The 57,671-nt window shown below is 67.3% G+C and carries 45 protein-coding genes, 2 tRNA genes and 1 pseudogene (1 of these 48 running past the window's edge); 20 read left to right on the top strand and 28 right to left on the bottom strand.

Annotated elements, in window-relative coordinates:
- Window positions 1–1,161, bottom strand: partial view of an alkaline phosphatase family protein gene (locus N416_RS0118015; RefSeq protein WP_369797616.1) — the 5' portion only. Its footprint begins 270 nt before the window's first position; only the first 1,161 of its 1,431 coding nucleotides appear in the window; it begins with the start codon at window positions 1,159–1,161; its stop codon lies off the left edge, out of view.
- Window positions 1,162–1,356: 195 nt separating this feature from the next.
- Between N416_RS0118015 and N416_RS0118010 the strand changes: the two genes are divergently transcribed.
- Complete coding sequence (locus tag N416_RS0118010) at window positions 1,357–2,412, top strand: PE-PPE domain-containing protein (protein WP_024443496.1); 1,056 nt, start codon at window positions 1,357–1,359, stop codon at window positions 2,410–2,412.
- 283 nt (window positions 2,413–2,695) lie between these two features.
- Complete coding sequence (locus tag N416_RS23595) at window positions 2,696–3,454, top strand: hypothetical protein (protein ID WP_196805156.1); 759 nt, start codon at window positions 2,696–2,698, stop codon at window positions 3,452–3,454.
- 15 nt (window positions 3,455–3,469) lie between these two features.
- On the opposite strand, the gene N416_RS0118000 is transcribed toward N416_RS23595, so the two are convergent.
- Window positions 3,470–4,618 (bottom strand): Ig-like domain-containing protein, encoded by a 1,149-nt coding sequence (locus tag N416_RS0118000; protein WP_369797615.1) that lies wholly within the window; start codon window positions 4,616–4,618, stop codon window positions 3,470–3,472.
- 235 nt (window positions 4,619–4,853) lie between these two features.
- On the opposite strand from N416_RS0118000, the gene N416_RS0117995 reads away from it, so the two are divergent.
- Both N416_RS0117995 and N416_RS0117990 read left to right on the top strand, forming a co-directional pair.
- Window positions 4,854–4,926 (top strand) — tRNA-Lys (locus N416_RS0117995).
- A 249-nt stretch (window positions 4,927–5,175) separates the two neighbouring features.
- A complete protein-coding gene (locus tag N416_RS0117990) occupies window positions 5,176–6,147 on the top strand; it encodes a hypothetical protein (protein ID WP_024443494.1) in 972 nt (323 codons plus the stop codon).
- Window positions 6,148–6,264: 117 nt separating this feature from the next.
- On the opposite strand, the gene N416_RS0117985 is transcribed toward N416_RS0117990, so the two are convergent.
- On the bottom strand, window positions 6,265–6,492 hold the full coding sequence (locus N416_RS0117985; RefSeq protein WP_024443493.1) for a DUF3618 domain-containing protein: 228 nt from the start codon (window positions 6,490–6,492) through the stop codon (window positions 6,265–6,267).
- A 92-nt stretch (window positions 6,493–6,584) separates the two neighbouring features.
- Here N416_RS0117985 and bcp point away from each other — a divergent pair, with 92 nt between their 5' ends.
- Both bcp and N416_RS0117975 read left to right on the top strand, forming a co-directional pair.
- Window positions 6,585–7,058 (top strand): thioredoxin-dependent thiol peroxidase, encoded by a 474-nt coding sequence (gene bcp / locus N416_RS0117980; RefSeq protein ID WP_024443492.1) that lies wholly within the window; start codon window positions 6,585–6,587, stop codon window positions 7,056–7,058.
- Window positions 7,059–7,267: 209 nt separating this feature from the next.
- On the top strand, window positions 7,268–8,305 hold the full coding sequence (locus N416_RS0117975) for an FAD/NAD(P)-binding protein (protein ID WP_024443491.1): 1,038 nt from the start codon (window positions 7,268–7,270) through the stop codon (window positions 8,303–8,305).
- A 12-nt stretch (window positions 8,306–8,317) separates the two neighbouring features.
- Here N416_RS0117975 and N416_RS0117970 read toward each other — a convergent pair whose 3' ends face one another.
- The 5 genes from N416_RS0117970 to N416_RS0117950 form a co-directional block, all read right to left on the bottom strand.
- Window positions 8,318–9,262 carry a LysR family transcriptional regulator gene (locus N416_RS0117970; protein ID WP_024443490.1) on the bottom strand — a complete coding sequence of 315 codons (945 nt, stop codon included), beginning with the start codon at window positions 9,260–9,262 and terminating at the stop codon, window positions 8,318–8,320.
- A gap of 54 nt (window positions 9,263–9,316) precedes the next feature.
- Window positions 9,317–10,666 carry a dipeptidase gene (locus N416_RS0117965; RefSeq protein ID WP_036458473.1) on the bottom strand — a complete coding sequence of 450 codons (1,350 nt, stop codon included), beginning with the start codon at window positions 10,664–10,666 and terminating at the stop codon, window positions 9,317–9,319.
- 51 nt (window positions 10,667–10,717) lie between these two features.
- On the bottom strand, window positions 10,718–11,107 hold the full coding sequence (locus N416_RS0117960) for a holo-ACP synthase (RefSeq protein WP_024443488.1): 390 nt from the start codon (window positions 11,105–11,107) through the stop codon (window positions 10,718–10,720).
- Between the two features lie 27 nt (window positions 11,108–11,134).
- Window positions 11,135–20,380, bottom strand: coding sequence for a type I polyketide synthase (locus N416_RS0117955; RefSeq protein WP_024443487.1), 9,246 nt, complete (start codon window positions 20,378–20,380; stop codon window positions 11,135–11,137).
- Between the two features lie 435 nt (window positions 20,381–20,815).
- Window positions 20,816–21,523, bottom strand: a complete 708-nt coding sequence (locus N416_RS0117950; protein WP_036458471.1) for a DUF1906 domain-containing protein — start codon at window positions 21,521–21,523, stop codon at window positions 20,816–20,818.
- 121 nt (window positions 21,524–21,644) lie between these two features.
- Here N416_RS0117950 and N416_RS0117945 point away from each other — a divergent pair, with 121 nt between their 5' ends.
- Window positions 21,645–22,901 carry a nitrate/nitrite transporter gene (locus N416_RS0117945; RefSeq protein ID WP_024443485.1) on the top strand — a complete coding sequence of 419 codons (1,257 nt, stop codon included), beginning with the start codon at window positions 21,645–21,647 and terminating at the stop codon, window positions 22,899–22,901.
- A 5-nt stretch (window positions 22,902–22,906) separates the two neighbouring features.
- On the opposite strand, the gene N416_RS0117940 is transcribed toward N416_RS0117945, so the two are convergent.
- Window positions 22,907–23,278 carry a DUF732 domain-containing protein gene (locus N416_RS0117940; protein WP_036458485.1) on the bottom strand — a complete coding sequence of 124 codons (372 nt, stop codon included), beginning with the start codon at window positions 23,276–23,278 and terminating at the stop codon, window positions 22,907–22,909.
- 403 nt (window positions 23,279–23,681) lie between these two features.
- On the opposite strand from N416_RS0117940, the gene N416_RS0117935 reads away from it, so the two are divergent.
- Window positions 23,682–25,214: a hypothetical protein gene (locus N416_RS0117935; protein ID WP_024443483.1), complete on the top strand. Its 1,533-nt coding sequence runs from the start codon at window positions 23,682–23,684 to the stop codon at window positions 25,212–25,214.
- Window positions 25,215–25,250: 36 nt separating this feature from the next.
- Here N416_RS0117935 and N416_RS0117930 read toward each other — a convergent pair.
- Window positions 25,251–25,337: transfer RNA gene (locus tag N416_RS0117930), tRNA-Leu, on the bottom strand.
- Window positions 25,338–25,427: 90 nt separating this feature from the next.
- Here N416_RS0117930 and N416_RS0117925 point away from each other — a divergent pair.
- From N416_RS0117925 to N416_RS0117915, 3 genes are read left to right on the top strand one after another with little or no spacing between them, the layout of a single operon-like run.
- On the top strand, window positions 25,428–26,150 hold the full coding sequence (locus N416_RS0117925; RefSeq protein WP_024443482.1) for an LAGLIDADG family homing endonuclease: 723 nt from the start codon (window positions 25,428–25,430) through the stop codon (window positions 26,148–26,150).
- A 34-nt stretch (window positions 26,151–26,184) separates the two neighbouring features.
- On the top strand, window positions 26,185–26,556 hold the full coding sequence (locus N416_RS0117920) for a hypothetical protein (protein WP_024443481.1): 372 nt from the start codon (window positions 26,185–26,187) through the stop codon (window positions 26,554–26,556).
- Window positions 26,553–26,894, top strand: coding sequence for a DUF3817 domain-containing protein (locus N416_RS0117915; RefSeq protein ID WP_024443480.1), 342 nt, complete (start codon window positions 26,553–26,555; stop codon window positions 26,892–26,894). Before N416_RS0117920 ends, N416_RS0117915 begins: the two co-directional genes overlap by 4 nt.
- 14 nt (window positions 26,895–26,908) lie before the next feature.
- Here the strand turns inward: N416_RS0117915 and N416_RS0117910 are convergent, their stop codons facing one another.
- The 8 genes from N416_RS0117910 to clpS all read right to left on the bottom strand — a co-directional run bounded on the left by N416_RS0117910 (window position 26,909) and on the right by clpS (window position 32,669).
- A complete protein-coding gene (locus N416_RS0117910; protein WP_192830899.1) occupies window positions 26,909–27,529 on the bottom strand; it encodes a non-canonical purine NTP pyrophosphatase in 621 nt (206 codons plus the stop codon).
- On the bottom strand, window positions 27,526–28,305 hold the full coding sequence (gene rph, locus N416_RS0117905) for a ribonuclease PH (RefSeq protein WP_024443478.1): 780 nt from the start codon (window positions 28,303–28,305) through the stop codon (window positions 27,526–27,528). The genes N416_RS0117910 and rph overlap by 4 nt, the downstream gene beginning before the upstream one ends.
- Before the next feature lie 35 nt (window positions 28,306–28,340).
- Complete coding sequence (locus N416_RS0117900; protein WP_024443477.1) at window positions 28,341–29,117, bottom strand: cyclic nucleotide-degrading phosphodiesterase; 777 nt, start codon at window positions 29,115–29,117, stop codon at window positions 28,341–28,343.
- An 80-nt stretch (window positions 29,118–29,197) separates the two neighbouring features.
- Window positions 29,198–30,004, bottom strand: coding sequence for a glutamate racemase (gene murI, locus N416_RS0117895; protein ID WP_036458467.1), 807 nt, complete (start codon window positions 30,002–30,004; stop codon window positions 29,198–29,200).
- Window positions 30,001–30,660: a rhomboid family intramembrane serine protease gene (locus tag N416_RS0117890; protein WP_036458466.1), complete on the bottom strand. Its 660-nt coding sequence runs from the start codon at window positions 30,658–30,660 to the stop codon at window positions 30,001–30,003. The genes murI and N416_RS0117890 overlap by 4 nt, the downstream gene beginning before the upstream one ends.
- A 1-nt stretch (window position 30,661) precedes the next feature.
- The gene (locus tag N416_RS0117885) at window positions 30,662–31,732 is read right to left on the bottom strand and encodes a P1 family peptidase (protein WP_024443474.1); all 1,071 of its coding nucleotides are present in this window, start codon (window positions 31,730–31,732) and stop codon (window positions 30,662–30,664) included.
- Window positions 31,733–31,737: 5 nt separating this feature from the next.
- Window positions 31,738–32,325, bottom strand: coding sequence for a DUF2017 domain-containing protein (locus tag N416_RS0117880; protein WP_024443473.1), 588 nt, complete (start codon window positions 32,323–32,325; stop codon window positions 31,738–31,740).
- Between the two features lie 29 nt (window positions 32,326–32,354).
- Window positions 32,355–32,669 (bottom strand): ATP-dependent Clp protease adapter ClpS, encoded by a 315-nt coding sequence (gene clpS / locus N416_RS0117875; RefSeq protein WP_024443472.1) that lies wholly within the window; start codon window positions 32,667–32,669, stop codon window positions 32,355–32,357.
- Between the two features lie 55 nt (window positions 32,670–32,724).
- On the opposite strand from clpS, the gene N416_RS0117870 reads away from it, so the two are divergent.
- Window positions 32,725–34,035 carry a nicotinate phosphoribosyltransferase gene (locus N416_RS0117870; protein ID WP_024443471.1) on the top strand — a complete coding sequence of 437 codons (1,311 nt, stop codon included), beginning with the start codon at window positions 32,725–32,727 and terminating at the stop codon, window positions 34,033–34,035.
- A gap of 8 nt (window positions 34,036–34,043) precedes the next feature.
- Here N416_RS0117870 and N416_RS0117865 read toward each other — a convergent pair whose 3' ends face one another.
- Window positions 34,044–34,310, bottom strand: a complete 267-nt coding sequence (locus N416_RS0117865; protein ID WP_024443470.1) for a YdeI/OmpD-associated family protein — start codon at window positions 34,308–34,310, stop codon at window positions 34,044–34,046.
- Window positions 34,311–34,439: 129 nt separating this feature from the next.
- On the opposite strand from N416_RS0117865, the gene N416_RS0117860 reads away from it, so the two are divergent.
- Together N416_RS0117860 and N416_RS0117855 are read left to right on the top strand one after the other, a co-directional pair.
- Window positions 34,440–36,422 (top strand): ATP-dependent DNA helicase, encoded by a 1,983-nt coding sequence (locus tag N416_RS0117860; protein WP_036458483.1) that lies wholly within the window; start codon window positions 34,440–34,442, stop codon window positions 36,420–36,422.
- Between the two features lie 155 nt (window positions 36,423–36,577).
- Window positions 36,578–37,948 carry a neutral zinc metallopeptidase gene (locus N416_RS0117855; protein WP_369797614.1) on the top strand — a complete coding sequence of 457 codons (1,371 nt, stop codon included), beginning with the start codon at window positions 36,578–36,580 and terminating at the stop codon, window positions 37,946–37,948.
- Window positions 37,949–38,072: 124 nt separating this feature from the next.
- Here the strand turns inward: N416_RS0117855 and glgP are convergent, their stop codons facing one another.
- A complete protein-coding gene (glgP, locus tag N416_RS0117850; protein WP_024443467.1) occupies window positions 38,073–40,655 on the bottom strand; it encodes an alpha-glucan family phosphorylase in 2,583 nt (860 codons plus the stop codon).
- 132 nt (window positions 40,656–40,787) lie between these two features.
- Here glgP and N416_RS0117845 point away from each other — a divergent pair, with 132 nt between their 5' ends.
- On the top strand, window positions 40,788–42,821 hold the full coding sequence (locus N416_RS0117845) for a maltotransferase domain-containing protein (protein ID WP_036458480.1): 2,034 nt from the start codon (window positions 40,788–40,790) through the stop codon (window positions 42,819–42,821).
- Complete coding sequence (gene glgB / locus N416_RS0117840; protein ID WP_024443465.1) at window positions 42,821–45,037, top strand: 1,4-alpha-glucan branching protein GlgB; 2,217 nt, start codon at window positions 42,821–42,823, stop codon at window positions 45,035–45,037. Before N416_RS0117845 ends, glgB begins: the two co-directional genes overlap by 1 nt.
- 24 nt (window positions 45,038–45,061) lie before the next feature.
- Here the strand turns inward: glgB and N416_RS0117835 are convergent, their stop codons facing one another.
- Both N416_RS0117835 and N416_RS0117830 read right to left on the bottom strand, forming a co-directional pair.
- Window positions 45,062–45,973 (bottom strand): tetratricopeptide repeat protein, encoded by a 912-nt coding sequence (locus N416_RS0117835; RefSeq protein ID WP_024443464.1) that lies wholly within the window; start codon window positions 45,971–45,973, stop codon window positions 45,062–45,064.
- Window positions 45,974–46,117: 144 nt separating this feature from the next.
- Window positions 46,118–47,299, bottom strand: a complete 1,182-nt coding sequence (locus N416_RS0117830; RefSeq protein WP_024443463.1) for an acetyl-CoA C-acetyltransferase — start codon at window positions 47,297–47,299, stop codon at window positions 46,118–46,120.
- Between the two features lie 81 nt (window positions 47,300–47,380).
- Between N416_RS0117830 and mce the strand changes: the two genes are divergently transcribed.
- Window positions 47,381–47,872, top strand: coding sequence for a methylmalonyl-CoA epimerase (gene mce, locus N416_RS0117825; protein ID WP_024443462.1), 492 nt, complete (start codon window positions 47,381–47,383; stop codon window positions 47,870–47,872).
- A 4-nt stretch (window positions 47,873–47,876) separates the two neighbouring features.
- On the opposite strand, the gene N416_RS23975 is transcribed toward mce, so the two are convergent.
- Genes N416_RS23975 through nucS form a run of 3 tightly spaced genes read right to left on the bottom strand, consistent with a single transcriptional unit; the run spans window position 47,877 to window position 50,022 of the window.
- The gene (locus N416_RS23975) at window positions 47,877–48,173 is read right to left on the bottom strand and encodes a hypothetical protein (RefSeq protein WP_024443461.1); all 297 of its coding nucleotides are present in this window, start codon (window positions 48,171–48,173) and stop codon (window positions 47,877–47,879) included.
- Between the two features lie 24 nt (window positions 48,174–48,197).
- Window positions 48,198–49,304 (bottom strand): NADH:flavin oxidoreductase, encoded by a 1,107-nt coding sequence (locus N416_RS0117815; protein WP_024443460.1) that lies wholly within the window; start codon window positions 49,302–49,304, stop codon window positions 48,198–48,200.
- Between the two features lie 46 nt (window positions 49,305–49,350).
- Window positions 49,351–50,022, bottom strand: coding sequence for an endonuclease NucS (gene nucS, locus N416_RS0117810; protein WP_024443459.1), 672 nt, complete (start codon window positions 50,020–50,022; stop codon window positions 49,351–49,353).
- A 46-nt stretch (window positions 50,023–50,068) separates the two neighbouring features.
- Between nucS and N416_RS0117805 the strand changes: the two genes are divergently transcribed.
- A complete protein-coding gene (locus N416_RS0117805; RefSeq protein WP_024443458.1) occupies window positions 50,069–51,673 on the top strand; it encodes an adenylate/guanylate cyclase domain-containing protein in 1,605 nt (534 codons plus the stop codon).
- A gap of 6 nt (window positions 51,674–51,679) precedes the next feature.
- Here the strand turns inward: N416_RS0117805 and glsA are convergent, their stop codons facing one another.
- On the bottom strand, window positions 51,680–52,954 hold the full coding sequence (glsA, locus tag N416_RS0117800; RefSeq protein WP_024443457.1) for a glutaminase A: 1,275 nt from the start codon (window positions 52,952–52,954) through the stop codon (window positions 51,680–51,682).
- A 95-nt stretch (window positions 52,955–53,049) separates the two neighbouring features.
- Here glsA and N416_RS0117795 point away from each other — a divergent pair, with 95 nt between their 5' ends.
- Window positions 53,050–54,555 (top strand): DNA-3-methyladenine glycosylase 2 family protein, encoded by a 1,506-nt coding sequence (locus N416_RS0117795; RefSeq protein ID WP_024443456.1) that lies wholly within the window; start codon window positions 53,050–53,052, stop codon window positions 54,553–54,555.
- Window positions 54,552–55,001 (top strand): annotated as a pseudogene (locus N416_RS0117790) (methylated-DNA--[protein]-cysteine S-methyltransferase); the annotation flags it as partial. The gene N416_RS0117795 and the pseudogene N416_RS0117790, both read left to right, overlap by 4 nt.
- A 46-nt stretch (window positions 55,002–55,047) precedes the next feature.
- On the opposite strand, the gene N416_RS0117785 reads toward N416_RS0117790, so the two are convergent.
- Both N416_RS0117785 and N416_RS0117780 read right to left on the bottom strand, forming a co-directional pair.
- Window positions 55,048–56,220, bottom strand: a complete 1,173-nt coding sequence (locus tag N416_RS0117785) for a PE-PPE domain-containing protein (protein ID WP_231384347.1) — start codon at window positions 56,218–56,220, stop codon at window positions 55,048–55,050.
- A 112-nt stretch (window positions 56,221–56,332) separates the two neighbouring features.
- Complete coding sequence (locus tag N416_RS0117780) at window positions 56,333–57,481, bottom strand: PE-PPE domain-containing protein (protein ID WP_024443453.1); 1,149 nt, start codon at window positions 57,479–57,481, stop codon at window positions 56,333–56,335.
- Window positions 57,482–57,671 lie beyond the last annotated feature (190 nt).

Raw genomic sequence — 57,671 nt, 5'->3', positions numbered from 1 at the left:
CTGATCGACGATCGACTGCAAGAGCTTGTCAATCTCGGTGACGACCAGATTGAGCCCGTACGGGATAGAGGTGAGCACCGTGCGAATGGCCAAGGCGATCTCATTGCCGATATTTGGGTAGCCGTACATCGCGAGCGCGTCGAGCAGCGCCCGCTTGAGGTCGGCGGGAGTGACGATGCTGTTCAAGATGGTGGGGTCGTTGACCATGGAGACGCCGTCGAAGTCCGACCGCAGCGGGACCCCGAACAGCGACAAGATCGTGGGCGTGATGTCCACCATCGAGTAATTTAGGTTCTGGCTGCCGTCGGTCGCGTGATCGCCGGCCTGATCGAAGATGACGAACGACGATGTCTCGTTGGGCGATTGGAAGCCGTGGCCCAAGATGTCGTGCGACTGCTGGTGTCCGTGGTCGGTGGTGATGATGATCGACCAATCGTCACCGGTGATCGCCTTCACCTGTGCTACCGCAGCTAGGATCTGCTGGATGTTGGCACCGACATTCACGACAGCTTGGGCATATTCGGCCGACCCCCCACCGAATCCGTGCCCGGCCTCATCGACCTGCACCTGATAGGAGAACAGGAAGTTGGAGATGTCTTCCGGGTTGTCCGCGGTCGCCATGATCTGGGCGATGGTCTGGGCGGTGACCAGCGCGTCCGCATCGGCCCAGTTGGTCTCGAAGGGAACGAAGATGTTGTTGTCGACCGGGTAGCCGCCCGCGGCAGCGATGTCGTTGATGTAGTCCCAGTCGGCGATCACCGTGGTGTTGATCTCCGGCTTGTAGTACTCAAGCAGGTTGAACACCGTCGGCCACAGGTTGTACGGCTCGGGACTGAACAGGTTGTTGGTCACACCATGCTTGTCGTCCCACACTCCGGTGAGGATCGTCGACCACGACGGGCCGGAGAAGGTGGTGTGATTGACCAAACTTGCGGTTCCGGTAATACCTTGGTCCATCGCGGTTTTGAAGCCGCTGTCTTGGTTGTAGGCGTACTCCAGGATCTTGTCCAAGTTGGTGCCGTCGGTACCGATCAGCAACACGTGCTCGGCAGCAAGCAGCCAGTCGGCAGTCCGCGCGGACAGCCCCGGCTGCGTCCCGACCACCGCCCCCGTTCCGGCAATCAATCCGGCGACGGTCGCACCACACAGAAACCGCTTCATCTTTGTCACGTCGGATTCCCTCGTCGGAGTTTGCGCGAGACTGCCGACGACCCTAACAACCACACAGGCAATGCTCAGGGATTGCGAGGAATCTGGCGTTGACGCCGTCCGCTGCGTCCCCGATATTGAGAATCGGCCATCTCGGCCACCGGGGGCAGAGGGCAGCGTCGATGACGCCGCAGGGAGGAACTCTCGATGTGGTCCGCGCCTAACCCCATCGGCCGGCACCGAGCCTTCGGCGCCTGCACCGCCGTCACCGCCGGCCTGATCGCCGCAGTCGTGCCGCTTGCGCAACACGACGGCGCCGAGGTTCGGTTGACCGCCAGCGATACCACCGGCTCCCCGCTCGGGGGTGGCACCGCCCTGATCCTGGGCCCCAGCGGGATTCCGACGCCTGGCCAGCGCTACGCCGATCTGGCCAACGAGCTCTACCTACAGCCGCATGGCTTCACCGGCACCATGCAGATCCTGACCACGCCCGAACGGCTCTTTTTCGACAAGGCCGAATCGCGGATCGAAGGGGCACAGATCTTGACGTCCGCGATCACGCAGCAGATCGCCGGCGGGCAGGTCAGTGCGGAGAATCCGGTCGTGGTGTTCGGGTACTCGCAAAGCGCCGGATTCTCCGGGCTGACCATGGACCAGTTGCAGGCCCAGGGCGTGCCCAGCGACCTCATGCGTTTCATGCTGGTCGGCGATCCTGTTGCCCCCAACGGCGGTATCTGGTCCGGCTTGGGGGTGTTCCCGGCGACACCCGACAATCTGTACCCCACCGACATCTACAACTTCGAGTACGACGGTTTCGCCGACTTCCCCCGATATCCGCTGAACCTGCTGTCCGACCTCAACGCCTTCATGGGCATCTTCACTCAGCATCTCGCGTATCTGAGTGTCGATGCAGAGCAGATCAGCAACGCGGTGCTGTTGCCGGGCTCCGCGGATCTCACCGGCGAGGGCCTGACGAACTACTACATGATTCCGGCGCAGACCCTGCCGCTGCTGTCGCCGCTACTGCTCCTGCCGGTAGTCGGTCAGCCGCTCTATGACCTGTTGGAGCCCGATATGCGGATCCTGGTCAACTTGGGCTACGGCAACATCACCGACGGCTGGTTCCCGGGACCGGCAAACGTGGTAGCGCCCCTCGGATTGTTCCCGACCGACCTGGACTGGTCCGCCGTCCAGCAAGCACTAGTCGATGGCGCCCAGCAAGGTTTCCAGAACGCGATCAGCGACCTGTTCCAGCCCTGGTAGGCCCTGACGCCGCTGGCCGAGGCCGCCGAGCTGATTTCACCGATGTAAGTCGGCAATCGCCGCCATGTTCGGGATTCTGTGACCTAGCGAACACTCGCCCACTACGTTTGCGCCGACTGGTGTCACACACCGAGCTGACCTCGCCCGACGGCCACTCAGCCCGCCCTCGCCCTAGCGCGAAGCATCCAACCGGGGTGCGCCTTTCCGCGCGCCGGGTTGATGTCGAGATAACGTTTTGGTTACGGTTCCCTGCGTGCTCACGCAAGGACTAGTAGATCTGCGCATGAAATCCTCGGTTCTGGCCGCGACAACAGTGTTGCCGGCCGCCGTGTTCTTGGCTGGCGGCGTCGGCGCCGAGCCTGGAGACAGCGACGAACCACCCCCTCCGGCCGCAGTCGATGCGCCGCCGCCCGAGGACGCTCCCCCGCCACCACCGGAAGACGGGCCACCCCCGCCTCCGGAGGACGCGCCGCCACCGCCGCCCGAAGACCTGCCGCCTCCGCCACCGGAGGACGCGCCTCCCCCGCCACCCGAAGACGGGCCGCCCCCGCCACCGGAAGACCTTCCGCCTCCTCCGCAGGACTGGGGACCGCCCGCACCCGATCTGGTGACCAACTGGTCCATGCCGGCGCCGCACGCGCTGCCGCCGGGGATCGTCAACGAGCGCGGCATGCAGGTCAAGACGATCCTCGTCGCGCGCAGCATCAGCGAAGCGTTCCCGCAGATTCACGACATGATCGGGGTGCGTCCCGATGGTCAGCGCTGGCATCCGTCCGGACTGGCCATCGACGTGATGATCCCCAACGCCGGCAGCCCGGAGGGCATCGCGTTGGGAGACCAGATCGTCGCTTACGTCCGGGAGAACGCCGGTCGATTCGCCATGCAGGACGCGATCTGGCGCGGTACCTATTACACACCGGCCGGACCCAGCGGTGGCGGTAACGGCCACTACGACCACGTGCATATCACCACGTTCGGCGGGGGCTACCCCAATGGCAGCGAGGAGTACCTGCGCGAGGAAGCCGGACCGCCCCCGGCCTGACGGCGCCTAATGTGTCTAGCGCACTGAGTCTTTGGCGTTGCCGGCCTGCCACTGCGACCACGGCACGTTCCAGTCGCCGAGGCCCTCGTTGCCGGGCAACAGCGAGCCGATGGTGTTGTTGATCTGCACCACGTCACCGCGTTTGACGTGGTCATAGAACCACAGCGCGTTGCTGGGGCTTACGTTGATGCAGCCGTGGCTGGTGTTGGCGTAGCCCTGGGCTCCCACCGACCACGGCGCCGAGTGCACGAAGATACCGCTGTAGGAGATCTGGGTGGCCCAGTCCACGTCGGTGCGATACCCGTTGGGCGAATTGACCGGTACCCCGTAGGTCGACGAGTCCATGACGATGTGCGCGAAGCGCTCGCCGACGATGTAGGTGCCGTTGTTGGTCGGGGTGCTTTCCTTGCCCATCGAGACCGGCATGGTCTTGGCCACTTCACCGTTGATCCGCACCACCATCGACTTGGTGTCGTCGTCGACGGTGGCGATCACCTCGTCGCCGATGACGAAGTGGCTGGCCGCGTCGTCCTGCCCGTACACCCCGTTGCCCAGATCCACCCCGTAGGTGTTGACCTGTACGTCGACGTTGGTTCCGGGCTTCCAGAAGGCCTGCGGCCGCCAGCGGACCTCACGATTGTTCAGCCAGTAGAACGCGCCCACCACCGGAGGATCGGTGGTGATGGTGATCGCTTTCTCGGCTGCCTCGCGGTCAACGATGTTCTCGTCGAACCGGATCGCCACCGGCTGACCGACGCCGACGACCTCGCCGTCTCGCGGCATGACGTAGGGCATGGTCAGGTTCTGCGGCGAGTGCGTCTGAAACGTCATCTGCCGGCTGGTCACGCCACCGAGGCCTAACGCCTTCGCGTTGACCGTGTAGCGCTTGTTGTAGCCGAGCTGCTCGGATGTCGCCCACGTCAACCCGTCGGCACTGAGCTTGCCGTCGACGATTGCGCCGTACTCGTTGACCATGGTGACCGAATCGAGCACGCCGTCCTCGGCGGTCACGGTCACCGGCGCGTCCACCGCGACCCCGACAGCCTTGTCGGTGACCGACGCAGTGACCTTGGGAATAAGCAGGTCAGCGAAAGGGGTGCCCTTGTCGGTGATGATCTTCGCCGCTTCGGCGTCGGCGCTGCTACCACACGCACTCAAGCTCATTACCGTGGCCGGAACCATCAGCAATGCAGCTGCCCGGGACCCGAACCCCCGGCAGCGTTCCGCCAAACCAACCTGCCCCATGCTTTTCCCACCTGACCGTGCTGATGCTGCTCGCAGGCAGTCTAGTGGGTTATCGAAACTGCCGCTGTGCCGTCCGCAGGAGCGCTCTGACGTCGCGATTTCGTCCCCCGGCGCGGCGCCTGTTATTGTCTCTTTCGCGGTTCTTCACCGCACGGCGCCGTTAGCTCAGTTGGTAGAGCAGCTGACTCTTAATCAGCGGGTCCGGGGTTCGAAACCCTGACGGCGCACTTAGTTCGGACGATGTTCGATACTCCGCTACACCCTCGGGGGTAGCTGACCGTTTCGAAGTCCATTCCCTCCAACGGGCCGCGCTCAGGTCTCCAGCTACCGCATCGCCGCCCCGGGGACCGGCGTCACCGCCATCACACTTTTACCCGGCTAGGTTAGCCTTGCCTATGGTAATGTCTATCAGCGACCTCGCAGACTTCTGCTCTCTAACTCTAGGGTGCAGCTCAGACAACAACTAAGGAGCTACCGTGGATTTCGCCGTCCAACCCAATGCGACCAGGACCAAGACCGGTCTGACGACCCGATTGGCGGCTGCCGGGATTGCTGTTGCGGGAGCCGGCCTGGTGGCTGTTCATCCGGTCGCGCCGGCCGTGCAAGAAGTCCGGCACCAGGCGGTACAGCTGACCGCCGGAATCGAGGGCTTCTTCGGCTGGTCTTCGGTGTTCGAGCGCACCGCGGAGAACCTCAGCACCTTGTTCAACGATGCCAACGTCTTCGATGTGATCGGCCAGCTGGGCAGCAACTGGGTCGACTACGGTCAGCTGATCATCGGCATGGAGGACGTCCCGCTGGACGCCCGCCCGGGCATGGAGCCGCGGTTCGTCACTTCGGGCTTTGCCGGTATCGGTGAGGCGTTCGAGAAGATGATCTTCGGCGTCGAAGGCCAGGATGTGAAATACCCGGGCCTTGAAGTGCTCCTGGAGCGCATGGGCGAGGCTCTCGCCAACGGAAACCCGTTCGAGGCGTTCAACGAACTCAACATCTGGACGCTGTACGGCATTGAGGACATCGGCAAGGCGATGGGCCCGGTGCTGTCCATCCCCGCCCGCGAGGCGGAGAACATGTCGAGTCTGCTCAACGAGTTCATCGGCCCCCTGGACGCGTGGGCCTTCATCAAGGCGGTCAGCCAGACCATGATGGCGCCGATGATCGGCGTCTTCTACCAGCTGACCGAAACCCTGACCAACGTCCTCGGCGGTGACTTCGAAGCGCTCCTGAGTGCCCCCGCGGACCTGGTGAACACGTTGGTCAACGGCTATGTCGTCCCCGAGACGGAAGCTGTCTTCGTGGGCCTGATCAACAACGACAGCATCTTCGACCTGCTGCTGGTGGACTGGCCGGCGCGCGCCGCCGAGGCACTCACGGTGGGCACCGCGGATCTGCCGGTCAATGCCGTGGAAATCCTGCCCGTCCCCGAGATCGACGGCGACCTGTTGTAAGCCCCAGGGTTGCAGCGGTAGAACGCACCGACGGCCGGGAAGGGACACTGAGTCCCCTCCCGGCCGTTTGGCTTCAGTGCGCCACCAGACCCAGTTTCGCGGTCGCGCGCGCAGATCTCAGCGGTTGCGGATTCGGCGAATGGTCAGGATGAGGATCACTCCGCCGACACCGGCCAGCGACGCCATTACCACCGGCTGGGTGACGATCTCGACCGCCCGGGCCTTGGCGCGGTCGGCCAGCCGACGGGGGTTGGCCCGGTCCGCGAGAATATCGACCGTCGACGCCAGCTGCTCGCGGGCCTGATCGATGTCCTTTTTGATCGTGTCGGGATCGCGTTCCGCCACTGTCGTCCTCCCTGTCCGATGCTGACCCTGTCGAACTACCCTAGAGCAGCCGGGGTTCGTCTCAGGCCCCGGCGAGCAGAAAGGGGCAGTTGTTGACCGACACCGCACGCCTGGCGCCCGGCGATGAAGCGCCCGCGTTCAGGCTTCCCGACGCCGACGGCAACACCGTGTCACTGGCCGACTACCGGGGACGACGGGTCGTCGTCTACTTCTACCCGGCGGCCTCGACCCCCGGCTGCACCAAGCAGGCCTGCGACTTCCGCGACAACCTGCGCGACTTCAACGACGCCGGCCTCGACGTGGTCGGGATCTCCCCCGACAAGCCCGCCAAACTGGCCAAATTCCGCGACGCCGAGGGGTTGACCTTCCCGCTGCTGTCCGACCCGGACCGATCGGTGTTGACGGCCTGGGGCGCCTACGGCGAGAAGAAGATGTACGGCAAGACCGTGCAAGGCGTCATCCGCTCGACGTTCGTCGTCGACGAGCAGGGCAAGATCGCCGAGGCCCAGTACAACGTGCGGGCAACGGGGCACGTCGCGAAACTGCGGCGCGATCTGTCGGTCTGACCCCCGCCCTCGATAAAGGCCAGCGCTCGGCGGCAGCCGGGGGGCGTTGACCGCAGCTCACAACTACTAATTGTGAGCCGACAAGAACAACCCCACTAGTCACGGGCTGGCGGCGGGCGGAGCATTGTTTCCAACGGTCGGGCTTGGGTAGCCGCCGGATCGAGCGACCAACACGGCGCGCTACTCCTACCCCGTTGGAAGGCAGGAAGATGACTGGGCATAGCTGGGCAGTGATCGGAGCTGGACCCGCAGGCATCGCCGCGGTGGGCCGACTGCTCGACCATGGCATCCCCGGGAACGAGATCGTCTGGATCGATCCCGACTTTGCCGCCGGGGACGTCGGCACCAAATGGCGCGCCGTCCCGGGCAACACCCATGTGTCGCTCTTCCTCGACTACTTGAACGGCTCCCCGTCGTTCCGCTTCGCCGAAGCGCCGCACTTTGAGCTGACTGACATCGATCCCGGGCAGACCTGCCCACTCGGCCTGATCGCCGATCCGCTGGTGTGGATCTCCCAACACCTGACCGAGCGGGTCACCGCCCTTCGCACGGTGGCAACCGAGCTCACCCTGCGCAACCGCCACTGGTTGGTGAGCACCCCGGACACCGAGATCGAAGCGAAGAACGTGATTCTGGCCGTCGGCTCGGTTCCCAAGACTCTCTATCACCCCCACCTGCAAGAGATTCCGATCGACGTGGCGCTGAACCCCGACAAGCTCGGACAGCTGGCGTTGGACGATGCCACGGTGGCCGTCTTCGGCTCGTCACACTCATCGATGGTGGCCCTGCCCAACCTGTTGGACACCCGGGTCCGCAAGATCGTCAACTTCTATCGAAGCCCGACGAAATACGCTGTCTACCTAGGTGATCAGATTCTGTTCGACGACACTGGCCTGAAGGGAAATGCCGCAACGTGGGCCCGCGAGAACATCGACGGAACCTTCCCGGAGCGCCTGGAGCGGTATCGGGTCGACGACAAGGAGTTCGCCGAGCAGCTGCAGGCCTGTAGCCACGTTGTCTACACCGTCGGGTTCACCCGGCGGCAGCTCCCCGCGACCCCGCAGTGGGGGGAGCTGGAATACGATCCGGTGACCGGGATCATTGCCCCGGGACTGTTCGGGGTCGGGATTGCCTTCCCCGAGTACGGAATCGACTCGTTCGGATCTGGGCAGTATCGGATCGGACTGATCAAGTTCATGCAGCGGCTCAACAGCGCTCTGCCCCTGTGGTTGCAGTACGGGACATAGCCGAGACGTGCTTCAGCGCGGTGGGTTGGCGCCGCCGATGTGGCTCAACAGGTCCCGGACGGCACCGGCCGGCGGTGTGCGCCCGCCCGCCCAGATCGCCCTGAGATCACGATGCAGGTCCAGTTCCGGTACTTCGACGCTGCGGAGCCGGCCGACCGCAAGGTCATCGGCGACCGCCAACCTGCTCATCACCGCCGGCCCGGCTCCGGCCAGTACGGCCCCACGAACGGCGACCGACGAAGACAGTTCCAATGCCGGACGTGGCTGTGCCACCTCGTGGCCCAAGACCGCACGCAGCGCCGACGTCAGCGAGTCACGCGTTCCCGAACCCTGTTCACGCACGACCAGCGGGGTCTGGCTGAGTTCTGCGGCGGTCACGCCGTTGATGCGACGCGCCCATTTGTGGTCCGGCGGCACGATCACCACGAGTTCGTCGCGCGCAACAACACGGCTTCGAATACCGGTCAGCGCTCCCGGGCTCTCGATGAAGCCCAGGTCCGCCGCTCCGCCTCGCACGCTCGCGATGACCTGCTCGCTGTTGGTGGCGGTCAGAATGACCTCCGGTGCCTGGCGACCGGTTCGCGTGGCGGAAGCCTGCAGTGTCACGATCCAGCGCGGCATCAACTGTTCGGCAACCGTGAGACTCGCAGCCACCTTCATCTTCTTACGGCTGGCGGACCGCAACGAAGCCATCCCGGCGTCGACGTGACTGGCAATATCCAGTAGCTGGTCTGCCCACTCCGTCACGACCGCCCCGGCCGAGGTTAACTGCGAACCACGCGCACTACGGCTCACAAGTCGCACACCGGTCTGGGCCTCCATCGCTGACAGGCGTGCCGAAACCGCCTGCTGCGTCAGCCCCAATTCCCGGCCGGCAGCGCCGAGGCTGCCGGTTCTGGCGATAGCCACCAACATCTCGAACGCCGGCAAATCGGGCATGCGGGGGCTCAGCGCCATCTCCCCATGCAATCACAAATGGCCCTTGTGGGCCCGTCGATCAGGGACCGGTCATCAGGCGGGCTGATCCCCCAGCTTCGCCAGCAGCAGCGCTTCGGCGGTGGCGGCGCGTTCCAACACTCCCAGATGCAGGCTCTCATTGATGCTGTGTGCCTGGGTGCCGGGATCTTCCACCCCGGTGACCAGGATGGTCGCCTGCGGGTAGGCGGCGGCGAACTCGGCGATGAACGGGATGGAACCGCCCATGCCCATGTCGATGGGTTCGACGCCCCACGCCTGGGCGAACGCGGCCCGGGCCGCGTCGTACACCGGGCCCGTGGCGTCGATCGCGTAGGGCTGCCCAACGTCGCCCGGGATGACGGTTAGTTGTGCTCCCCACGGGACGTGTTGCTGCAAATGAGCGGTGAGCGCCTCCAGGTGAGCGGCGGCGTCCCCGCCGGGAGCCACCCGCATGCTGATCTTGGCGCGGGCCCGCGGGATCAGCGTGTTCGACGATGCCGCGATGCTCGTGGTGTCGATACCGATGACGGTGATCGCCGGCTTGGCCCACATCCGCTGCGGCACCGAACCGGAGCCGATCTCGGCCACCCCGTCCAGCAGTCCGGTGTCGACCCGCACGCGCTCGGGTGGGTAGTCGACTGGTGCCGCGGTGCTCTGGTGAAGCCCGGCGACCGCGACATTCCCGTCGTCGTCGTGCAGGCTGGCCAGCAGCCGCACCAGGACGGTCAGCGCGTCGGGCACCACCCCACCCCACAGCCCGGAGTGCAGCCCGTGGTCCAGCGTCGCGACTTCTACTACGCAGTCGGCCAGTCCCCGCAGCGACACCGTCAGCGAGGGGATATCGGTGCTCCAGTTGTCGGAGTCGGCAATCACGATCACGTCGGCGCTCAGCGCGTCGCGGTGCGCGGCGAGCAGTGCCCCCAGCGACGGCGACCCGGATTCCTCCTCGCCTTCGACGAAGACCGTCACACCGACCGGCGGCTGGCCGCCGTGTGCCCGGAATGCCGCCAGATGCGTTGCGATACCGGCCTTGTCGTCGGCGGTGCCGCGGCCGTAGAGGCGCCCGTCGCGTTCGGTGGGTTCGAACGGCGGTGAATCCCACTGCGCCACGTCGCCTTCGGGCTGCACGTCATGGTGCGCGTAGAGCAGCACAGTCGGGGCACCCGGAGGCGGCGGATAGTGCGCGATGACGGCCGGCGCACCGCCTTCGGCGACGATCTGCACCTGCGGGAAACCGGCCTGGCTCAGCAGGTCTGCGACGCGCTGGGCGCTGCGGTGCACCTCGGGTCGTCGCGCGGGGTCGGCCCACACCGACTCGATGCGCACCAGACCCTCCAGGTCAGCCCGCACCGACGGCAGGACGTCGCGGACTCGCTGGATCAGGTCACTAGAACGAGCAGACATAAAAGCACCCTACGACGCGCTATTTGGGGCGCTTTCCCGACTGCTCGGCCGTCAGATCTCCAAGATCGCGACGGCGGCGGCGGTATCGGCCTCGTGGGTCAGCGACACGTGGATCGTGACCTCGGCCAGATGCTGCGCGATCTCACCGGAGAGTCGCACCTTCGGGCGTCCCCACATGTCGGTGACCACCTCGATGTCCCGGTGAATCGCCTCCGGCAACACCGGTTTCTGCGCAAACCGCGAACCGGACCATGCCTTGATCACCGCCTCCTTGGCCGCCCAGCGGGCCGCCAGGTGCCGCGCCGCCGACGAACTTTTGTCGGAGGCGTCGCGCCGCTCCCCGGGGGTGAACGTCTCGGCGAACACCGTCCCGGGTTGGTCGACCTGCTCGGCGAAGTCGGGGATCGACACCAGGTCGATCCCGACACCAACGATGCTCACGCGCCCAAACCTACAGACCGCATGTGCTCAGCCGATGTAGACGTCGCCGTCGCCGAGCCGTGCCGCCGGATTGAGCAACATGGCCGACTCCTGGCGCTTCTCCGACGAGTCGTGGTCGAACCGCCGGTCGGCGGGCCGCTCATACATCGGCTTGCCGCCGGCGATCGCTGAGGCGAGTCGCCGCTGACCGGCCAGCACCCGGGCGTTGGCCTGCTCCTCGTACGCCGCGCGCTGACTCGGGTCCAGCGCCGCCAGGAACGCCGCCGGGTGCACCAGGGCGACCAGACCAGACACGTGACCGAAGCCCAGGCTGGTGACCAAACCTGCCTTGAGCGGGAATTTCTCCCCCAGCTCCAGCGTCTCGCGCACCCACACCAGGTGCCCGGCAGTGGCCAGCTCGTCGTCGACACAGTCCAGGCTGCGGTTCGGCGGGATCACCCCGTCGCGCAGCACCTGGCACAGGCCCATCATCTGGAAGACCGCCGCGCCGCCCTTGGCGTGCCCGGTGAGGCTCTTCTGGCTGATCACGAACAGCGGCGCACCGTCAGAGCGGCCCAGTGAATCGGCCAGCCGCTCGTGCAACTCGGTCTCGTTGGGGTCGTTGGCCAACGTCGAGGTGTCGTGCTTGGAGACCACCGCGATGTCATCGGCGCCCACACCCAGCTTGGCCAGCGAACGGGCCAGCACCGAGTCCCTGCCGCCCCGGCCCGCGCCCAGCGCGCCCAGCCCCGGAGCGGGGATCGAGGTGTGCACACCGTCGGCGAAGCTCTGCGCGTAGGCCACCACCGCCAGGACCGGCAGGCCCATCTTGGCGGCCAGGTCGCCGCGGGCCAGCAGAATGGTGCCACCGCCCTGCGCCTCGACGAAGCCCAACCGGCGCCGGTCGTTGGCGCGGGAGAACTTCGAGTCGCTGATTCCCTTGGCCCGCATCATCTCGGTGTCGGCGGTGGCCGCCATGTCACCGAAGCCGATGATGGCCTCCAGGGTCAGGTCGTCGTAGCCGCCGGTGACCACCAGCTCGGCCTTGCCCAGCCGGATCTTGTCGACGCCCTCTTCGACCGAGACCGCCGCGGTGGCACAGGCGGCCACCGGGTGGATCATCGCGCCGTAGGACCCGACGTAGCTCTGAACCACGTGTGCGGCAACGACGTTGGGCAGAACTTCCTGCAGGATGTCGTTCGGCTTGGCACGCCCGAGCAGGTTGCCGTGGTACATGGTCTGCATCGAGGTCATGCCGCCCATGCCGGTGCCCTGAGTGCTGGCCACCAACGACGGGTGCACCCAGCGCATCAACTCGGTCGGGGTGAAGCCCGCCGACAGGAACGCGTCAACGGTCGCGACGATGTTCCATAGCGCCACCCGGTCGATGGAGGTGGCCATGTCCTGGCTGATCCCCCAGACCGTCGGGTCGAATCCGGTGGGGATCTGAGCACCCACGGTGCGCGACAGCTTGCTCTTGCGCGGCACCCGAATCTCGGTGCCGGCCTTGCGGATCACCTGCCAGTCCGAGGAGTCCGGCACCGGGCGCACCACGGTGTGCTCGGGGTCGAACTCGACGAACGCCCGGGCGTCGGCCTCGCTGGAGACCACGAACGAGAAGTCCTTGTCCAGGAACACACTGACCAGAAGCGGTGAGGCGTGGTCGGGGTCGATCGCACCGTCATCGACGAACTCGCGAACACCGACGCGTTCCACCACGGCGTCGTGGTAGCGCTCCACCAACTCGGCCTCGTCGACCAGTTCGCCGGTCGCGGTGTCATACCAACCCGGGGTCGGGTCGTCCTCCCACTTGACCAGGCCGGTGGTCCAGGCCAGCTCGAGCACCCCAGCGGCCGACAGCTCGCCGGAGACCTCCATCTCGAAGCGGGTCCGTGACGAGCCCAGCGGGCCCAATTCGGCGCCACCGACGATGACCACCAGGTCGGCGAGGTCGACGTCGAGGTCGGCCCAGGCCGGCGGGGGTGCCGGAGTGTGGCCCCGTGGCGGGCTCGGCAGTGCCGCAATGGTGTTGCCGGCATCAGCCTCGTCGTCGACCGCGGCTTCGCTCGTCATCTCCTCACGAGCCCGGGCAGCCAGCTCGGCCATGTCCAGGTTCGCCTCGGCCAGCCCACCGGTCAGGTCGGCCTCGATCGGGGCGTTGGCCGCGGCCACCTTGGACTCGACGTTGCACAGGTCCAGCAGCATGGCCGCCATCTGCTCGGTCGAGTAGGTGGTGACGCCGGCTTCCTCGACCGCATCGACGATGACGTCGTTGTGGCCCATCAGCCCGGTGCCGCGAGTCCAGCCGATCAGCGCGTGGGCCAGGCTGACCCGGGAAGCCCACGAGGACTCCGCCTTCCAGCGCGACACCAGCGCGTCCAGTGACGCCTTGGCCTCGCCGTAGGCGCCGTCACCGCCGAACATGCCGCGGTTGGGCGAGCCGGGCAGCACCACGTGCAACCGGGAGGCGATGTCACGCTCGGCGCCGATCTTCGACAGGCCGCCGATGAGGCGCTGCACCGCCCACAGCAGAACCTTCATCTCCATCTCGGCACGGGCACCGGCCTCCGACAGATCGCCGGTGACCCGCGGCGCCGCGAACGGGAACAGCAGCGTCGGGGTCTGCGCGTCCTTGAGGTGAATCGACTGCGGTCCAAGGCTTTCGGTCTGCTCCGTTCCGACCCATTCGACCAGTGCGTCGATGTCGGAGTAGGAAGCCATGTTGGCCGGAACCACCCACAACGCGGCACCGAACCGGGCGTGGTCACGGTAAAGGTCGCGGTAGAAGCCCAGTCGCTCGTCGTCGAGTCGAGACGTGGTGGCGATGACGGTCGCACCGCCGTCGAGCAGCTGCCCGACCACCGATGCCGCGATCGAGCCCTTGGAGGCGCCGGTCACCACCGCCACCTCGTCGCTGTAGCGGCCCCGGCCCGGGTTTTCCGCGCCGGCGGCGATCCGCGCGTACAAGGAGCCGTGGATCTGCCGGCCGGTGGCCAGTGCCCGGGCCTGCCACCAGGACGCCTGGGTGGCGACCACGTGGCCGGCGCCTTCGAAACGCTCGGCGAGGCGGGGCCAGTCGGCGTCGATGTCGCCTTCGTCGGCCAGCCACAGCTTGACCAGATCCTCGCGGGCACTGGCCCAGCGGTCGTCGAACAGCACCGCCTTGCGGCCGTCGAAGGCCGGCGCCACCAGCCGCGGCCAGTCCGAGCCCAATTCGGCGGTCACCAGGTCGATCAGCTCGCTGTCGGTGGCACCTGCCGGGGCGCTCATTGCATCGTCGAACCCGAGCTGGCCCAACACCAGCCGGGCCGCTGAGGCGAGCACACCGTCGCGGCCGGTGATCTGGGCGGTGAACTCGCCCAGCGCGGCGGCGTCCACGGTCGCGCCGCCGCCACCGCCTGCCGACGGCAGGCTGACCGCGACACCACGGCGTGCGGCGACGGCCTGCACGGCCGCATCGATGGCCTTGTCGACGGCCGCGGCGTCGGCCAGCGCGCCCTCGTGCAAACCGCCCAAGGCGCCGCCCCGGACACTGGTGCCCTCGCGGGTCCCCAACGCCACCTCGACGGTGACGTGCTTGGCCCAGCCATCACCGAGCTCCCAGGTCTTCTTGACCCGTTCGGCGATGGCACCGGGCCGCTTGCCGGACGGTCCGAGAATGGTGCGCAGCTGGTCGTTGATCGCGTCGGTCAGCACCGGGCCGTACGGCTTGTAGGTGCGGGCCAGCTTGGTCACCTGCGACTTGAGCCCGGACAGGTCGGCTTCGGCGGCGCCGTCGATGGCGCCCAGGTTCAACTCCGAACCCAGGTCCACCAGCAGCTGGTTACGCCGCGACGACGCGCCGTCGGTGATGGACTCGATGGAGTCCAGCGCCTCGATCTGGTCGATGCGCATCTTGGCGCTCAACGCGATCAGTGCGCAGGTGGCGTCGGCGGCGTCGAACGCAATGTCGTCGGGGCGGGGAGCACCGGACGGAGCCGCAGGCGGAGCCGCGGCGACGGCCGGGGCGACATCGGGGCTGAGCGCACCCTCCGGCGCGCCGGCGCCGGAATCCTCCTCAACCACCTCCTCCGGCTCCGGGTCGGTGTCGGTGGCGAACAGCACAGCGGCGTCGCGCTCAGCGTTGAGCACCTCCACGGTGCTGTGGGCGTACTCGGGCAACTTGAGCGTGTTGGTGGCCAGTCCGGCGACCGTCGGAGCGGTCTTGACCCCGATCTCGACAAATCGTTCCACGCCCAACCCGCCGGCGGCCTGTTCGATGAACAGCAGGTCCTGGGTCTCGATCCAGCGCACCGGGCTGGCGAACTGCCAGGCCAGCAACTCGATGACGACCTTGCGGCACAGCTCGGCCGGCTTCTCGTTGCGCCAGGTGTCGTAGTCGGCCAGCACCTCATCGAGCGGCTCGGCCGGCACCAGGTCGCGGATCTCCTGGATGAACTCCCGGTCCAGGGTGAACGGCTTGGGCACCAGGTTGGGGATGTAACGGCCGACGATCAGCGCCGGGTCCTGATCGCGCGGCATGACCCGCTCCAGCGAACGCCGGAAGTCGTCCACGCCGATACGCAGCACCTCGGAGTGGAACGGCACGTCGATGCCGGGCACCAGGATGAAAGACCGCTTGCCGCCGCTGATCTCACGGCGCCGCTCGACCTCGGCCTCCAGCGCCTCCAGGCCGGCTACCGTACCGGCGATCGCATACTGCGAGCCGCGCAGGTTGAAGTTGACGATCTGCAGGAATTCGCCGGTGCGCTCGGAGATTTCGGCGACAAACGCGGTGACGTCGGCGTCATCGAGATCGATCTGCGACGGCCGGATGGCCGCCAGCCGATAGTTGGAGCGTCCCATGGCGTCACGCGGGACGATGTCGTGCATCTTCGAGCCGCGATGGAACACCACCTCCAGCAGCGCCTCGAGCTCGTAGACACCGCTGACACACGCCAGCGCGGTGTACTCACCGACGGAGTGACCGCAGGCGATCGCTCCTTCGACGAACGCCCCCTGCTCGCGCATCTCGGCGACCTGCGCGGCGGCCACTGTGGCCATGGCCACCTGGGTGAACTGGGTCAGGTACAGCACGCCCTCGGGATGCTGGTAGTGCACACCGGAGGCGATCAGGGAAGTCGGGTTGTCGCGCACCACGTGCAGCACCGAGAAGCCCAAGGTTTCACGGGTGAACTTGTCCGCGGAGTCCCAGACCTTGCGCGCGGCCTTGGACCGGGCACGGACCTCCATGCCCATGCCCTTGTGCTGGATGCCCTGTCCCGGGAACGCATAGACAGTCTTGGGGGCGGTAAGCCGGGCGGTAGCCGACATCACCAGGTCCGAACCGATCCGTGCGCTGATCTCCAGAACCTCTGCGCCCAGGTCGATTCCGACCCGGTCCACCCGGAAGTCGACGTCATCGCCGGGCTTGACCATGCCTAGGAAGCGCGCGGTCCAGCCGACCAGTCGCGCCGGTGGACGAGCCTGGCCGTCGGTGGCGGTCACCACGTGCTGGGCCGCGGCCGAGAGCCACATGCCGTGCACGATGGGTGATTCCAGGCCGGCCAACAGGGCTGCGGCCCGGTCGGTGTGGATCGGGTTGTAGTCGCCGGAGACCGCCGCGAACGGGCGCATGTCCACCGGTGCGGTCACGGTGACGTCGCGCCGACGGCGGCGCGGGGTGTCGGTGGCGTTGTCGGAGACCGCACCACCGGCCCGGACCGGGTCGGTCAGTTCCGCGGCACCGGTGCGTCCGCGGATCGCGAAGCGCTCCTCCAGCGTGGCCAGCACGGCGCCATCGGCTGCCGCCACGGTGACCGAGACCGGAACGACGCGGCCGACCTCGGTGTCGGTGGCCGCCGACACCGTTGCGGTGACGCGCAATTCGGCCGGTTCAGCCGGCAACGGGGCGAGCAGCTGCGCCGCGTGGTCCAGATGCACCAGGGACAACAGACCCTCGACAACCGGGAACCCGGTGTCGGTGCTGGCCGAGCCGATGGCGGCGAACACCGCCGGCCAGCACCGGCCGACCAGTGCGTCGGGCACGGTGGACAGACCCGGCGCCAGCGGCGCGCCGAACGTTGCGGTCACCCCGGTGTGGTCAGCGACCTGCTCGGGGTTCCACTCCACGGTGACGGTGGCCGAGCCATCGGTCACCGGCGGCAGGGCCTCCGGGCCGTCGACACCGGCGGCGATGGCCAGCACCGCGCGCATGGCGGCGGCGGCGTCCTCGGTGGAGACCAGCGGGGTGGCGCCGTCGACGACGGCTGCCGGCACGGTGAAGCGAATGTTGATCCAGACACCGGACAACGGCACGCTCAGTACGACGCTCGAGTCCGAGGCGACCTCCAGACGTGCCGCGGTCGACGGGTGGGTGGCGGTGCGATTCTCGTGCACCTGCCACTCATCGGGGTCGGCAATCCGGTGCACCGGGTTGGTCGCGGTGCGACCCGCCCACAGCACGTCGGGGGCGTCGAGCAGCACGGCCAGCGGGCCGGTCACATCGGTGCGGCCCTGACGGCGCGCCGTCACCGGGGTGGGCTCCACGCCCGTGGCGAGCACCTGGTCCACTGCCGCCTGCTCGAAGCGGTCCAGCAGCTCTCCGACCGGCTCGTCGACCCGGGTGATCCCGGCGACCGCGGTGATGCCCGGAATGATGCAGACCTGCTCGGCGGTGTAGCGGGCGTCATGCGCCTGCCACAGTGAGTCGCTGCGCCACCAACGGCGCACGTCCTTGTCGATCACCGGCACGAAGTTGACCGGCTTGCCCGGCGTCTTGCAGAGCTGGGTGAAGAACGGCGCGTCGGCCGGGTGCAGCCGGACGGTCTCGGCCTCGGGGTAGCGAGCCAGCAGCGCCGCGATGGCCTCTTCGGGACGCTCCAGGATCGACTGTGTGCCTTGGGAATCGGCGAAAAGGGTCTCGATCGGACCCGACTCGAGTTCGTTGAGCCGCGCTTCGGCGCGCTGCAGCATCGAACCGAACCGCTCCCGCCAGGTGTCGGCCAGCCACGGGCTGTCCGGTGACGCGGTGTCGGCGGTCGAGTCGCCCGCACCGATGGCCAATTCCACGTAGCGGCGCAGCCACTGCGCGTACGTCATCTCGGTGACATCGCCGAAGTAGGGCTTGGCGGTGTCGGCCAGCGCCGCGATGATCTCGTCGCGACGCGCCGCGACAGCCTCGCCGTCACCGGCGACCTCGTCGAGCAGCCGGCCGCACCGCGAGGCGACGTTGTCGATCTCGTGGATGTCGGCACCGAGCTGGCTGCGCGAAGAAGCCATGCCGCCCTGCGCTTTACCGGCGCCGATCCAATGGTCGGTGCCCTTGGTGTCCACCAGCATCTGCTTGACTGCCGGCGACGTGGTGGCCTCCAAGGTGGCCATTGCCGCGGTCCCGACCAGAATGCCGTCGACGGGCATCAACGGGAAGCCGTGCTGCTGCGACCAACGGCCGGACAGATATTCGGCGGCCTGCTCGGGGGTGCCGATTCCGCCGCCGACGCACAGCGTGATGTTGGGCTGCGAGCGCAGCTCGGAGTAGGTCGCCAACAGCAGGTCGTCGAGGTCTTCCCAGGAGTGGTGCCCACCGGCGCGGCCACCCTCGACGTGGGCGATCACCGGCGTGGTGGGGACCTCGGCGGCGATGCGGATCACCGACCGGATCTGCTCAACGGTGCCGGGCTTGAACACCACGTGGCTGATGCCGGATTCGTTGAGCTCGGCGATCAGCTCGACAGCCTCTTCCAGCTCGGGGATGCCGGCACTGATCACCAGCCCGTCGAACGGCGCGCCGGACTGACGCGCCTTCTGCACCAACCGCTTACCGCCGACCTGCAACTTCCACAGGTAGGGGTCCAGGAACAGCGAGTTGAACTGGACGGTGCGGCCCGGCTCGAGCAGCGTCGTGAGCTCGGCGACCCGGTCGTTGAAGATCTCCTCGGTGACCTGCCCGCCGCCGGCCAGCTCAGACCAGTGCCCGGCATTGGCGGCCGCGGCGACGATCTTGGCGTCGACGGTCGTCGGGGTCATACCGGCCAGCAGGATCGGCGAACGGCCGGTCAGCCGGGTGAACTTGGTGTCGAGCTTGACCCGACCGTCGGGAAACCGCACCACCGAGGGGGCGTAGCTCGTCCACGGCCGGGCGACCTCCGGGACGGCACCGATGGTGAACAGGTTGCGCTGCCCACCGCGGGTGGCCACCGGCACGATGCCGATGCCCAGGCCGCGGATCACCGGCGCGGTCAGCCGGGTCAGGATGTCGCCGGGTCCCAGATCCAGAATCCAGCGGGCGCCCGCATCGTGCAGCGTGGTGACCTCGTCGACCCAGTCGACCTCGCCGACCAGGATCGAGTCGGCCAGCTTGCGGGTCAACGCGACACCTTCGGCGTCGAAACCTATCTGGGCGGCCCACTGCGCCACGATCTCGATGCCGTCGGACAGGCGAGGCGAGTGGAAGCCGACCTCGACCTGAACCGGCTCGAAGACCGGGGCGAAGACCGCTCCACCACGCAGCTTGTTTTTGCGCTCGGCGGCCTCCTTCTCGGCGATCTGCTCGCAGTACAACTCGAAGCGCGACAGCTGCTCGGGCGTCCCGGTGATCACCACGGCACGGCGACCGTTGCGGATGGACAGCACCGGCGGCAGCACCGTGCGCACGTCCTGGGAGAACTCGTCCAGCAGCTGCCGGATGCGCTCGGGGTCAACATTGGTGACCGAGACCATCGGCGGGCGGTCGCCCAGGATCGAAATGCCGCGGCGCCGGGCGACCAGCGTTCCGGCGGCCCCCAGCAGCTGGGCGATCGCGAGCAGTTGCACGTCGGTGGCGCCACCGGCCTTCAGCGACTCGACGGCCAGGATGCCCTGCGAGTGCCCGGCCGCAGCGACCGGCGGGGTGGCCGCCAGGTCCAGCCCTTGGCGCTCCAGCGCCCGCATAGCGGCGATCTGGGTCAGCAGCACTCCCGGCACCGACACGGCCGCCGAAGTCAGCTGCTTGGCCGACGGGATCGGGTCCTCGGCGGCCAGCGCCCGCACCCATTGCAGCGGCTCGAAGCCGATGGGCCGGACCACCACAAGTTCCTTGGCGATCGGCTCGAGCAGCAGGTCCGCTTCACCGGCCAGCGTGGCCAGCTCCGTCTCGATGCCGGCCGACGACACCAGCTCCTCGAGCGACTCCAGCCAGGCACTGCCCTGTCCACCGAAGGCGACCGCGTACGGCTCGCCGCCCGTCAACCGATCCACCAGAGCGGACGAGGCACTGGGGAACCGCCCCGAGCCTGCGCCCTCAGCGGAAACCCGGTCGTGTTCGTGGATCGTCACGGTATGTATCTCCCCTGCCCTGGTTAACGTCGCGTCGTCTTCGACGCCGGCCGGAATGACCGGCCTAACAGCGGGTTCTCGCGTGTTCGCGGCCGCGCTACAGCCGTAAGAGTGTCATAAGAACCTGTGCCGTTTCGGCAGCAAATTGGTTACTGGTGAGTTCTACGCTCGGGTAACCCAGCCTCGGATATCACGGGCCTTGACCACGGCCGGAACGATCCGGGACAAACGTCCTGCATGCGTGGGGTTACGGTCGAGTAGCCATAACGACGCTGATCAAGGCTCCATTGTTATCTAATCGTTATGTTTGAATCAGCCAGGCCAACTGGGTTTGGCGGTGCCCGGGGCTCCGAGCCTGAACGGGCCCGGTGATCCCAGGCCTTCGCAGCCCGTTTCGGAGCTGGTTTGCTGGGCGGACGGCGGGCCGGAGCTTGGTCAGGCCCACTGACCGAACTGGGGCACCAGGATCTCGTTAATGTCCACACCAATGCCGCCGACCGTGCGCCTGTCGATCTCGACTTGATGCAAGTTGGCCGCCGGATGGGCGACACCGCCGGGTGAGCCGAAGTTGTGTTGCCAGAAGCACGAGCCCAGACCGTCCTGCAGCGCCCACTCAATGGTTTTGGAGTTGGCGTAGACACCGGTGCGCTCCGGCCCGATCACCGACTGCCAGCCCCGCAGGTAGGGAGCAACCTGCTCTTTGTACTGCTCGAAGGACGGATTGTCGTCGATGGAGGCGTAGATCGGCGCACTGTCCGGACCACCGGCCGCCGTGTGCAGCTGCGCGCCACGCTTGGCGTGGTCTACACCCGCGTCTTGGCCGCCCAGCCAATCCGCCGTCGCCTGCTTTCCGAACTGGTAGCAGGAGACCACCGTGAGTCCGTTCTCCTGCAGGTCGCGCGCCTCGGCCAGCTGCATCGGCTTGCCGAGCATCCAGTCGGCACCCGGCCGACGGTCCGACACATAGCGGATCGCACCCGCCGCGCCGGACGCCTTGATGGCGTCGGCCGGCAAAACCCCGGCCGAGTAGTCCAGCAGAATGCCCAGCGGCGCCGCCTCGGCGACCGCGGAGAGCAGCGCCGAAGCCCCGGCGCCGAGTCCTGCCGCCGCGGTGAGTTTGAATACGTCGCGCCGTGAAAACATCACGCGACACAGACTAGGACAGACTTTGGCGCAGTTTTGGCCGGTCACCGGCGAAAACCGTGCCGAAATCGTGTGCGACCATAGCCGGTGTCCGGCAAAAGACAGACAAGGTAGGCCCGAATTGCGTCCCTGGATCGTGTGGGGCACCGGCCTGCTGTCCTATTTGGTGGCCGTGCTGGACCGAACCACTTTCGGAGTCTCGGGCCTCGACGCCGCCGATCGCTTCCACGCCGGCCCGAGCACGCTGTCGTCGTTCGTGATCGTGCAATTGGTCATCTACGCGGCCATGCAGATTCCGGCCGGAGTGCTCTTGGACCGCTTCGGCCCCCGGGCGATGATCGCCACCGGCGTCCTGGTGCTCTCCGCCGCCCAACTGACGCTGTCACTGACCCATTCGCTTCCCACCGCGGTCGGCGCGTACGGCGTCATCGGCCTGGGCGACTCGTTCATCTTCATCTCGGTCATCCGCCTGCTGCCCAATTGGTTTGCCCCCAAGCGTGTTCCGCTGCTCACCCAACTGACCGGCATCTGCGGCCAGTTCGGCCAGTTCCTCTCGGCGGTGCCGTTCCTGGCGATCCTGCTGCACGGCGGCTGGACGGCCGCCTACCTGTCGGCCGCAGGGCTGGGCCTGTTCGCCGGCATGCTGACACTGGCCGTCACCCGCGACGCCCCGCCGGGAACGCCGACCGCCGTGCACGCACGAAGCTTCGGCGACGCGTTCGGTGAGATTAAGACCGTGTGGTCGCGGCCGGGGACTAAGGCGGGCTTTTACACCCACATGGGCAACGCGTTCTCCCCCGGCGTGTTCGCGCTGATGTGGGGGGTGCCATACCTGACGACCGCGCAAGGCCTTTCGCGCGGCATGGCGGGCGCGGCGCTGACGCTGTCGGTACTGCCCTTCATCGTGGTGGGACTGCTGGCCGGAACGATTTCGGGACGTTGGCCGGGGCACCGTTCGCGGGTGGCGCTGACCATGATGGCGCTGATCGCGCTGACCTGGACGGTGCTGCTGGCGCTGCCGCAGCCCGCGCCGCACTGGCTGTTGGTGGTGCTGATCCTGGTGATCTCGGCGGGCCAGCCAGTGTCGATGCTGGCCTTCGACTTTGCCCGCACCTACAACCCGCCGGCCTCGTTGGGCACCGCGCAAGGCATGGTCAATACCGGCGGCTTCATCGCCACCCTGCTCATCATGCAGGCGATGGGGGTGGTCATCGCAATGACCGGCGGCTACTCATTCGCCGCGTTCCGGCTGGCCTGGACCATGCAGTACGTCGTCTGGGCGGTGGCCGCTGTCGGCGTGGTGATCTACGCGCGCAGGGCACGAGACTCCGAGACGTTCGGGGAAACTCCCATACCGGTGGCCGTCTCCGAGCATTGAACCAATCAGCGCCCCGGTACATGTAGATACGGATCCGGCAGCTGCGGGCAGTAGGCGTGCCGAGCCGCGTTGATGATGGCGTGCGCCTCGTCGGGTGTCACTTCCAGATTCGCGATGACCGAAACCGGCACCAGCCGGGGCGAATCGCTCAGCGCCACGCAGACCGCGTGGCCCTCCTGCACCATCAGATTGCGCAGCGACTCGCACTTGATGCTGCCGCAGATCTGTTTGTCGTAGTCGAGATGCAACCCCTGTTGCTGCAGTTCGCCGAAGAACACCTGGTCTTCGTCAGGTTGCGCTGCGGCAACCGGTAGTGGCACAAGACCCCCGGCACCAACCATCGCGACGCTGAAAGCGCTGGCCACCCACGTTTTCATCGTGTTGCACCAATCCTCGGACGACTGCATCGTTCATTCTGACACCGGCGGGAGCACCGGCGGGGCGAACTTGAGCGGCCGGCGAACCGACCTTCGTCCTTCACTACAGCCGCTTCACCCCCGTATTAGCTGTAGGGGTGCTGACAGTCGGCTGTCGAGCGCACCATTTTCCCTACTGTCGCGGAACAGAATAGCTGTTCAAAGGCCTTCTATCCCCCAAGACGGCGTCGCGACGCGCGGCGTCGAATTTATTAGCTGGATGGGATGGGCCTATCAGAAACCCGGTCTATCGTTCGTCTCACGCGTACAGCAGGTCGCGCTCGTCTTCGCAGGACCGCCCGGCTGATGCGCCGTCAAGGGGGACGGTCGAACCACCTGGGTGGTCTGACTATCGGGGGAAGACATGATCAACGCACCACTCTGCCATCGGCATGCGCGGACGGGCTGGTTGCTGGCCGCGGCGAGCGTAGTGGTCGCGGCCACCGTCGCGCCGGTCACGCCGTGGCCGGCGGGGAGGTCGGCTGTCGAGCGGGCGGTGCGCCTGGTTGCCGGCGACTCCCTGCTCGCCGTCCCCTTCAACCTGGCCCAAGACCTCTTCAATGTTCCGGCCAACGAAGTCGCCGCCACCGATGTACTCGCTGACTCCTTTTTCTGGACCGGCACCTGGTGGACGCCGAGCGCGACGAACCTGTGGGGCGAGGACCCCGGCGACCCGGGGCACTTCATGGCCATCTTCGACTACCTGTTTCCGTTCGCTCCGCAGGTCTCAGGCCTCGACCAGCCAGAGATCGATCCGACCCTGCTGGCAAACGGGACCGCGGGCCTGGGGCAGCAGTTCGCCATGCTGGCCGCAGCCGAGCTCCCCGTCAGCGCCTCGTGCGACGCCGTCCAATGCGCCCCGATGGTGCCGACGGACCCGATCACCGGTGTCACCGGGATCGACAAGTTGATCGACTTCGAGAAGGTGTTCACAAACTTTCCCAATGCCGACAACCAGTTGCCGCTATTCAGCCACTGGTTGCAGGTGCCGTTGCAGCAGCTGCTCAACGGATATCAGTTCCCCAGCACAGCAGCTGACACCGCCAACCCGACGGCCGCCGGAATCGCGGACCCTTCAGCGGGTATCGGCCCGGGCGGTTCGGTGCCCGGCGCCCCGCTCGACGCGGTACCGGGCAGTCAGGCTCAACCGGGCTTCGGCTTCCCGGGCACCGCCTCCGGACCCGACGGGCAGAACTTGATGCCGTGGTCAGGGGTCAACGTTCAGCTCAACCCGCTCGGGCCGTTCGAACAGTGGTTTCAGAGCCTGGAGGCGCCGGTCAATCCGAACGGCTTCCAGCTGGTCGGCCCGGACGACGTATCCGAGGCCCTGAAGGCTTTGGCCGCAGGGGCGGTGGTGGACTTCGACCCGTTCTCCCCCGGCAGCCCGCTGTGCCCGGCGTTGTGCGACCAGCCTCCGTTCGCGCCGCCCTTCGGTCTCACCACGGCGGACCTGGTGCAGTCCATCCAAAACGTCGGGCCGCCCAGCCCGCTGATCAGCGAATGGCTCAGCCTCAACAGTTCAGGTCTGGCGAACGCGCCGACCCAAGACCAGATCGACGCCACCGTGGCCGGCCTGCAAACCGGGGTGCTCACGCTGAACCCGGGCACCGAGGCGCAGATCGTTGACTACCTCAACAGCATCAACCCCAACCTGGCCGAGCTTCTCGTCAATTCGGGGCTGATGACCGACCCGGGGTACCTGGGTCCCTGGACCGGAACCGGAGGCCCGGACAGCGGCGTCGACGTTCCCTCGGTACCAACGGAGTTGGGTGGGTGGAACCCGCTGCAGGTCTGGCCGGACCTGCTCGGCGTCGCCGACCCAACCGGGAATCTGTCGGGTGACCTCACCGACTTCTGGAGTTCGCTGTCGAGCATCTGGGACAGCTTCGGGCTGTAGGGGCTCGGGGCATCCCCCTGCCAACCCAGTTCCCAATGGTGCGGGCGGAGGGACTCGAACCCTCACGCTCTTTCGAGCAATGGCACCTAAAGCCATCATGTCTGCCAATTCCATCACGCCCGCGGACGCACGAATTCTACTGGGCCAGCCGATCGAAAAATCTGTCGGTGTTCCGAACTAACGTTTGGGCACAACGCGCGGAAAGGCCGGAACATCCGATCCACCGAGGAATTCGACGCTGTACAGCGACTCATCGCCTCGGGGCTCAGCGACTGCGCTATCGCTCGCCAGACCGCTGTTCCTCGGCGCACTGTGTGTCAATGGCGGCATGGCCCCAAGGTTCGGCACGCATCTGCTGGCCGCAGCCATGATTTCTCTCGCCTACCAGCAGCTGAATACTGCTACCTGCTCGGCCTGTACCTGGGCGATGGCTGTATCTCCCAATACGCCCGAGCATGCCGTCTCAGGATCACCCTCGATGCCAAGTACCCGCGAATCGTTGAGCGTTGCCGCAGCGCGATCGACGTACTGATGCCTGGTCAACGCGCCGCGGCATTTCATCGTTCCGATCATTGCATCGAGGTTTACCTGTACTCGAAACACTGGCCCTGCCTTTTCCCCCAGCACGGCCCCGGCAAGAAGCATCATCGGCCGATCCGGCTGGAAGCGTGGCAGCAAGCGCTCGTCGAGCAGGCGACCGAGGAGTTCATTCGCGGCCTCATCGACAGCGACGGCTGCCGGACGGTGGCCAATGACCGCGGTGTGCGAAGCGTCCGTTACCACTTCTCCAACCGCTCCGACGATATCCGCGGCCTGTTCTGTGCGGCGCTAGATCGTCTCGGGATTCCGTGGACGCAGAACAGCACGTACCAGATCGCCGTGTATCGCAAAGCCGCCACGGCGCGACTCGACGAGTTCGTCGGCCCGAAGGCCTGACGGCATTCCGCACCAAGCGCGGTACCGTCAAGGGGTGTCCACTACACGGCGTCGGAGACCTGCACTGGTCGTGCTGGTGATCGTCGCCGCCAGCTCGTGCCTGGGCCTGGGCTGGTGGCAGTGGAGCCGGTTCCAAGAGGTCAACGGCACCTTCCAGAATCTCGGCTACGCGCTGCAGTGGCCGTTGTTCGCCTGGTTCTGCGTGTACGCCTATCGCAAGTTCGTCCGCTACGAAGAAGAGCCGCCCGAACTGCACCCCGAAGACACGCTGACCGAGATACCCGCGGGGCTGCTGCCGGAACGGCCCGCGCCCGCCGCCCCCACCGATGACCCCGCGATGCGCGAGTACAACGCCTATTTGGCCGAGCTCTCCGAGAACGCCCGACAGAACAGGAACACCGCATGACCTCCTCCCCCGCCCAGGCCGCCCCCGTCGGGAAGATCCGCAGCGCGCTGCTGCCCTACCGGGTGATGGCGTGGGCAACGGGTGTCTGGCTGATCGCCCTGTGCTACGAGATCGTGATGCGCTACGTGGTCAAGGTGGACAACCCGCCGACCTGGATCGCCGTGGTGCACGGCTGGGTGTACTTCGCCTACCTGCTGGCCGCGTTCAACCTGGCGGTCAAGGTCCGCTGGCCCCTCGGCAAGACCGTCGGGGTGCTGCTGTCGGGCACCATTCCGCTGCTCGGCATCATCGTCGAGCACTTCCAGTCCCGAAACATCAAGGCCCAGTTCAACCTCTGAGCCCCGCGGCGTCGTTAGGCCAGCGAGCGCAGCGCCGGCAGCAGCAACTCCAGCGCCCGGCCGCGGTGCGACGCGGCGTCCTTTTCGGCCGGGCTCAACTGCGCGGCGGTGCGGTCGGTGCCCGCCGGGACAAACACCGGGTCGTAGCCGAATCCGCCGTCGCCGTGCGGTTCCCGGGCGATGTTGCCGACCCATTCGCCGCGCACCACCACCTCGTGTTCGGGGCCGGTGCCCCAGACCAGCGCGCACGCGGAGACGAACGCCGCGCCGCGCCGCTCGTCGGGCACGTCGCGCAGCTGCGCCAGCAACAGCGCGGTGTTGGCCGCGTCATCGCCGTGGCTGCCCGACCAGCGCGCCGACAGCACCCCCGGCATACCGTTGAGCGCAGCGACGGTCAAGCCCGAATCATCTGCGACACAAGGCAATCCGGTGGCAGCGTAACCGTCACGGGCTTTGGCCAGGGCGTTCTCTTCGAACGTCGCCGCGGTTTCCGGCGCTTCGGGATACGGCGGCACCTCATCCAGCGAAACCAGTTGTACGCCCGAGACTCCGGCGTGCTCCAGCACCCGGCTCAGTTCGGCCAGCTTCTTGCGGTTGCGGCTGGCGACCAGCAGTTGCGTCACCGGCGCGGTCAGCTGCCGAACGCCTTCTTCGGCGCCGGCCCCTCCGGCAGCACCCCCGGATACGGCAACGCCAGCGCTTCGCGCTGCACCACGAACAGCTTCTCGCAGGCGGCCAGCGCCGCGTCGAGCATCTTGTCCAGGGTCGAGCGCGGGAACGTCGCCCCCTCGCCAGTGCCCTGGATCTCCACCAGGGTTCCGGTGTCGGTGGCGACCACGTTCATGTCGACCTCGGCGCGCGAGTCCTCCTCATAGGGGAGGTCGACGCGGACCCGGCCGTCGACCACGCCGACGCTGACCGCTGAGATCGCGCACGACAACGGGCGCGGGTCCGACAACTTGCCTGCGGCCGACAGGTAGGTGACCGCATCGGCGAGCGCCACATAGGCACCGGTGATCGCCGCGGTACGGGTACCGCCGTCAGCCTGCAGGACGTCGCAGTCGATCGCGATGGTGTTCTCCCCCAGCGCGGCCAGGTCGATGCAGGCACGCAGCGAGCGACCCACCAGCCGACTGATCTCCTGAGTTCGCCCGCCGACTCGGCCCTTGACCGATTCGCGATCCGAGCGGGTGTGGGTGGCGGCCGGCAGCATGGCGTACTCGGCGGTCAGCCAACCGCGGCCGGAGCCCTTCCGCCAGCGCGGAACGCCTTCAGTGACGCTGGCCGTGCACATGACCCGGGTGTTGCCGAACTCGACCAGAACCGATCCGGCCGGGTTGGCGGTGAAGCCGCGGGTGATGACAACCGGGCGCAGCTCGTCGTCGAGGCGACCGTCTTCTCGTTTGGACACGCGGATAACCCTATCGGGGGGTGCGAAATGCTGTGTCAGGACCGCTTGATGTCGAACGACTCGTCGCACACCACGGCGTGCACCGGACCGTCGAACTCCGCCTTGGCCTCCCCGATCACGTCCTCGCGCGAAGTCCAGGGCGGGATGTGGGTCAGCAGCAGTTGTCCGACACCCGCGGCCGCGGCGATGCGCCCGGCCTCGGTTCCCGACAGGTGCAGGTTGGGCGGCCGGGTTGCGTCATGGGTCCACGACGCCTCGCACAAGAACACATCGGCGCCGCGCGCCAGCTCGATCACCGCATCGCAGAAGCCGGTGTCGGCGCTGTAAACCAGCGTCGCGCCGGACGGATCGATGATCCGCATGCCGTACGACTCGGTTGGATGCGCCACCAGTCCGGGCTGCACGCGCAACGCCCCGAACGTGACGGGCTCACCGTCCACCCAGGCGCGGACGTCGAAGATGTCGGTGATGTCGTCGATCTCGCCGCCGTAGGGCGAGGACGCCGCACCCATCCGCGACCAGGTGTCGCTGGGCCCGTAGAGCAGCCCCTTGTCGAACGGCTTGCTCGCCACCGATGGGTGGTAACGGCGCCAGACGAACAACCCGGGCAGATCCAGGCAGTGGTCGGCGTGCAAGTGCGACAACAGCACATGCACCGACCCCGGATCGACATGGCGTTGCAGGGCGCCGAGAACCCCACCTCCGAAGTCGATTACCAGCGGCGGCGAGTCCGGCGCCTGCAACAGGTATCCCGATGCCGGCGAGTCCGGACCCACCACACTGCCGGAGCAGCCCAGCACGGTCAGTCGCACGTTCCCTACTGTGCCATGTTCGCCGCGACCATGATGAAGACACCGGCGCTTTGCTCACTATTCGTCATCGAAATCACGGGCTAGCGCAATGGGGCGTGGCGGTGGACGGCTCCGACGCCGGTGATCGCCGGGCCCAGAAAGCGGGTCGCCAGTTCAGCGAATGCCTCCGGATCGCCGGTGGCTTCGAAGACCCGCGTCGCCGGAGCGGCCTCACGCGGGCGCAGCAAGTCGCGCTCGGTGAGCACCCGTAACAGTTCCTTGGCGGTCTCTTCGGCGCTGGACACCAGCGTCACCTGATCACCCATCGCGAGCTGGATCAATCCCGACAACAGCGGGTAGTGCGTGCAGCCCAACACCAGGGTGTCGACTCCCGCGCGTTGCAGCGGCTCCAGATAGCCCTCGGCCAGCCCCAGCACCTGACGGCCGCTGGTGATACCGCGCTCGACGAAGTCGACAAAGCGCGGGCAGGCCACCGCGGTGATATCGGTGTCACGAGCCGCCGCGAACGCATCCTGGTAGGCGTGACTGGCGATGGTTGCCTGCGTCCCGATCACCCCGATGCGGCCGTTGCGGGTGGTTGCTACCGCCCGGCGCACCGCCGGCAGGATCACCTCGACGACCGGCACGTCATAGCGTTCCCGCGCGTCGCGCAGGCACGCCGCCGAGGCGGTGTTGCAGGCGATCACCAACGCCTTGATGCCCCGCGAGACCAGGTCGTCCCCGATGGCCAGGGCGTGCGCACGGACCTCGGGGATGGTCAGCGGGCCGTAAGGACCGTTGCCGGTGTCGCCGACGTAGATGATGTCCTCGTCGGGCAGCTGGTCGATGATCGATCGGGCCACAGTCAGCCCGCCGACGCCGGAGTCGAAGATTCCGATCGGGCTCACGCACCCGCCCCCCGACGCAGTGTCCGGGCCTTACGCTCGGGAGCCGCCAGCCAGTAGGCGGCCAGCACGCCGGCGAGCGCCCCGCACAGGTGGCCCTGCCAGGACACCCCACCGCATACGTTCAGCACCGGCACCGCTCCCCACAGGATTCCGCCGTAGAGGAATAGCACTACGACGCCGACCAGGATCTGCCAGAGATGGCGAGTGAACCATCCGAACACCACCAAAAAGGCCAGCCAGCCGAAGATCAGGCCAGAGGCACCGATGTGGTCCGTCGGCCCGCACGACGACCCGACGTTGCCGATCAACCATGTCCCCAGTCCCCCGACAATCCACACGATGGCGGTGGCCAGCACAAACCGAGACAGCCCAGTCAAAGTCAACAAGAAGCCCAGCACCAGCGCGGGGCCGGTGTTGGCCAGCAGGTGCGCCCAGTTCGCGTGCAGCAGCGGCGCAAACAGCACCCCCCACAAGCCGTCGGTCTCCAGCGGCCGGATGCCGTTGCGGTCCAGCTGGTGACCGCCGACCTGATCGACGGCTTCGATCAGGTAGAGCAGCCCGACGAAAGCGATGATGGTGGCCCCGCCGGTGCGCCAGACGGACTTCTCTTCGGGTTGCGGTGCGGGTGCGGTTCCCCCGCGGGAAGTCACGCCCACCTCACGCCCTTCCCGATCGGTCACCGAGCCGCTCGGCGAATGCGCCCGGCACGGTGCCGCGGTAGGTCGGGATTCCGGCCACCGGATCAGCACACAACAAGCCCGACAGCACCGCTCGGGCCAGACAGTCCGCCGCGGCGGCACCGACCTCGGCAATCAGGCCCGTCTCCGGGGACATCGCGGCCGGTGTTCCCGGCAGCGGCGGAACCTCGACGGTCCCGGTCGATAAGGCGAACACCACGTCGCCGTCGACCGGAGTGTGCGAGGGCCGGATGGTGCGGGCCAGCCCGTCCTGCCCGGCGATCGCCACCCGGCGGCAGCCGGCCGGGCTCAGCGCGGCGTCGGTGGCCACCACGGCGATGGTGGTGTTGAGGGACATTGATTTGGGCTCCAGGCCGGCCAGGATCGCCAGCTGTTCGGACGGCGGTGCCGTCAGACCGAATTCTTCGATGAGCAGCGTCGACCAGGGCAACCCGGTGGTGGGATCGATGAGTTCACCGGTCGGATTCACCACGACCATGGCGCCCACGGTGACCACGTCGTCCCCGAGCTCCAGTGTCATCGATGCGGTGCCCACGCCACCCTTGAAGACCCCGGCCCGGGCCCCGGCGCCGGCACCGACGCTGCCCGACAACGGTTGCTGACCGTCGGGGCCGGCGGCCGCGGCCGCGGCGGCGTAGCCGAATTCTGCGGTGGGCCGGCAGTCCCAGCCGCCGACGGGCAGGTCGAAGATGACCGCGGCCGGCACGATCGGCACCACGCCGCCCTCCAGCGCCACACCCCGGCCCTGCTCCTCCAACCAGGTCATCACACCGTCGGCGGTCGCCAGTCCGTAGGCGCTGCCGCCAGAGAGCACCACGGCGTCCACCCAGCGCACGCTGTTGGCCGGGTCCAGCAGGTCGGTTTCGCGAGTGCCCGGTGCTCCACCGCGACCGTCGACGGCGCCGACCGTCCCGGGTGGCGCCAGCACGACGGTGACGCCGGTGGCCCAGCCGGAGCCAAGTGTCGCCTCCGGATCGATCCGCTGGTGGTGGCCCACCCGGATGCCGGCGACATCGGTGATCGAACCCATGCCTGTCATCGTCTGGGCCTTCCCATCAGCGCGACCACCAGGAATTCCTGCAGCACGGTGAGCCACTGATACACGTTGAGCTGTCCAGCCATTGGATCACCCGCGGACAACTGATCCGGGCCGTCGGGACCTATCTTGAGCACGGCTCCCAGCGCGAGGCGGATGTCGTTGACCGCGGCAATCCAGGCGTTGGCCTGCTCCTCGGTCAGCTCGAATCGACCGCCCTGTTCCGGAACAGTGGCCAGGACCTGTTGTGCCGCAACACGTTTCGCGTCGATGATGCCTGGTTCATGCAGACTGCGCAGCGCCGCGTTCAGGCCATCTGCGTCGATCGCGGAAACGTCCGCATCACCCTCCGGGCGATAGAAATCCGGCAGCAGCCGGCGTGTCGTGGCGTCTTCGGGTGTTCGAGTGTTGCCGGTTCGTATCCCGGTGATCCGTTCAAGTTCGTCTGGCGGAGAAGCAGCCTCGCGCGCGTCGAGCATCTCGACGATCGAGCCGACCAGATTCCGGAGCAGCGCGGCCTCGTGAAGGGCCAGCGCAGACCGGAAGCGGGGTCCGTCGTCGGTCTCGACCCGCTTCCATTTCTGCACGGTGAAGTCCGGTTCCCTTCGGTTGGGTCTCAGCGGTCCTGCTGCATGGTCGCCCACAAACCGGCGGCATGCAGCTTGGACACGTCGACTTCCATCGACTCACGGCTTCCCGCCGACACCACGGCCTTGCCCTCGTGGTGCACCTGCAGCATCAGCTTGGTCGCGTGCTGCTCGCTGTAGCCGAACAGCTTCTGAAAGATGTAGGTCACATAGGTCATCAAGTTGACCGGGTCGTCCCAGACGATGGTCACCCAGGGCGAAGCCGTCTCCTCGACCGGGTCGGCGTGCCGCTGTCCGGTGCCCTGCGGTTTCACCGGGGCGGACGTCGGTACTGACGTGGCCATACCGGTCAGGATACCGAGCCGAGGTGGGGTGCAGTCCAGTCGATACGGTTGGCGGGTGAACCACTCGGCCCAGGGCGGCGGACTGCTCACCGACAAGTACGAGCTGACCATGCTCGCCGCGGCGCTGCGCGACGGCACGGCGGCTCGACCGGCCGGCTTTGAAGTGTTCACGCGCCGCCTCCCCGAGGCACGCCGCTACGGGGTGGTGGCCGGCACCGGACGGTTCCTTCAGGCCCTGGCCGGGTTCACCTTCGACGACGCCGCGCTGAGCCTGCTCTCGGGGTTCCTTGATCGCCAGACCGTCAATTTCCTGGCGGATTTCCGCTTCCGCGGCGACATCGACGGCTACCCCGAAGGGGAGCTGTATTTCGCCGCGTCGCCAGTGCTCAACGTACAGGGCAGTTTCGCCGAGTGTGTCGTGCTGGAAACGCTGCTGCTGTCGATCTTCAATCACGACAGCGCGATCGCCTCGGCGGCCGCTCGCATGGTCAACGCCGCCGGCGGACGGCCCCTGATCGAGATGGGCTCACGTCGCACGCACGAGCAGGCCGCCGTGGCTGCGGCCCGGGCCGCCTACCTGGCGGGCTTTGCCGGAACCTCCAATCTGGCGGCACACCAGCGCTTCGGCGTGCCGGTGCTGGGCACCAGCGCGCACGCCTTCACGCTGTTGCATACCGGGCCCGACGGCGAGGTGGCGGCGTTTCGCGCCCAGGTCGCTGCGCAGGGTGTCGACACCACGCTGCTGGTGGACACTTACGACGTCACCACCGGGGTGGCCAACGCCGTCGCAGCGGCCGGCCCGGGGCTCGGCGCGGTGCGCATCGACTCCGGTGAGTTGGGGGTGTTGGCCCATCAGGTCCGTCACCAGCTGGACCGGCTGGGGGCCACCAACACCAAGATCGTGGTCTCCGGTGACCTCGACGAGTACGGCATCGCCGCGCTGCGGGCGGCGCCGGTGGACAGCTACGGCGTCGGCACCGCGCTGGTGACCGGCTCAGGAGTTCCCGCAGCCGGTTTCGTCTACAAACTGGTCGAAGTGGACGGCAAGCCGGTGTCCAAGCGCAGCACCGGCAAAGAGTCCCAAGGCGGACTCAAACAGGCGCTACGGGTCGCCCGCGAAAGCGGCATCGTCACCGACGAGGTCGTCTACCCGGCCGGGCACCCGCCGACGACGGACGCGCGGGCCCGGCCCTTGACCGTGCCACTGGTACGCGGCGGTGAGGTGGTGACCGACACCGGGGCGACGGCGCTGGCCGCGGCGCGCGAGCGCGTGGTGGCCGGCCTGCACAGCCTGCCCTGGGAGGGGCTCAAACTCGCGCACGGCGAGCCGGCGATCCCGACCCGGCTAGTTCCCGGCGGCGCCTGAGCGCGGTCCTACTTGCCGTTGCGTTCCCGGTGCTTGCACCCCGGCCAGCAGCACGGGCGCCGCTTGCCTTCCTCGAGTTCCTCACGAGTTCGCCGAATCCGGCGCTCGCGGGTGACCTGCTGCTTGGCGTCTTCGACCCAGCAGATGAACTCGTTGCGGGCCAAAGTCGTAATGCTCAGCCACGCCTCAAGTGCGGTGGGGCTGACCAACAGTCCGTCGCGCAGGTCTTCCGGTAGTTCGTGCACTGCGCCGCCTGGCAATCGCTGGCTGCTCATCGCCTCAGGGTAGCGGCCGTCGGTGGGAAAATGGTGGGGCGCGGGCGCCGGTGTGGCTACCGCCCGGTCCGCCGCCACGACCTGACGAATGCGCATGCGGATCCCAAAGCGGGCTACCGTGTGCACACCATGGCTGACCCGTCCGTATCCGAGCTGCTCGCCGCCGCGGTAGCCGCACTGGGTGGCAGCGAACGCGAGGGCCAGGTCCGTATGGCCGAGGCGGTGGCACGCTGTTTCGATACCGGCGAGCATCTGGCGGTGCAGGCCGGCACCGGTACCGGCAAGTCGCTGGCCTACCTGGTGCCGGCGATCGCGCGGGCGTTGGCCGACGAAAACCCGGTCGTGGTGTCGACCGCGACCATCGCACTGCAACGCCAGCTGGTGGACCGTGACCTGCCGCGGCTGGCCGGCGCCCTGGAAAAGGTGCTGCCCCGGCGCCCCACCTTCGCCCTGCTCAAGGGGCGACGGAATTACTTGTGCTTGAACAAGGTCCATACCGGCATCGCCGAAGAGTCCGACGCTGAGCCGCAGGCCGAGCTGTTCGATCCGTTCGCGGCAAGCGCACTGGGCCGCGACGTACAGCGGCTGACCGCGTGGGCTGAAGACACCGACACCGGTGACCGCGACGACCTCAAACCCGGTGTACCGGAACGGTCCTGGTCGCAAGTCAGCGTCTCGGCGCGGGAATGCGTGGGCGCCGTGCGCTGCCAATACGGCACGGACTGCTTTGCCGAGCGGGCCCGCGCCGTCGCTGCCGAGGCCGATGTCGTCGTCACCAACCACGCACTGCTGGCCATCGACGCCATCTCCGACACCACCGTGCTGCCCGAGCATCGTCTGCTGGTGATCGACGAAGCGCACGAACTCGCCGACCGGGTGACCTCGGTGGCCACCGCCGAGCTCAGCGCGACCATGCTCAGCGTCGCGGTGCGCCGCGTCGCGCGGTTGGTCTCCCCCGAATTGGTTCAGCGCCTCGATGCCGCATCGCTCACGTTCGGCTCGGCGATCCACGACGGCACGCCCGGCCGGATGGATCACCTCGACGACGAGCTGGCCACCTATCTGGCGGCCCTGCGTGATGCCGCCGGTGCGGCCCGCGCCGCGATTGACACCGCCCCCGCCGATCCCAAGGCCGCCGCGGCACGCAAGGAGTCGGTCGCCGCGCTGACCGAGATCGCCGACACCGCTTCCCGGATCCTGACCTCGTTCGAACCGGCGATCCCCGACCGCTACGACGTGGTCTGGCTCAGCCACGAGGACAACCGGGGCTCGGTGCGGGCCGTGCTGCGGGTGGCGCCGCTGTCGGTAGCCGGCCTGCTGCGCGAGCGGTTGTTCGCCCGCGCAACGACGGTGCTGACCTCGGCGACGCTGACGGTCGGCGGATCCTTCGACGCCATGGCCGGCGACTGGGGTCTGCGGCGCGGCGACGATCCCCAGGCCGCGCGCTGGCGGGGGCTTGATGTCGGCTCGCCGTTTGCGCACGCCAAGTCGGGCATCCTCTACATCGCGGCACATCTGCCGCCACCCGGGCGTGACGGCACCGGCACGGCCGAACAGCTCGATGAGATCACCGCCCTGATCACCGCGGCCGGCGGCCGCACCCTGGGCTTGTTTTCGTCGATGCGGGCGGCACGAGCCGCGGCCGAAGCGATGCGCGAGCGCCTCGACACCCCGGTGCTGTGCCAGGGCGACGACGCCACGGGCGCGCTGGTCGAGCAGTTCGCCGATGACGCCGAAACCTCGCTGTTCGGCACGCTGTCGCTGTGGCAGGGTGTCGACGTACCGGGACCGTCGCTGTCGCTGGTGCTCATCGACCGCATCCCGTTCCCGCGGCCCGACGATCCGCTGTTGACCGCCCGGCAGCGCGCCATCACCGCGCGCGGTGGCAACGGCTTCATGGCGGTGGCCGCCACCCACGCGGCTCTGCTGCTGGCCCAGGGCGCCGGCCGGCTGCTGCGCGGGACCGACGACCGGGGCGTGGTGGCGGTACTCGACTCCCGGATGGCCACCGCCCGTTACGCCGGATATCTGCGCGCCTCGCTGCCGCCGTTCTGGGGCACCACTGACGCCGCCAAAGTGCAACTAGCGCTGCAGCGGCTGCGCGGGGGCTAAGCCCACTATCGTGGTACCTCATGCGCCCTGCCCGCCGACGGCACCGTATTAATGCGGCGGCCCCAGCTTCGCCTCTCCTTCGTCGAGGCTCGCTGACCCGCCGGGTCCTCGTCACCTCCTGCACATTGGTGTTATTGCTGAGCGGTTGCGCCCGGATGCTCGACGGGGAACCCGTGTCGGTCTTCGCCGACCCCTTCCGGGTGGGTGGCTTGCAGGCGGTCGACGGCCCCACCGGGCTGCGCCCTGACGCCCCGCCGCCGACCCGGGAGGTCGACGGCACCGACGGCGGACGGATCGATCAGCTCGCCGCACAATCGGTCAGCGACCTCGAGGCGTTTTGGACCACGACCTATCCCAACACCTTCGACGGCGAGTTCAGGCCGGCGAAGTCACTGCTGTCTTGGGATCCGGCGCAGCTACGCGGAAAGTTCTGTGACAGCAGGACTTTCCTGCTGGTCAACGCTGCCTACTGCTACCTGGACAACACCATCGGCTGGGATCGCCGGCTGCTGCTGCCCGCACTGCGCAGCGCCTATGGCGACATGGCCATCACCATGGTGCTCGCGCACGAGTACGGCCACGCGATTGCCCGCACCGCCGGCATCACCAAGCGGCGTCAGACCCCGACACTGGTGGCCGAGCAGCAGGCCGACTGCTTGGCGGGTGTCTACTTGCGCTGGGTGGCTCAGGGGGATTCACCCCGCTTCACGCTGAGCACCGGCGACGGGCTCAATGGCGTGTTGGCCGCAATGCTGGCGCTGCGTGATCCGTTGCTCGGTCCAGACGAGTCGATCGGCAACAACGAGCATGGCTCGGCCTTCGAGCGGATCTCAGCGTTCCAGTTCGGGTTCACCGACGGCGCCGACTCGTGTAATGCCATCGACGCCAATGAGATCGAGCAGCGGCGCGGTGAACTACCCGTGCAACTGCAACAGGACGAGACCGGCGAGGTTCCGGTCAGCGAGGAATCGGTACGGCTGGTCGTCGACGCGATGAACATCGCGTTCATGCCGGACCAGCCACCGACACTCACCTTCGATGCCGCGGTCGCATCGTCATGCTCGGACGCTCGGCCCAGTCCACCGGTCTCGTACTGTCCGGACTCCAACACCATTGCGGTCGACCTGCCGGCCCTGCAGACCATGGGCACACCCAGCAAGGACCAGAAGTTGGCCACGCTGTCCGGTGACAACACCGCCTATTCGGCGCTGGTCTCGCGGTACCTGCAGCGCGTGCAGATCGAACACGGCGGGTTGGTGCTCGACAACGCCGCGGCCGCGCTGCGCACCGCGTGCCTGACCGGGGTGGCCACCACCCGGCTGTCCCAGGGCGTCACCACCTCCAACGGCGGCCGGATCGCATTGACCGCGGGCGATCTGGACGAGGCGGTCGCCGGGCTGCTGACCAACGGCCTGGCCGCCGGTGACATCAACGGCGAGTCGGTCCCGGCCGGCTTCTCGCGCATCGACGCCTACCGCACCGGGGTGCTCGGCGATTTCGATCGCTGTCTGGCCCGCTTCCCCTGAGGCTGTGTTCTCCGCGGGCAGGAAAGCCGTTCAGATTGCACTGAAGGTCGTAGATTTCGACGAATCGCAGCCCTGAGCGCAATCTCATCGACGGGAAAGCTCACGCTGCCCCTTACCGCAACTCTCAGGCCAAGGTCACCAGTCCCAGTTCGGCATCGCCGGACAGCAACGGATGGCACGGCAGCACCCGCACGGTGTAGCCCACCGCCCCGGCCACCGGTAGCCGACTGGTCGTGGAGAAGACTTCCGTGCCGTCAGCGTCGGTGTGGGCGTGTGACATCGCCACGGTGACCGGACCGAGCAGGGTGTCAGCGGAATCCACCCGGCCCAGCACCGCCTGCACCACCACCTCGTCGGGCCGCAACCCAGCCAGGCGTACCGAGGCGGTCAACGTCAACTCCGAGCCCAGCCAGGGGGCGTCGGGCAGCCCAGTGCTGTCGACGTCAGTGATCTGGATGTGCGGCCAGGCCGCTTCCGCTCGACGCCGGTAGCCGGCCAACTGACGTGCCGCACCGAAGGGCACCCCGTCGATCGGCTCGCAGGTCCGCTGCAAGGACTGTGCGGCCGGCGCATAACACTGCTGGACGTAGTCGTGCACCATCCGCGACGCCAGCACTTTCGGTCCCAGCGTCTGCAGGGTGTGGTGCACCATCTCCATCCAGCGCGACGGCACGCCGCTCTCGTCGCGCTCGTAGAACTTCGGCACCACCGATGACGCCAGCAGGTCATAGAGCGCCGCGGCTTCCAGATCGTCGCGCCGATTCTCGTCGGCGACGCCGTCCGCGGTGGGAATCGCCCAGCCGTTCTGCCCATCGAACCACTCGTCCCACCAGCCGTCGCGAATCGACAGGTTCAGCCCGCCGTTGAGCGCGCTCTTCATCCCCGAGGTACCGCAGGCCTCCAACGGGCGCAGCGGATTGTTCAGCCAGACATCGCATCCGGCGTAGAGCCGACGCGCCATCGACATATCGTAGTCGGGCAGGAACGCGATGCGGTGCCGTACCTCAGGGCGGTCGGCGAACCGCACCACCTGCTGAATCAGCGCCTTTCCGTCTTCGTCGGCCGGATGGGACTTGCCGGCGACGATCAACTGGATGGGGCGCTGCTCATCGAGCAGCAGTTGCTCCAATCGGTCGGGATCACGCAGCATCAGCGTCAGCCGCTTGTAGGTCGGCACCCGCCGGGCGAAGCCAATGGTCAGCACGTCCGGGTCGAATGCCGAAGCGATCCAGCCCAACTCGGCCTCTGAAGAACCGCGTTCCAGCCCGGACTTCAGCAGTCGCAACCGGACCTCGTCGACGAGCAGTGCCCGCAGCTGCGAGCGGATGGACCACAGGGTGACGGGATCGACCTGCTGCAGGCGTTGCCAGGCGGCGGGCTCGCTGAACGAGTCGGGAGCGGCCACGTCGCGACTGAGCTGCAGCCACGGCGGCGCCGCCCAACTCGGCGCGTGCACGCCGTTGGTGATCGACCCGATCGGCACCTCGTCGCCGTCGAACCCGGGCCACAGATCGTTGAACATGACCCGGCTGACCCGACCGTGCAACCGAGAGACGCCATTGGCGCGCTGCGCCAGCCGCAGCCCCATGTGGGCCATGTTGAACATGCCGGGATCGGGTTCCACGCCCAGTTCCATGATCCGCTCGGTGGGCACCCCGGCGACCAGAGCATCACCGCTGTCATCGAAATAGCGGCAGACCATGTCGGCGGGAAACCGATCGATTCCGGCCGGCACCGGGGTGTGGGTGGTGAACACCGTCGCCGAACGGACCACCGCCAGCGCGGTGTCGAAATCCAGACCCTGCTCGGCCATCAGCTCGCGGATGCGTTCGATGCCGAGGAAGCCCGCGTGCCCCTCGTTCATGTGAAAGACCTCGGGCGCGGGCATGTTCTGCAGACGGGTGAATTCGCGGATCGCCCGCACACCGCCGATTCCAGCCAGAATCTCCTGACGGATCCGGTGCTCCTGGTCCCCGCCGTACAGCCGGTCGGTGATCCCGCGCAGCTGGTGTGGGTTCTCACCGATATCGGAATCCAGCAGCAGCAACGGCACACGGCCCACCTGCGCGACCCAGATCCGGGCCCGCAACCGGCCGGCGCCGGGCAGCGCCACGTCGATCAGCACCGGTCGGCTGTCGGTATCGACGAGCAGTCGCAGCGGCAGCCCCTGCGGGTCCAGTGCCGGATAGGTTTCGCGCTGCCAGCCGTCGGCGGTCAGCGCTTGACGGAAATATCCGGACCGGTAGTACAGGCCCACTGCGATCAGCGGCACGCCGAGGTCCGACGCCGACTTGAGGTGATCCCCGGCCAGGATCCCCAGACCGCCCGAGTAGTTGGGCAGAGCTTCGGCGACACCGAATTCCATCGAGAAGTACGCGACCGCCGTCGGCAGCGCCGCCCCGTCCTCCTGCTGGCGCTGGTACCACCTCGGCAGCGTCAGGTATGCCGTGAGATCGGCAGACAGCGCATCGAGCCGGGCGGTGAACTCCGGGTCGGCGGCCAGCTCTTCGAGCCGCGCGGGACTGACCGCCCCCAGCAGCGCAACCGGGTCGCGCGCGCACCCGTCCCACAATTCGGGGTCGATGGCGGCGAAGAGTTCCTGAGTCGGCTGCTCCCATGACCAGCGGAGGTTCATCGACAGCTGCTCGAGTGCCAGCAGCCTCTCGGGAAGGTGGGCGCGAACGGTGAACCGGCGGAGGGCCTTCACGCCTCACCACCTTACCGAAGCGGAGCCTGACGAACAGACCTGACGATTCGGTTGCGAACACCTCGCTTGATTCCGGTAGACGTCACTGGACAGCTACCGTGGGCGCATACAGCCCAACGACGAAGGAGTGTGGTGGCTGGCCGAGTCGAGGTCGACGATGTCGAGCCGGTCGTCTCGTGCGGCCGTTACCCGGCCAAGGCGGTGGTCGGTGAGACCGTACCGGTCAAGGCCACCGTCTGGCGTGAAGGCCACGAAGCCGTCGCGGCGACGTTGGTGGTGCGCTACGTGGGGCGCCGCTATCCGCTGCCCGGTGATTCCCCACCGGCCGCCGCGGGCTCAGCACTGCAGCTGCCCATGCACACCGGGTTCGACGCCTACGTCTTCCACGGTGCCTTCACCCCCGACGCAGTCGGCCTGTGGACGTTCCGCGTCGAGGGCTGGGGGGATCCGTTGCAGAGCTGGCGGCACGCGGTGACCGCCAAATTGGACGCCGGCCAAGCCGCGGCCGAACTGTCCAACGACCTGGTGATCGGCGCCGAGTTGTTCGACCGCGCCGCGGCCGGGGTACCGACCGCACTACGTAAACCGGTGCTGGCGGCGGCCGCGGCGTTGCGCGCTTCAGGCGATCCGGTGTCGCGAGCGGCGCCGGCACTGTCCTCCGAGCTCGACGAGCTGCTGACCCGCTACCCGCTGCGTGAGCTGGTCACCGCCGGCGTCGAGCACCAGGTGTGGGTGGATCGGCCGCTGGCACGAGGCGGCGCGTGGTACGAGATGTTCCCCCGCTCGACCGGCGGCTGGGACGCCGAGGGACGTCCCGTGCACGGTACGTTCGCCACGGCAGCCGCGGCACTGCCCCGGATCGCGGCGATGGGCTTCGATGTGGTGTACCTGCCGCCAGTTCACCCCATCGGGCGAGTACACCGCAAGGGCCGCAACAACTCCGCGACCGCCCAACCCGGCGACGTGGGTTCGCCGTGGGCCATCGGCAGCGCCGAGGGCGGCCACGACGCGGTACATCCGGCACTGGGCGACATCGGTGACTTCGACGACTTCGTCGCCGCGGCCCACCGGCTCGACCTGGAGGTTGCCCTGGACCTGGCGCTGCAGTGCGCACCCGATCATCCGTGGGCCACCCAGCACCGGGAATGGTTCACCGAACTGCCCGATGGCACCATCGCCTACGCGGAGAACCCGCCGAAGAAGTACCAGGACATCTACCCGCTGAATTTCGACAACGATCCGGCCGGCCTGTACGCGGAGGTGCTGCGGGTGGTCCGATTCTGGATGGACCACGGGGTGAGGATCTTTCGGGTGGACAACCCGCACACCAAGCCCCCGGACTTCTGGCTGTGGTTGATCGCCGCCGTCAAGAATATCGACCCGGATGTGCTGTTCCTGTCCGAGGCGTTCACCCCGCCGGCGCGCCAGTACGGCCTGGCCAAGCTGGGATTCACCCAGTCCTACTCCTACTTCACCTGGCGGACAACGAAATCCGAGCTCACCGAGTTCGGACGGCAGATCGCCGAACTCGCCGACTTCCGCCGGCCGAACCTGTTCGTCAACACCCCTGACATCCTGCACGCCAGCCTGCAACACGGCGGCCCCGGGATGTTCGCCATCCGCGCAGTTCTGGCGGCGACACTGGGTCCGGCGTGGGGCGTCTACTCCGGATTCGAGTTGTTCGAGGACCGTGCGGTCCATGAAGGCAGCGAGGAGTACCTCGATTCGGAGAAATACGAACTTCGGCCCCGCGACTTCGCCGGCGCCATCGCCGAAGGCCGCTCCCTAGAACCGTTCATCGCGCGGCTCAACGAGATTCGCCGACTGCACCCGGCGTTCAACCAGCTGCGCACCGTGCACTTCCACCATGTCGACAACGACGCGCTGCTGGCCTACAGCAAGTTCGACCCGGCCACCGGCGACACCGTGCTGGTGGTGGTCACGCTGAACCCGTTCGGCGCCGAGCAGGCGACACTACACCTGGACATGTGGGCGCTGGGAATGCCTGACTACCAACGCTTCTGGGTACGTGATCAGATCAGCGGCGAGGACTACAACTGGGGCCAGGACAACTATGTGCGCTTGGACCCGGCACACGCGGTCGCCCACATCGTCACCATGCCGCCGATCAACGCCGGTGCCCGAACCGAGATGCTGCGCCGCTGATGAGCACCGTGACCCCACACCTGGCACCCCACCCTGCCGACCTGGCTCGGCTACGTGCCGGTGAACACCACGATCCGCACTCCGTCCTGGGCGCTCACGAGTACGGCAAAACCACCGTCATCCGGGCGTTGCGCCCACGCGCTCGGCGCGTGGTGGTGCTCGTCGGTACCGAGCGCTTCACCATGCGCGACCTGGGCTCCGGGTTGTTCGCCGCTGCCCTGCCGTTCACCGACCTCATCGACTACCGCCTGGAGGTGCACTATCCGGAGACGGCCGAGTTCGCCGAACCCACCGGGGTGCACACGGTCGCCGACGGGTATCGATTCGCCCCGACCCTGGGCGATTTCGACCTGTACCTGTTCGCCGAAGGACGCCACGAACGTCTCTGGCAAGTGATGGGGGCTCAGCACCGCAGCTTCACCACTCCCGACGGCGAGGTGTCCGGCGTGTCCTTCGCGGTGTGGGCACCCAACGCCACCGGGGTGAGCCTGATCGGCGACTTCAACGGCTGGACCGGCGACGACGCCCCGCTGCGGTCACTGGGCTCTTCGGGGATCTGGGAACTGTTCTGGCCGGACTTCCCCACCGCCGGCCTCTACAAATTCCGTATCCACGGGGCCGACGGCGCCGTCACCGAGCGCGCCGATCCGTTCGCCTACGCCACCGAGGTGCCACCGCGCACCGCATCGATGGTGACGTTCAGCGACTACACCTGGAACGACGCGGACTGGATGGCCCAGCGCTGCAAGCGCGACCCGGTGAGCGAGCCGATGAGCACCTACGAGGTCCATCTGGGCTCTTGGCGACCCGGGCTCAGCTACCGCCAGTTGGCCGTCGAACTGACCGAATACGTTGTCCAGCAGGGCTTCACCCACGTCGAACTGCTGCCGGTGGCAGAGCACCCGTTCGGTGGGTCTTGGGGATACCAGGTGACGTCGTATTACGCCCCGACCGCGCGCTTCGGCACCCCCGACGACTTTCGGGCACTGGTCGACGCGCTGCACGGGGCCGGCATCGGCGTCATCGTGGACTGGGTGCCGGCGCATTTCCCCAAGGACGACTGGGCGCTGGGCCGATTCGATGGGACCCCGCTCTACGAGCACTCCGATCCGCATCGCGGGGAGCAACTCGACTGGGGCACCTACGTGTTCGACTTCGGCCGCCCGGAGGTACGCAACTTCCTGGTCGCCAACGCGCTGTACTGGCTGACCGAGTTCCACGTGGACGGGCTGCGGGTGGATGCCGTCGCATCGATGCTCTACCTGGACTATTCGCGTCCGCACGGCGGATGGACCCCCAACATCCACGGCGGCCGAGAGAACCTGGAGGCGGTGCAGTTCCTGCAGGAGCTGAACGCGACCACCCACCGGGTCGCGCCGGGCATCGTGACCATCGCCGAGGAGTCCACCTCCTGGCCGGGAGTCACCCGCGACACCAGCCTTGGCGGACTGGGTTTTTCAATGAAGTGGAACATGGGCTGGATGCACGACACCCTGGCCTACCTCGGCCACGATCCGGTGCACCGCAGCTACCACCACCACAACATGACGTTCTCGATGCTCTACGCATTCAGCGAGAACTACGTGCTGCCGGTCAGCCATGACGAGGTGGTGCACGGCAAGGGCACGCTGTGGTCCAGGATGCCCGGCGACGACCACCACAGGGCCGCCGGTCTGCGCGCCCTGCTGGCCTACCAGTGGGCGCATCCCGGCAAGCAATTGCTGTTCATGGGCCAGGAGTTCGGCCAGCGCGCCGAGTGGTGCAACGAGCGCGGCGTCGACTGGTTTCAGCTCGACCCCCGGATCGAGCCTGACGGCTACTCCCCCGGCATTCTGCGGCTGGTCAGTGACCTCAACGCCCATTACCGCGCCCTGCCCGCCCTGTGGACCCAGGATGCCGACCCGCGGGGCTACTCCTGGATCGACGCCAACGACTCGGCCAACAACGTGCTGAGCTTCCTGCGCTACGGCACCGACGGTTCGGTGCTGGCCTGCGTATTCAACTTCGCCGGGGTCACCCACGCCGATTACCACCTGGGGTTGCCCCGGGCGGGCCGCTGGCGTGAGGTGCTCAACACCGATGCGGTCGGCTACCGCGGCTGGGGCGAGGGCAACTTAGGCGGCGTCGAGGCCACCGATGAACCGTGGCACGGCCGGCCGGCCTCGGCGGTGCTGGTGTTACCCGCCTTGTCGGCGGTGTGGCTGGCACCCGAGTAGCGCCGAGCGGGCCATAACGCGGGCTCAGTAGAGCGCGTTGGCCAGATTGCGCCGTCCGGCGACGACCTCCGGATCGGCGGGGTCGAACAGCTCGAACAGTTCCACCAGCCGGGTCCGCACCGCGGCCCGCTCGTCACCGGCGGTCCGTCGCACCAGCGCGATCAGCCGGTCGAACGCCGCGGTGACGTCCTGGTTGAGGATCTGCACGTCCGCGGCTGCGAAGGCGGCCTCGATGTTGCCCGGGTCGGCGTCGGCCTGCGCCGGCGCATCGGGTTGCCGCCCGGTCGCGCGCTCCAGGAAGGTGAGCTGGCGCAGCGCCCCCTTGGCCTCGACGTGGTTGGGGTCGGTGTCCAGCAACGCCTGGTAAGAGGCTCGCGCCGCTTGGAAGTCACCGGCATCGAGGTGGTCGCGGGCCTGCGCCAGCACCGGGTCCACCTGCTCGGGCTGCTCAGCGTCGCCGCCGCCGGCGAGCTTGCCCGCGGTGGCCGACACCAGCGAGTCCACCCAGCGGCGCAGCTGGTCCGGCGGCTGGGACCCCTGAAAACTGGTGATCGGTTGTCCGGCGGCCAGCGCCACCACGGTCGGCACCGCGTCCACCCCGAACACCTGCGCCACCCGCGGGGCCACGTCGACATTGACGGTTGCCAGCGCCCACTTGGGTGCGCCGTCGGCGTTGTCGTCTTGGGCCAGCGCCGCCAGGGTGTCGGCCAGCTGAATGCAGGCTTCGCTGCGCGGTGACCACAGCAGCACCACCACCGGCACTTGATTGGACCGGACCAGCACCTCGTCTTCGAAGTTGGCCTCGGTGATCTCGGTGGCACCAGGGGGAGCCGGGGCCTTCGCGGCGGTGGCGCCGGATTGAGCCGGCTTCTTCAGGCCGGACAAATCCACTGCTCCGGCCAACGCCGGGCCGATCGGGGGTCGAGGACGAGTCACGCCGTCAAGTCTGTCACGTCGTCCCCGCTGCGCCGCCGACGGCCGCTTTCGCCCACAACCACCGCGCTATGACCAAGATCACACCCGGGTGTCGCGGCGCCGAAACAGCCCGCGCCAGCAACCTACGCAACCGTAGGGAAGCCGTTACCCCGCGCGCAGGATCAGCGCGTCGCCCTGGCCGCCGGCACCGCACAGCGCGGCCACCGCATAGCCCGAACCGCGCCGCTTGAGCTCCAGGGCGGCGTGCAAGGTGATCCGCGCCCCGGACATCCCGATCGGGTGCCCCACCGCGATCGCGCCGCCGTGCACATTGACGACGTCGCCGTTCAGCCCCAGCTCCCGGGTCGAAGCCAGCGACACCGCGGCAAAGGCCTCGTTGATCTCCACCACGTCGAGTTGGTCGACCGAGATCCCCTCGCGCTCGACCGCCTTCTTGATGGCGTTGGCCGGCTGGGACTGCAGGGTCGAATCCGGCCCGGCCACCACGCCGTGGGCGCCGATCTCACACAGCCAGTCCAGACCCAACTCTTGCGCCTTCGCCTTGCTCATCACGACCACCGCGGCGGCGCCGTCGGAGATCTGCGACGACGAGCCCGCGGTGATGGTGCCGTCCTTGCGGAACGCCGGCTTGAGCCCGGACAGCGACTCGGCGGTGGTGTTGGCCCGGATGCCCTCGTCCTCGGTGAACTCCAGCGGATCCCCTTTACGCTGCGGGATCTTCACCGGCACCACCTCGTCGGCGAAAACGCCGTCCTTCCAGGCAGCCGCGGCCCTGCGGTGCGACTCGGCCGCAAACTCGTCCTGCTCAGCGCGCGTGAACTTGTCCTCGTCGTTGCGCTGCTCGGTGAGCGCACCCATCGGCTGGTCGGTGAAAACGTCGTGCAGGCCGTCGTAGGCGAGGTGGTCGCGCACCGTCACATCGCCGTACTTGTAGCCCGACCGGCTGTCCAGCAGCAGGTGCGGTGCCTTGCTCATGGACTCCTGGCCGCCGGCCACCACCACATCGAACTCGCCGGCGCGAATGAGCTGGTCAGCCATGGCGATGGCGTTGATTCCCGACAGACACATCTTGTTGATGGTCAGTGTCGGCACATCCCAGCCGATGCCCGCGCCCACCGCCGCCTGCCGAGCCGGCATCTGGCCGGCCCCCGCGGTCAGCACCTGGCCCATGATCACGTACTGCACCAGCGATGCCGGTACCTGCGCCTTCTCCAGCGCCCCCGCAATGGCCACAGCACCCAGGTCGCTGCCGGAGAAATCCTTCAGCGAACCCATCAACCGGCCGATCGGGGTCCGAGCCCCAGCAACGATCACCGATGTCGTCATGACTACCTCCCGGGCGGGTCTGAAAGGCCGATCTTTCCGGTCGGCGCAGCACGATGTTTCCGCCCAGGTTACCGTTACGTTATGACCACCGAATCCGTCGCTGAACCTTGTGAGGTACGCCCCGCCCTGGCCTCGGCCTTGGTGACGGCGGTCGACCACGTCGGTATCGCGGTCCCGGACCTGGAAGTGGCCAAGAAGTGGTACCACGACAAGCTCGGGATGATCGTGCTGCACGAGGAGACCAACGAGGAGCAGGGCATCGTCGAGGCGATGCTTGCGGTGCGCGGCGCCCCCGTCGGCAGCGCACAGATTCAGCTGATGGCCCCGATCGACGAGTCCTCGACGATCGCGAAGTTCCTGGACAAGCGCGGCCCCGGTCTGCAGCAGCTGGCCTACCGGACCAGTGATATCGACGCGCTCTCCGAGCGGCTGCGTGAGCAGGGTGTCCGGCTTCTCTATGAGGCACCGCGGCGTGGCACGTCGAACTCGCGGATCAATTTCATCCACCCCAAGGACGCCGGCGGCGTGCTGGTCGAGCTGGTCGAGCCGGCCGCGAACGCCGAAGCGCACTGAGCGACTAGGACCACTTCCGGGTCGGACTCCGGTTGCTGCTGTTCGCCCAACACGGCGTGTGCCAGTGCCGCCGATCCTCGTCCGCCGAACCGCCGTGCCCGGCCGGCCACACCACCACATGGGCGATTCCGCAACGGATTTCATGGTCGCAACCCGGGCAACGGTAGACCTTGAGGGCGCGCGAGCCCGCAATCGGCACGACGATGTAGTCGTAGCCGTCGGGGCCGGTCTCCACGCGTTGGTGCAGCGGCAATGGCCCTAACGGCTGTTGCCGACGCGAGGAACTGCGACGACGAGCCATACCGACCAGCCTAATGACCCAGCATCAGGCCAGTTTGGACAGTGCGGCCGCCGCGTCGTAGCCGGTGAAGCCGTCCAGCTCGCCGTCGCGGAGGCGATTCACCCAGTTCGGGTCGGCCAGCAGCGCGCGCCCGATCGCGACAATGTCGAATTCGCCGGCCTCGAACTGCTCCACCACCCGGTCGATGGGAGCCGGCGCAATCACCTGCCCCCGCTTCTCGCTGCGGAACTGGGTCTCCAATCCGACCGATCCCACCGCGATGACCGGTTTTCCGGTGACCTTTTTGGTCCACCCGGCGAGGCTCAAATCACTGTCATGTTCCGGGAATCCGGGCCCGTAGTACCTGCGCGTCGACGGATGCAGTGCGTCCACGCCCGCCTCGACCAGCGGCGCCAGCAGTTCCTGAAGCTGCGACGGATCATCGGCGATGGTCGCCGCGTAGTCCACGCCCTTCCATTGCGAGAAACGGAAGAGGATCGGATAGTCCGGGCCGACCGCCGCACGGACGGCCGCGACCACTTCAGCTGGGAACCGGGTGCGCGCTGCCAGTGATCCGCCGTAGCCGTCGGTGCGCAAGTTGGTGCGCTCCCAGAAGAATTCGTCCAACAGGTAGCCGTGGGCGCCGTGGATCTCGACCGCATCGAAGCCGATGTCGCGGGCGGTGGCGGCACTGTCGGCGTACTGCTGGGCGATCTCTGCGAGCTCGTCGGAGTGCAACGCGCGGCCACGCGGCTCACCGTGGCCGTCGACGCCCGACGGGCCGACGGGCTGGACCCCGTCGTCGTCGCGGCGCTCCACCCCCTGATGCCATAGCTGGGCGGCGATCGTGGACCCCTCGGCATGGACGCTGTCGACCACGCGAGTCCACCCGGCGAGCACCTCATCGCCGGCGATCGTCGGCACGCTGGCCGGGAATCCCGCGGCCGGGTCGGGCAGCCGGATGCCCTCGGTGATGATCAGTCCGACGCCGCCCGCCGCCCGCCGCCGGTAATACTGCGCCACGTCTTCGCCAGGAATACCGTTCGGCGAGGCCTGACGAGTCATCGGCGCCATGGCGAACCGATTGGGCACGGTCAGCGAGCGCAGTGTCAGGGGCTGGAAAAGGCCCTGGAATCGGGGGGTGACTGCCATGACGGGCTGCAACGCCACGCCGTCTGCTTGTATTCCGGCGGGCAGATCAGAAAAGCCGGTATTCATCGCTGGTCATACCGCGCATCGCGTCATAATCCAGTGTCAGGCAACGAATGCCGCGGTCGGTGGCCAGGGTGCGGGCCTGGGGCTTGATCTGCTGGGCGGCGAATACTCCGCTGACCGGCGCCAGCAGGCTGTCGCGGTTGAGCAGTTCCAGATAACGCGTGAGCTGTTCCACACCGTCGATCTCCCCGCGCCGTTTGATCTCCACGGCGACCGCTCGGCCGTGTTCGTCGCGGCACAAGAGGTCCACCGGGCCGATGGCGGTCATGTACTCCCGCCGCACCAGTGAGTAGCCCTCGCCGAGCAGCTCGACGTGCTCGGCGAGCAGCGCCTGCAGTTGCGCCTCGACGCCGTCTTTCACCAGACCGGGGTCAACACCGAGCTCGTGGCTGGAGTCGTGCTCGATGTCCTCGATGGTGATACGGAGCTGATCGCCGCTCTTGTTCGCCACCACCCACACCGGCAGCTCACCACCGACCTCCTCAGTGAGCCGACACGGTGGACTCATCCAGTTCAGTGGTTTGTAGGCACGGTCGTCGGCATGCACGCTGACCGAGCCGTCGGCCTTCAACAGCAGCAGTCGCCGGGCAGAGGGCAGGTGCGCGGTGAGCCTGCCGACGTAGTCGACGGTGCACTGGGCGATCACTAGTCGCATCCGATCCACCTTAAGGGCAGCGCTGAGCAATTATTCTTACGCCACGATGAAGCCGCCGAAGACAACCGCACAACGCCTGGGCCGAGCGCTGGAGATGCTCACCCGTCAGAGCGGTCGCCTGCCCGAGACACCGGAATACGGCTCCTGGCTGCTGGGCCAGGTGTCCGAAAGCCAGTACCTAAGGCGGATTCGCATCCAGTTCATCCTGACCGTCGTCATGGTGGGCACGAATCTGCTGGGCGTCGCCGTGGACGTGCTGCTGGTGACGGTGGCGTTCCCGGTTCCCAGCGTGTTCCACGACGCCCCGGCGTGGCTCACATTCGGGCTGGTGCCGGCCTACGTGGTGGCCGCGCTGATCGGCGGGACCTACGTGATCACCCGGCGCACCATCAAGAAATTGCGTTGGGCCATCAAGGAACAGCGGCCGACGCCCGAGGACGAACGCAACGCCTTCCTGACCCCGTGGCGGGTGGCGCAGGTCGTGCTGGCGCTATGGGGCGTCGCGACGGTGATGTTCACCGTGCTCTACGGATTGGCCGACAGGATCTTCATCCCGATCATCGGGTTCACCATGAGCGTCTGCGGCATCCTGGTGGCCACCGCCTGCTACCTGTTCACCGAGTTCGCCTTGCGGCCGGTGGCCGCCCAGGCGCTCGCCGCCGGCCCACCTCCGCGGCGGATCCTGTCCGGGATCATGGGCCGGACGATGCTGGTCTGGTTTCTCACCTCAGGTGTGCCGATCATGGGTATCGCGCTAGCGGCCTTTTTCGCTGTGGTGCTCAAGAATCTGACGTTGACCCAGTTCGGGGTCGCCGTTCTGACCGCCTCGGTGACGACGCTGATCTTCGGCTTCCTGCTGATGTTGATTCTGTCCTGGCTCACCGCGACCCCGGTCCGGGTGGTGCGCGCCGCTCTGAAGCGCGTCGAGCAGGGCAATCTGCAAGGTGACCTCGTGGTGTTCGACGGAACCGAACTCGGCGAGCTCCAGAGCGGTTTCAACGCGATGGTGCACGGCCTGCGCGAGCGCGAGCGGGTGCGCGATCTGTTCGGCCGCCACGTCGGGCGCGAGGTGGCGGCCGCCGCGGAACGCGATCAAATCCAGCTTGGCGGCGAAGAGCGCCACGTCGCAGTGATTTTCGTCGACATCGTCGGCTCGACACAGATCGTGACAGCCAAGCCCGCGACCGAAGTCGTCAGTCTGTTGAACCGATTCTTTGCCGTTGTCGTCGATGAGGTCGACCGCCACCAGGGCCTGATCAACAAGTTCGAGGGCGACGCCACGCTGGCGATCTTCGGCGCCCCCAACCACCTCGACCAGCCCGAGGATGAGGCCCTGGCCGCGGCCCGGGGCATCCTGTACCGCCTGGCCGAGGAAGTGCCCGAGATCCGCGCCGGTATCGGCGTGGCCGCGGGACAGGTGGTTGCTGGAAACGTCGGCGCCAAGGAGCGGTTCGAGTACACCGTGATCGGCGAGCCGGTCAACGAGGCCGCCCGGTTGTGTGAATTGGCCAAAACCCAACGCGTGCAGCTATTGACCACCGCGAGAACCATGTACGCGGCCAGCGTCAGCGAGCAGGCCCACTGGGTCGTGGGTGAGTCGATCGTGTTGCGCGGCTACGAGCAGCCCACCGTGCTCGCCAGCCCGCTATAGCTCCGGCTACTCTGCCCACGTCTCGGTTGCCGCCAGCGCATCCTCGACCGTGGCGAACACCAGCCCGGCATGGCCCGCCGGATCGGGCGTCACCGATCCGTTGGGATCGACGAGCAGACCCTGCTTGTCCAGTGCCCGCAACTCCTCGGAGAGCCCCGCAAGCAGGCCTCGCGCCGGCTCGCTGATCGTGTGCAGCCGCGAGACGTCGAGGATGGCGGTGTCGAACTCCCCACATTCGCGGGTCGCGGTGCGAGCCACCTGTTCGGCTCCGGCGAACAGAAGATCACCGTGCACCTCGTAGACCCGAATGCCCGGACGTGGGGTGTACACCCCACGGATCGCCGAATGCGCTTCACTGCTCACCGTCAGGAAGTGCAGGCCGAGCTGTTGGGACAGGCTGCGGCACACCAGCATCCCGCGCACGCTGTTGCCCCTGACGTCGATCCGCGGGGAATAGACGCCGATACCGAGCTGTCCGGGCAGCACCGCCACGATGCCGCCGGCCACACCGCTCTTGGCCGGCATCCCGACCGCACTGACCCACGCACCGGCGGCGTCGTACATGCCGCAGGTCACCATCACCGACAGGGTTCGCCGTACCACCGTGGCATCGGTCACCTGCCGCCCGGTCAGGGGGTTGAGACCGCCGCGGGCCAGCGTCGCGGCCATCCGAGCCAGGTCGGTGCTGGTGACCTTCAGCGAACACTGGCGGATATAGAGATCCAGGGCATCGTCGGGGTCGGCGCCCAGTGCGCCGAAACTCTCCAGCAGATAGGCGATCCCACGATTGCGACTGCCGCTGGCTCGCTCGGACTGATATACGCCGTCGTCAAACTCCAGGCTGCGTCCGGCGCAGGCGCTGAAGAAATCCCGGACGAGATCGAACCGGTCTTCAATGGTCTTCCCGGGTATCAGGGAGCAGGCCACGATCGCCCCAGCATTGATCATCGGGTTCTTCGGCACATTGGTGACCTGGTCCACGCTGATCTTGTTGAAGCCCTCACCGGAGGGCTCCACGCCGATCCGCGCGTCGACCTCCGTCTGCCCCAGCTGATCGAGTGCAAGCGCGTAGGTGAACGGCTTGGATATCGACTGCATGGTGAACGGCACCTCGGCATCGCCGCATTCGTAGACGTAGCCGTCCGACGACGACAGCGCCAGGCCGTACTTCGTCGGGTCGACCTGGGCGAGCTCGGGGATATAGCTGGCCAGGGCACCATGGTTGGCGCCGGCATGCTCGGCGAGGATCCCGTCCAAGTACTGCTGCACCAGCGCCGCCACGAACCGATGCTAGCCCCCGCCACGGCGCACGGCCCGGCACTGCGCTGTCGTTTTTCCGCTAGTGTCGCCGGCCGCATCGTGCCATCGTTGAAGGCGTGCACGACGACTTCGACCGCTGCTATCGCGCCGTGCAGTCCAAGGACGCCCGCTTCGACGGCTGGTTCATCACCGCGGTGCGCACGACAGGCATCTATTGCCGGCCCAGTTGCCCGGCGCGTACGCCGCTGCCACCGAATGTGGAGTTCTACCCCACCGCTGCCGCAGCGCAGCGAGCCGGCTTCCGCGCCTGCAAGCGTTGCCGCCCGGACGCCGCGCCGGGTTCTCCGGAATGGAACATCCGGGGCGACATCGTGGGCCGGGCTATGCGCATGATCGCCGACGGCACGGTCGATAGGGAGGGAGTGGGCGGGCTTGCCGGCCACCTCGGCTACTCGGCCCGCCAATTGCAGCGGTTGCTGCAAGCCGAGGTCGGCGCCGGCCCGCTGGCACTGGCCCGCGCCCAGCGCACGCAGACCGCCCGCGTCCTGATCGAGACCACTGACCTGCCGTTGGGTGATGTCGCGTTCGCCGCCGGTTTCGCCAGTATTCGGCAGTTCAACGACACCATCCGCGCCGTGTGCGCCACGACGCCAACGGTGTTGCGCAGCAACGCCGCCGCACGCTCACGAGCCTCGTCCGACCGCGACGCCCCCGGCCCGGGCGCCCTGTCGCTGCGCCTGCCGGTGCGCACCCCGTTTGCGTTCGAGGGCGTGTTCGGACACTTGGCCGCCTGTGCGGTGCCCGGTTGCGAAGAGGTACGCGACGGCGCTTTCCGGCGCACCCTGCGTCTGCCGCACGGCAACGGCATCGTCAGCCTGCGCCCGGCTCCCCGCCATGTCCGATGCCGACTCGTGCTCGACGACTTCCGCGACCTCACCGCCGCGATCACCCGCTGCCGACGACTGTTGGACCTTGACGCTGACCCCGAAGCCGTCGTCGATGCCCTCACCGCCGACCCCGACCTGGCTCCCCTGGTGGCCAAGGCACCGGGGCAGCGCATTCCACGGACCGTCGACGAAGCCGAGCTGGCGGTGCGGGCGGTCCTCAGCCAGCAGGTGTCGACCAAAGCGGCACGCACCCATGCCCAGCGGTTGGTGGTCGCCCATGGCCAACAGATCGACGACCCCGACGGCGGGCTCACGCATGTCTTTCCGTCGGCGGAACGTCTCGCCGACATCGATCCCGAGCAACTCGCGCTTCCCCGGGCCCGCCGGCGAACACTGCTCACCCTGGTCTCCCGCCTGGCTGACGGCAGCCTGGGCCTGAGTGCCGGTTGCGACTGGGAACAGGCCCGCCGCGACCTCAGAGCGCTGCCGGGCGTCGGGGCCTGGACAGCCGAGGTGATCGCCATGCGCGGGTTGGGCGACCCTGACGCGTTTCCCACCACCGACCTGGGGCTTCACCTGGCCGCCCGCCACTACGGACTGCCCCACACGCCGCGGGCACTGATCCAACGCAGTGCTCGCTGGCGGCCGTGGCGTTCCTATGCCACCCAGCATCTGTGGACCAGCCTGGATCACGCCGTGAACCATTGGCCCCCGGCCTCGAAGGAGATCGCATGACGTGTTTCCGCACGATCGACAGTCCGATCGGCCCACTCACCCTGGCCGGCGACGACGGCAGGCTCACTCACCTGCTCATGCTCGATCATGCCCACGCTCCCGACCGAAACGGCTGGCGGCGTGCCGACACCGCGTTTTCCGATGTGGCGCAACAGCTGTCGGCATACTTCGCCGGCGACCTCACCGAGTTCGACGTGGACTACGCGCTGCTGGGCACCGACTTCCAGCGCCGAGTGTGGACCGCCCTGCTGACCATTCCCTACGGCCAGACACGGTCCTATGGCGAGCTGGCCAGCCAGATCGGTTCTCCCACCGCGTCGCGTGCCGTCGGTTTGGCCAACGGCCGCAACCCGATCTCGATCATCGTGCCGTGCCACCGCGTCATCGGCAGCAACGGCAGCCTCACCGGCTACGGGGGCGGTATCGACCGTAAGAAATCGCTGCTGGACCTAGAACGCCGGCGCAGCCACGCCACCCTGTTCTGACAGAGAACTATCCGCCCAGCAGGTCCACCGGGTCGGGCATGGGGTACGGGGTGGTATCGGTGAACGCCGCCAAGAAGTTGGCCAGTCCCTCGAGCGCTTCGTCCAACGGCGGGTTCGGGGAGTCGAGGTAGCCCGCGAGGTAGCCGGTGTTGATGATCCCGGCCAACGACGGGTGGTCCTCGAGGGAGTAGATCGTGTAGGTGTCGGGATCGAACCAGCTGCTGACCGAGTTGCTGATCCCGTCGAACACTGCCCTGCCCAGCGCGGTGAAGAGTTCGCCGAGGTCGATATCGGTGGGGAAGAATCCCGAAGCTGCCGGCGCATCGACATCCCCCGGCGGCCAGCCGTTCTCGATGCTGCCGTAACCCAGGTTCACCAGGATCCGAGTGACTGGCTCCAACAGCTCGTAGAGCGGCTGGCCCAGGATCGGGATCAACTGCAGCGGAGCCAACAGCGGCAAGATCTCCGAGGGAATCATGTAGAAGGTGGTCAGCGAATCAGGGTCCGAGACAGGCAGCTCAATCGCCGAGGCGATCTGCTCGGGTGTCACGCTCGGAAGCACCGAGTGCCCGTAGATGAAGCCCAGGGTGGAGTTGAGATCGGACAACGGGTTGAAGTACGTCGGCCGGAAGGCGACCGGGTCGTATTCGTAGTTGTAGACGTCGGTGTGGTACAGGTCGGTAGGCACGTAGTTGGTAGCCGTAGAGCCGATCAGCACAAAACGGACGAGGTCATTGGAGACGTCGTTCTCGGCTAGCCAGTGCATCAATCCCACGGAGATTCCCGCACTCTGCGAGTAGCCGAACACCACCACCGGGTTGTCGGAGTCCACCTGCCCGCTGTTGAGCTCGGTGGCCACCGCGTTCTTGAGCAGCTGCAGACCAACTTCACGCGATGTGTCGCTGACATTCTCCGGCGTGAAGAGCGAGACCGTCTCCCCGCCGAATCCGTGGGGCTGCAGGTACAGCTCGTCAATCGCATCCAGATAGGCCTGCGGTGGCTGCGGAATGCCGGTCCCGCCCATCACGAACGCGGTGCCATCCCCCAACGACGTTCCGTTGCCGGTCAGCACGACCGCAGGAACCTGGGTGCTCACCGCCGACGCCACCACCGGAGGGGCGGCCATAACACTCGCCGCCGCAACGCCGGCCACCAGCGGTAGGCAAGAGAAGTCGCGCACGCCCAACCTCCTAGAAATTTACTGAGTCAGACCTGAACGCTACTGCGCAATAAATACCCGTGCAAGAGCAGCGGGGGTGTCACCGGGTGGGGTTCGAGCGCCGGCTCGCCACCTAGCCCGGCATCGGGTATTCGGTGGTGTCGGTGAAACCCTGGAAGAACTCGACCAAACCAGTCAGGGCTTCACTGAACGTGGGGTTCGGCGAGTCGATAGCACCCACGATGTAGCCCTCTTGGATGATCGCCGCCAGCGAGGGGTGTTCGATCAGCGGAATGATCTGGTAGTTGTCGGGGTCCAGCAAGGTGTCGATGGCGTTGGTGATTCCAGACTGCACACCGTTGCCCAGCGCAGAGATGAGTTCGCCGAGGTCGACGTTGGGGAACAGTGCGGAACCGCCGGGCGCATCGACGTCTCCTGGCGGCCAGCCGTTCTCGATATTGCCGTAGCCGAGGTTCACCAGGATCCGGGTGACGGGTTCCAGCAGCTCGTACAGGGGCTGCCCCAGAATGGGGATCAACTGCAGGGGCGCCAGAATCGGGAGCAGCTCCGAGGGAATCATGTAGAAGCTGGCCATCGAATCGGGGTCTGACGTCGGCAGTTCAATCGCCGAGGCCACCTGCTCGGGAGTCGCACTCAACAGCACTGAATGCCCGTAGAGGAAGCCCAAAGCCGCGTTGAGATAAGCCAGCGGGTTGAAGTACGTCGGCTGGAACGCGACGGGATCGTATTCATAGTTGTAGACGTCGGTGTGGTAGAGGTCAGTGGGAACGCCGCTCGTTCCCGGCGAGCCGATCAGCACGAACCGCACCAGGTCGTCGGATACGCCTTCATCGGCCAAGCGCTCCATCAGGCGCACCGAGATCGATGCACTCTGCGAGTAGCCGAAGACCACCACTGGACTGTCGGCGTCCACGTCGCCGCCGTTGATCTGGTCCATGACCGCGTTGTAGAGGATCTGGCCGCCCACCGCCTGGGAGGTCGAACTGACGTTCTCCGGGGTCCACAAAGAGAACAGCTCCCCGGTGAATCCGTGGGGCTGCAGGTACAGCGCGTCTACCGCGTCGAGATACCGATCGGACGGTTGCGGCATCCCGGTCCCGCCCATGATGTAGGCGATACCGTCACCGAGCGACGTGCCGTTGCCCGTGAGGGTGAAGGCAGACGTGTGCGCTGGGACGGCCGACGGCGCGACGGGTGCGCCCGCGACCAGGCCGGCGGCTGCAACACTCGCGACGAGTGGCAGGCAAAGTTGAGCGTGCACGCGAATCCTCCTGTTAAGCACCTTAACTGCCGCTTAACGGTATAGTTCCGCCCCACTTCCCGCAACAGCAAACAAAACCGGGAACGCATCTCGCCGGCCAGATCTTTGCGACAGCCCGCGGAGCGTAAATATGGAAACGCCCCCCGACTGTGTCGGGGGGCGTTTCACTAAATTGTGTTCGGCGGTGTCC

The sequence above is a fragment of the Mycobacterium sp. UM_WGJ genome (genome assembly GCF_000455125.1).
Taxonomy (GTDB): Bacteria; Actinomycetota; Actinomycetes; order Mycobacteriales; family Mycobacteriaceae; genus Mycobacterium.
Note: the sequence above shows the minus strand (reverse complement) of the source record. Positions and strands in the feature narration are given on the sequence as shown.

Excerpts from the sequence above, each read along its gene's own strand:
- N416_RS0117860 (WP_036458483.1), top strand. The coding sequence starts at position 34,440 with ATGGCTGACCCGTCCGTATCCGAGCTGCTCGCCGCCGCGGTAGCCGCA.
- N416_RS0117855 (WP_369797614.1), top strand. The coding sequence starts at position 36,578 with ATGCTCGACGGGGAACCCGTGTCGGTCTTCGCCGACCCCTTCCGGGTG.
- nucS (WP_024443459.1), bottom strand. The coding sequence starts at position 50,022 with ATGCGACTAGTGATCGCCCAGTGCACCGTCGACTACGTCGGCAGGCTC.
- N416_RS0117885 (WP_024443474.1), bottom strand. The coding sequence starts at position 31,732 with ATGGGTTCGATCACCGATGTCGCCGGCATCCGGGTGGGCCACCACCAG.
- N416_RS0117915 (WP_024443480.1), top strand. The coding sequence starts at position 26,553 with ATGACCTCCTCCCCCGCCCAGGCCGCCCCCGTCGGGAAGATCCGCAGC.
- N416_RS0117830 (WP_024443463.1), bottom strand. The coding sequence starts at position 47,299 with ATGACGACATCGGTGATCGTTGCTGGGGCTCGGACCCCGATCGGCCGG.
- glgB (WP_024443465.1), top strand. The coding sequence starts at position 42,821 with ATGAGCACCGTGACCCCACACCTGGCACCCCACCCTGCCGACCTGGCT.
- N416_RS0117950 (WP_036458471.1), bottom strand. The coding sequence starts at position 21,523 with ATGTTTTCACGGCGCGACGTATTCAAACTCACCGCGGCGGCAGGACTC.
- N416_RS0117975 (WP_024443491.1), top strand. The coding sequence starts at position 7,268 with ATGACTGGGCATAGCTGGGCAGTGATCGGAGCTGGACCCGCAGGCATC.
- N416_RS0117805 (WP_024443458.1), top strand. The coding sequence starts at position 50,069 with ATGAAGCCGCCGAAGACAACCGCACAACGCCTGGGCCGAGCGCTGGAG.
- N416_RS0117965 (WP_036458473.1), bottom strand. The coding sequence starts at position 10,666 with ATGTCTGCTCGTTCTAGTGACCTGATCCAGCGAGTCCGCGACGTCCTG.
- N416_RS0117970 (WP_024443490.1), bottom strand. The coding sequence starts at position 9,262 with ATGGCGCTGAGCCCCCGCATGCCCGATTTGCCGGCGTTCGAGATGTTG.
- N416_RS0117935 (WP_024443483.1), top strand. The coding sequence starts at position 23,682 with ATGATCAACGCACCACTCTGCCATCGGCATGCGCGGACGGGCTGGTTG.
- N416_RS0117865 (WP_024443470.1), bottom strand. The coding sequence starts at position 34,310 with ATGAGCAGCCAGCGATTGCCAGGCGGCGCAGTGCACGAACTACCGGAA.
- N416_RS0118000 (WP_369797615.1), bottom strand. The coding sequence starts at position 4,618 with ATGAGCTTGAGTGCGTGTGGTAGCAGCGCCGACGCCGAAGCGGCGAAG.
- mce (WP_024443462.1), top strand. The coding sequence starts at position 47,381 with ATGACCACCGAATCCGTCGCTGAACCTTGTGAGGTACGCCCCGCCCTG.
- N416_RS23595 (WP_196805156.1), top strand. The coding sequence starts at position 2,696 with ATGAAATCCTCGGTTCTGGCCGCGACAACAGTGTTGCCGGCCGCCGTG.
- N416_RS0118010 (WP_024443496.1), top strand. The coding sequence starts at position 1,357 with ATGTGGTCCGCGCCTAACCCCATCGGCCGGCACCGAGCCTTCGGCGCC.
- clpS (WP_024443472.1), bottom strand. The coding sequence starts at position 32,669 with ATGGCCACGTCAGTACCGACGTCCGCCCCGGTGAAACCGCAGGGCACC.
- N416_RS0117815 (WP_024443460.1), bottom strand. The coding sequence starts at position 49,304 with ATGGCAGTCACCCCCCGATTCCAGGGCCTTTTCCAGCCCCTGACACTG.
- N416_RS23975 (WP_024443461.1), bottom strand. The coding sequence starts at position 48,173 with ATGGCTCGTCGTCGCAGTTCCTCGCGTCGGCAACAGCCGTTAGGGCCA.
- N416_RS0117940 (WP_036458485.1), bottom strand. The coding sequence starts at position 23,278 with ATGAAAACGTGGGTGGCCAGCGCTTTCAGCGTCGCGATGGTTGGTGCC.